Raw genomic sequence first — 56695 nt, 5'->3', positions numbered from 1 at the left:
TTCACGGGCGACCGGATTATCGACGCGTCGGCGGGTTTTGACGAACATCAGCGCCCGTCGGTCAGCCTGCGCCTCGACTCGGCCGGCGGCCGCGCGCTGCGCAGCGTGTCGCGCGACAACATCGGCAAGCCGATGGCGATGGTGCTGTTCGAGCATGGCAAGGGCGAAGTGCTGACGGTGGCGACCATCCAGTCGGAACTGGGCGACCGCTTCCAGATTACCGGCCAGCCCACCCCGCAAGCCGCCGCCGACCTCGCGCTGCTGCTGCGCGCCGGTTCGCTTGCCGCGCCGATGGAAATCATCGAAGAACGCACGATCGGCCCGAGCCTCGGCGCCGATAACATCAAGAAGGGCTTCCACTCGGTGGTGTGGGGCTTCGCGGCGATCGCCGTGTTCATGATCGCGTACTACATGCTGTTCGGCGTGATCTCGATGATCGGCCTGTCGGTCAACCTGCTGCTGCTGATCGCGGTGCTGTCGATGCTGCAGGCCACGCTGACCTTGCCGGGTATCGCCGCTATCGCGCTCGCGCTCGGTATGGCGATCGACGCGAACGTGCTGATCAACGAACGCGTGCGTGAAGAACTGCGCAACGGCGCGCCGCCGCAACTGGCGATCCAGAACGGCTACGCGCATGCGTGGGCGACGATTCTCGACTCGAACGTCACGACGCTGATCGCCGGCCTCGCGCTGCTCGCCTTCGGCTCCGGCCCGGTGCGCGGCTTCGCGATGGTCCACTGTATCGGCATTCTGACGTCGATGTTCTCGGCGGTATTCTTCTCGCGCGGTATCGTCAACCTCTGGTACGGCGGCAAGAAGAAGCTGAAGTCGCTGGCGATCGGCCAGGTGTGGCGTCCGGAAACGGCGCCCGCGGGCTCGGGCGCTTACCTCGGCAATCACGACGCCGACACCGGCACCGCGCAAGCCGTCGCCAAGGCTGCGGCGAAGTCCAAGGCTCCGGCGGGCGGGAAAGCGCGCACCGGCAAGCCGACCGTGCGCCGCCGCGATGCCTCGGGTTCCTCGAACACGCCGCAGAAACCGGGTTCATCCCGCTGAGTCCCGGAGAACAAGACCATGGAATTTTTCCGTTTTCGCAAAGACATTCCGTTCATGCAGCGTGCGTTGATCTTCAACGCAATCTCGCTGCTGACGTTCCTTGCCGCTGTGTTCTTCCTCGTGCATCGCGGGCTGCATCTGTCGGTGGAGTTCACCGGCGGCACCGTAATCGAAGTGCAGTATCCGGGCGCCGTGCCGCTTGATCCGGTGCGCGGCACGCTGGCCAAACTCGGCTACGCGGATGCCCAGGTGCAGAACTTCGGCACCTCGCGCGACGTGCTGATCCGTCTGCCGCTCAAGCAGGGCTACACGTCGGCGCAACAGAGCGATCAGGTGATGACCGCGCTGAAGGCCGAGACGCCGCAGGTGCAATTGCAGCGCGTCGAGTTCGTCGGCCCGCAGGTCGGCAAGGAGCTCGCCACCGACGGCCTGCTCGCGCTCGCCTGCGTGGTGATCGGCATCGTGATCTACCTGTCGTTCCGCTTCGAATGGAAGTACGCGGTGGCCGGCGTGATCGCGAACTTGCACGACGTGGTGATCATTCTCGGCTTCTTCGCGTTCTTCCGGTGGGAGTTCTCGTTGTCGGTGCTGGCCGCGGTGCTCGCGGTGCTCGGCTATTCGGTGAACGAGTCGGTCGTTATCTTCGACCGGATTCGCGAGACCTTCCGCCGCGAACGCAAGTTGACCGTGATCGAGGTGATCAACCACGCGATCACCAGCACGATGTCGCGAACCGTCATCACGCACGGCTGTACGCAGATGATGGTGCTGTCGATGTTCCTGTTCGGCGGCCCGACGCTGCACTACTTCGCACTGGCGCTGACGGTCGGTATTCTGTTCGGTATCTATTCGTCGGTGTTCGTCGCCGCCGCGCTCGCAATGTGGCTGGGCGTGAAGCGCGAAGATCTGGTGAAGGACAAGAAGGAACGCTCCGATCCGAACGATCCGAACGCAGGTGCGCAAGTCTGATCCTGTCGTAGCGGCGGACTTCGTCACCCATGCAAAAGGCCGGTTCATCCTGAACCGGCCTTTTGCGTTTACCGGCGCGTCGCCTCAGCGAAACCCAAGCTTGCGACGCGCTGCCATCAACGCGACGAGGCTCACCGCCGCGGCAAAAATCAGGTAATAGCTCGGCGCCGCCTTCGACCCCGTGGCGCTGATCAGCCACGCGATGATGAACGGCCCGAAGCCGCCGAAGATCGTCACGGCGATGTTATACGCGAGCGACATGCCGGTCGTGCGCGTCTGCACCGGGAACATCTCCGACAGCAAACCCGGCAGCGACGCGAAGTACCCCGTCATCAGGAAACCGAACACGATCTGCATTGCCATCAGCGTGCCGAAGCTCGGATGCGCGACCAGATACAGAAAGGCCGGATAGATCAGCACGAGCAGCAGCAGCGCCGGCGCCAGCATGATCGTGGTGCGCCCATGCCGGTCCGACAGATGACCGACCAGCGGTGAGAACACCATCTGGATCACGCCGGTCAGCGCGATCGCCGAGAACGCGACCGACGGCGCCAGTCCCAGCTGCTTCACGCCATAGGTCGGCATGAACAGCACCAGATACGTCGACACGGTGCCGAGCACCACCACGCCGATCGCGATCACGAGCCGCAGCTTCTGGCTCGCGAAGGTGTCGCGCAACGGCGTCGCGGTGGTTTCGGCCGCGAGGAATTCGGGCGTCTCGTCGAGTTTCGTGCGGATGTACCAGGCGACCGGCCCGATCAGCAGACCGAAGAAGAACGGCACGCGCCAGCCCCAGGACGCCATCTGTTCCGGCGCCAGCGAACCGGTGAGCAGTACGCCGAAGCCGGCGGCCAGCAGCGTCGTGAGCCCCTGGCTCGCCACCTGCCAGCTCGCGAAGAAACCGCGCCGCCCCGGCACGTGCTCGGCGAGAAACGCGGTCGCGCTGCCGAATTCGCCGCCCGCCGAGAAGCCCTGCATCAGACGCGCGATCACGAGAATCAACGGCGCGGCGAGGCCGATGCTCCGATAGGTCGGCAGGATCGCGATGATCAGCGTGCCCCCCATCATCAGCAGGATCGACAGCGTGAGCGCGGCCTTCCGGCCTGCGCGATCCGCATACGCGCCGATCACGATCGCCCCGAGCGGCCGCATGAAGAACGACACGCCGAAGGTGCCGAGCGTCAGCAGCAGCGAGACCGTGTCGTTACCGGCCGGGAAAAACAACTTCGCGATGGTCACCGCGAAAAAGCCGTACACCACCAGATCGAACCATTCCAGCGCGTTGCCGATCGAGGCGGCGATCACCGCGCGCCACGAACTCTGCCGGCTCCCCGCGAGGCTTGCTGCGGTCGTTGCATTCATCCAGATCTCCAGTTCGCGCGAAATATTGTTCGATGCGGGCGCGCTACGCCCGATGCGGCCGAACCCGATGCGCGCATCACCGGTTCGGTGCCAGCGCTCTATTTAACTGGAAAATAAATCCGGCGCGAGCGGCAAATTGGATGCAGCGCCGCATGAGGCTTCAGGGCGGATCGCGCAAAGCACCGGCGGATAACGGACAGGGCAAGAAAAAACCGCTTCGTCGCAAAGCGAACGAAGCGGTTTCCTGTGTTGCGGCGCAACGGCGGCGCCGATCGTAACGCTTACTGCTTGATACCTTCAGACTGGATATGCAGCCGCGTCTCCATGCTGAAGCCATACTTGACGCCGGAATCCATGCCGAAATCGGCGCGGCTGAACTGGGCGCTCGCTTCCACGCCGCATACTTCACGTTTGAGCACCGGGTGCTGCATGCACTTGAACGACTCGATCTTCAGATTGAGCGGCTTGGTCACGCCGTGCATCGTCAGATTGCCGACCACTTCGACCGGCTTGTCGCCGTCGAAGCGGATCGCGGTGCCCTTGTAGGTCACCGCGGGATATTTCGCGACGTCGAAAAAATCATCCGTTTTCAGATGTTCGTCCAGCTTGCTGTTGCCGGTCTGGACCGAAGCCGGATCGACCGTCACGTCCACCGTGCCGGTCTTCGCCGCACGGTCGAGCGTCACCGTGCCGGAGCTCTTCGTGAACTTGCCGCGCCACACCGACAGCCCGCCGAAGTGGTCCGCTTCGAAGCTCGGATACGTGTGGGTCGGGTCGAGCTGATAGGTGTCGGCCGCGAACGCGCCGAACGAGAAAGAATATGCAAGTGCGCCGACGGCGATCAACATGGATGTTTTCAATTCATGCTCCTCGATTCTGGTAAAAAAAAGCGCTGAGAAAAACAGCCGCGCCGAACAAACGCCCAACGAGCACCCAGCGAGCGCAGCGGACATCACGCGCATCGCACGCTTCACTTATGCGCCGCGACGATATGAAACTTGATCACCACGTCATCGGCCACCACCGACGTGTCCTTCCACTCGCCGGTGCCGATGTCGAATTGCGAACGCTTGATCGGCAGCGAGCCGTCGAAGGTTCGCGTCGCGCCCTGCTGGCTCACCGTGACCGGCACCACCACGGTCTGCGATTTGCCCTTGATGGTCAGCTTGCCGGTCACCTTGAACTGATTGCCGCCGGCCGGCGCGATCGCGCTCGACACGAAGGTGGCGCTCGGGAAGGTTTTCGCGTCGAACCACTCCTTGCCGCGTACCTGGTCGTTGTAGCTTTCGTCGCCGAGGTCGTAGCTGCCCACGTCGATGGTGAGCTGCGCGCTGCCCTCGGCCGGCTTGGCCGGATCGAAGCTGACCTGCGCGGCGAACTTGTTGAACTTGCCCTCTACCGGCACGTTCATCTGCTTCGAGGTGGCCGTCACCGAACTCTTCGCGAGGTCCACCTGCGCGAGCGCGCTGCCGGCCGCGGTCAGCGAGGCCGCGGCGAACGCGGCGAGCATGTAGCGATAAAACGAGACCTTCATGGTTGTCCTTATTTGAGGAAAGGGAGCATGCGGGTCAGCAGGCCGTCGCGATCCAGCCATTGATGCTTGAGCGCCGCCACGACGTGCAGCGCGACCAGCACGAGCAACGTGTAATTCAGCGCGATATGCACGGTCTTGAGCAGTTCCTTCAGGTGCGGGTCCGGCGCGATCAGACGCGGCAGCGGGATCAGTCCGAGGTACACCACCGGCACGTTCGCCGCCGAGCTATACAGGTAGCCGGAAGCGGGAATGGCGATCATCAGCACGTACAGCAGCAAGTGCACGAGATGCGCGGCGCCGCGCTGCCAGGTGGCCATGCGGCGCGGCATCGGCGGGGCCGCGTGAGTCGCGCGCCACAGGATGCGCAGGATCGCGAGTGCGAACACCGTCACGCCGATCCATTTGTGCCAGGAGAAGTAGCGCAGCTTGGTGGGCGTGAAGCCCGGGATATCGGTCATCACCCAGCCGAGCGCGAAGCCGCACACGATCAGAAGCGCGATCAGCCAGTGAAAGGCGATGGCGGTCCGCGTGTACGACTCCCGGCTGCCGAATGAAGGATTGAGTGCCATGACAGGTCAACGCAAGCTAATAGAGGTTAACGGCGCAGCTTGCTCTGCTATTCCCTGCGCCGATGCGCATGGCATCGGTGTGTGCGGCCAGGGACATGCCTGCTGCGATACACGCCAAGGCCGCCATGCTACCCCATGCAAAAGAAGCTGGCAGGGGGATTCGGATCGGACTGGTTCGGATTTTGCTGCCCGGCGATCCGTTATCCGATAATCGGGGGGCCGAAAATGCCGAAGCGATGCCCAGGCCATTCCTGAGCGCGCGGGAATTCCGGATGCCGGCCGCCGCCCGGGTTGCGATCCGCGCCCGACAATGGGTCGGCGCGCGGCCAAAAAGCCACCTTTGGTACTATGGCTGCACTCTCGCCCGGCCTGCCAATAAGAACCGGCCTTGCACGCTGCCTTTCACGTCGTTAGCCCTTTTGCCGTATGGACCATGACAACCTTATCGCGTGCCATGAATGCGATACGCTGTTCCGCAAGCCACGGCTTGTGGGACGCACGAGCGCACGCTGTCCGCGCTGCGGCGCGACGCTCTATCGAGGCGTCTCGCGCAAGCTGGACAGCATCTGTGCGATGACGCTGGCCGCGCTGATCACCTTCGTGATCGCGCAGGGCTTTCCGATCGTCGAACTCGAAACCAACGGCATCACCTCGCAGACCACGCTGTTCGGCGCGCTCATCGCGCTGTGGGACGAGAACATGCAGATCGTCGCGGTGATGGTGTTCTGCTCGACCATCCTGTTTCCGCTGACCGAACTCGTCGCGCTGCTCTACGTGCTGGTGCCGCTGCGCGCCGGCTACGTGCCCGCCGCGTTCAACCGCGTGCTGCGCGCGATCCAGTTCGTGCGCCCGTGGGGGATGATCGAAGTGTTCATGCTCGGCGTGCTGATCACGATCGTGAAGATGGTCAGCCTCGCGCGCGTGATCCCCGAGGCCGCGCTGTTCGCGTTCGGCACGTTGACGCTGATGTTCGCGGTGGTCGTCACGTTCGATCCGCGCATGCTGTGGGATCTCGCCGACGAACTCGGCGACCGCGGCCAGCGCCCGCTGCCGCGCACCTCCGCCGACAGCGCGGCCGCCGCCGTCGGCACGCAGGCCGGGCCGCCCGCCCCGGCTGATTTGCCCACCGCGCCCACCGCGCCGGCGGACGGTGCATCTACCGCCGCGCAACCGTCGTTGCCACCCGGCGCACCGCCCGCGCCGCATCAGGGATGAGCGCACGATGAAATACGTCACCGCGAAACGCGCGGGCCTCGTCTCCTGCCATGCATGCGGACGCGTCGAGCCGCGCATCCGCTCGGTCACGCCGCAGCACTGCGGACGCTGCGGCGCGCACCTGCACGCGCGCCACCCCGACAGCCTGATGCGCACCTGGGCGCTGCTGATCGCCGCGGCGCTGCTGTATATTCCGGCCAACCTGCTGCCGGTGATGCACACTACGTCGCTGCTCGGCTCCGAAGACGACACCATCATGAGCGGCGTCGTGTATTTCTGGACCTCGGGCGACTGGCCGCTCGCGGTGATCGTGTTCATCGCCAGCATCATGGTGCCGATGCTCAAGCTGAGCGTGCTGGTGCTGCTCACCGTCACCGCGCAGCGCCGCTCGCGCTGGCGGCCGGAGCAGCGCACCACGCTGTACCGGATGGTCGAGCGGATCGGCCGCTGGTCGATGCTCGACGTGTTCGTCGTCACGCTGACCGTCGCGCTCGTGCGCTTCAAATCGCTTGCCGTGATCACGGCCGGACCGGGCGCGATCGCGTTCGGCTCGGTGGTGATCCTGACCATGATGGCGTCCATGCAATTCGATCCACGGCTCATCTGGGACCCCGTGGACGGCAATACTCAAAAACCTCAGGATCTTGACCATGACTAGCCCGCAAGGACCGACGCCCGCCTCCGGCGATTCGAACGGACCCAGGCTGCCGCCGCAACTCCCGGACCCCGATATCGAGCCGCGCAGCCGCTGGCTGCCGTCGCTCGTGTGGGTGATTCCGCTCATCGCCGCGCTGATCGGCATCGCACTCGTGATCAAGTCGGTGACTGAAAAAGGTCCGGTCATCACGATCAGCTTCATCAGCGCCGAAGGCCTCGAGCCCGGCAAGACCAAGGTCAAGTACAAGGACGTCGACGTCGGGGCGGTGAAGACCATCACGCTCGCGCAGGATCTGTCGCACGTGCTGGTGCAGGTGCAACTGACCAAGGAAGGCGAAAAATTCGCGGTCAAGGATTCGCGCTTCTGGGTGGTGCGCCCGCGCATCGGCGCAAGTGGCGTGTCGGGTCTCACCACGCTGCTCTCGGGTGCATACATCGGCGCGGACGCCGGCCGTTCGCCGGATACCGAGAAGAACTTCGTCGGCCTCGAAACGCCGCCGCCGATCACCGGCGACCAGAAGGGTCACCAGTTCGTGCTGCACGGCGACTCGCTCGGCTCGATCGACATCGGCTCGCCGATCTTCTACCGGCGCGTGCAGGTCGGCCAGGTGGTCGGCTTCTCGCTTGACAAGGACGGCACCGGCGTGACCATGCAGGTATTCGTGTCCGCGCCGTTCGACCAGTACGTCGGCACCAACTCGCGCTGGTGGCATGCGAGCGGCGTCGACTTGCGGCTCGATTCGAGCGGCTTCAAGCTGAACACGCAGTCGCTCGCGACGGTGATCGTCGGCGGCCTGTCGTTCCAGTCGCCGCCCGGCCAGGGCGTGGGCGCGCAGGCGCCGAACAACATGACGTTCCGCCTCGGGTCGGATGAAGCGGACGCGATGCGCGACCCGGACGGCGTGCCGCTGCGCGTGGTGATGAACTTCAACCAGTCGCTGCGCGGGCTGTCGATCGGCGCGCCGATCGATTTCCGCGGCATCGTGCTGGGCCAGGTGACCAATATCGGCATCGACTACGATCCGAAGACGCGCAGCTTCACGATGCCGGTGACGATGAACATCTACCCCGACCGCCTCGGCAAACGCTTCCGCGAAACCGCGCCGGCGCCGGGCAGCCTCGCCGGTCAGACCATGCTGCAGCAACTGGTCAAGCATGGACTGCGCGGTCAGTTGCGCACCGGCAATCTGATCACGAGCCAGCTGTACGTCGCACTCGATATCTTCCCGAAGGCGCCGCCGGCCACCGTCGACGTCGGGACCGATCCGCTCGAGTTGCCGACCATCCCGAACACGCTCGACGAGTTGCAGCTCCAGGTCGCCGACATCGCGAGGAAGCTCGACAAGGTGCCGTTCGACCAGATCGGCACCAACCTGAACAGCGCGCTGAAAAACGCCGATCAACTGTTCACGCGCCTCGACAAGGAAGTCGTGCCGCAAGCCCGCGACACCCTCGCGGCAGCGAAGCAGACCTTCGGCTCGGCGCAGGCGACGTTGCAGCAGGACTCGCCGTTGCAGTCGGATGTTCATCAGGCGTTGCAGGAACTGACGCGCACGTTGCAGTCGTTGAACGCGCTGTCCGACTATCTGGAGCGCCATCCCGAATCGCTGTTGCGCGGTAAATCAGGAGATAAACCATGATGTTTGCCCGGCTCCCCCGCCCATCGCGCGCGCTCGTGCGCGGCGCTGCGTACGCCGGCGCGCTGGCCGCGGCCGTGGCTCTGGCGGCGTGCGCGTCGCCGCCGAGCCGCTTTTACACGCTGGGCGCCGATGCCGCGGCCGGCTCCGCCGCGCCGGCCGGCACGCGGACAGCGGCCGCGCAGGCCTTGCTGATCGAGGTCGCGCCGGTCGACGTGCCGCCGCAAGTGGCGAAAAATCAGCTGGTCGTGCAGACCGCCCCGACCCAGGTCAGGGTGCTCGAAGATGAGCGCTGGGCGTCGCTGCCCGGCGATGAAATCCGCCGCGCGCTGTCGACGAGTCTCACGCAGCAGCTCGGCACCATCGACGTCTATGGCACCGCGCATCCGGATGCGACGCCGGTGTATCGCGTCAGCATGAACGTGCAGCGCTTCGAGTCGTGGCCGGGCTCGCACGCGTTGATCGATGCGGTGTGGAGCGTGCGGGCCGTGCGCAGCAATGCGGTGATGACGTGCCGCAGCGTGGTGAACGAGCCGGTTAGCGGCGGCTATGATGCGCTCGTCCAAGGACACCGTCGCGCGCTGCAGCAGATTAGCGGGCAGATTGCGTCGGCGGTGCAGGCGATGGCTGCGGCGGCTCCGCGTAGTGCGGCGAGTGGCTCATCGGGCAAGGGGACCGCGGCGGTCGTGCCGGCGTGTCCTGTCGCGGGTGCGACTACGGCGGCGGCTGAAGGAGGTTGAGTTCAAGTGAAAACGCGTCTATGCATCTACGCGTTTTCGCTTTGGCCGCGTTGAACACGCTGGCGAAGTTCTGACCGACGTTATCAAGGATAGCCACGGAAAGTTCACTTATCCTTGAATACGCCGCACGCATCGCGCAGGCAACCGACATGTTCGACACGCTCAAACGACTCATCAAAAAATGGCGCGCGTCGCGTGACGGCGGCCATCAGCTCGACGCGCTGCTGGCGATCGCCGATCGCACCGCCCCCTATCCCGAGCGCAGCGAATGGCTGATCGAACTCGCGCACTGGATTCGCCGCGGCCGCGCCGTGCAGACCGATGCGCTCGAACCCGACGCCTCCCGCTCGGCCCCGGCGCATACGCGATCTGCGGCGCAGCGCGGTGCGCTCGCTGCGCGGCGCGATCTGGCAGAGGCTGCGCCGGCATCCACTGGAACTGGTGTGGCCGCAGAGAGCCGCGCGCAAGGCGAACTAGGCCGCGCGTCCGACGGTTCCTGCCCTTCCCGCACTTCCTGCGCCGGCCCGCCCGCCGGCGCGAGCGGCCCGCCCCGTAATCGCGCCGGGCGGGCCACCCCGACCGCGTACAATAGCGCCTTATCCAACGCCTTCCGGCAACCTCAATGTCCTTCGATTTCTTCCTCCCTTGCCCACGCGGCCTTGAAGCCTCGCTTGCGGCCGAACTCGCCGAAATTGCCGCGAAACACCTGAACGGCGCACCGTTTACGGCCGGCGCACAAGTGCCCGGCGGCGTGCACTTCCGCGGCGGCTGGGCTGCCGGCATGGCCGCCAACCTGCATTCGCGCCTCGCGAGCCGCGTGCTGCTGAAGATCGCGCACCGCCCGTATCGCAGCGAACAGGACATTTACGCGCTCGCGGTCGAACAGCGTTGGGAGCAATGGTTCTCGGCCAAAGAAACGCTGCGGGTGGACGTGACCGCGATCAAATCGCCGCTGCGCAGCCTCGAATTCACGACGCTGCGCGTGAAGGACGCGATCTGCGACCGTCTGCGCGAAGTCAGCGGCGCGCGGCCGAGCATCGACACCGCGACGCCCGACGTGCGCGTGTTCGCGTTTCTCACCGCCACCGATTGCACGCTCTACCTCGACACGTCCGGCGATCCGCTCTTCAAACGCGGCTGGCGTCTCGATAAGGGCGCGGCGCCGTTGCGCGAGAATCTCGCGGCGGGCATTCTGCGCCTGACCGGCTGGAGCGCCGGCACGCCGCTGTACGACCCGATGTGCGGCAGCGGGACCTTCCTCGCGGAAGCCGCCCAGGTGGCGCTGAACATCGCGCCGGGCGCGGAACGCAGCTTCGGCTTCGAGAAGCTCAAGCAATTCGACGCGAAGACCTGGCAAACGCTGAAGGCGGCCGCACTCGACGCAAAGCATGCCGCGCGCAGCTCGCGCGCCGATCTGCAGATCTTTGGCAGCGATATTTCCGGCGACATGCTCGACAAGGCGCGCGCGAACTTCCAGCGCGCCGGTTTGCCGTCGATTCCGCTCAAGCAGGTCGATGCGCGCGGCATGACGCCACCCTCGTCCGAAGCGGGCATCCTCGTCGCCAATCCGCCGTATGGCGAGCGGATCGAAGTACGTGGCCGCAATGCGCGCGGCGAGTTGCGTGAAGGCCGAGGCAACCGCGAGAACCGCGACGACGACGGTTTCCGTCGTGTGCAGGAAGAAGCGCCGGACAGCGAATTCTTCCATTCGCTCGGCGACGCGTTGAAGCAGCGCTTCACCGGCTGGCATGCGTTCATTCTCACGTCGGATCGCAAACTGCCGGGACAATTGCGCTTGCGTGAGTCGACCAAGACGCCGCTCTTTAACGGTGCGCTCGAATGCCGGCTGTTCCGCTTCGATCTGATCGCGGGCAGCGTGCGTCAGCGGCCGCAGAGCGATGCGTCGGCGACTGGAAGCGAAGGGGCTTAAGGCCAGATTGCCTGACGCAACCGCCGCTTGAGGCGCGCTGCAGTACGGCGATGAAAACCGCGGACCTTTTGGGCTCCGCGGTTTTTTTTCGCTGGCGCGCGGTGGCGGCGATGGTGGGAGTTTCCGGCGCTGCGGTTCGGTTTGCATCACCTGCGTCCTGTCAGTAGCGGCGCAACGTCGGCGTCCTTTTGCTGCCATCCGTCACGGCGCCGCCGCTGCCGCTCCCATCGCACGCGTCGCATCCTTCCCGCAAGTGCCGCCCGCCGCAAGGCCGCGAATCATCACGCCCGGCAGTCCGCCTCCTGCCACACCCTACTGACACCACGCTGTCAGCAGCACCCCCGCACACTCCTTCTCACGCCATCCGGCGCTTTGCACGGCTTACCCGCCATCCACAGGAGAGTGTCATGTCCACGTCAGCCAAAGTTGTTGCATGGTTCGAGATTCCGTCCGTCGATTTCGATCGCGCCGTCCGCTTTTACGAAGCCGCGCTCGACGTCCAGCTCAATCGCCAGGAAATCGGTGGGCAGCCGATTGCGATATTCGGCTACGAAGAGCCGGCCACTGGAGGCGCGATCGTCCACAGCCCGTCGATGGAGCCGACCGGCGACGGCGTGCTCGTCTATCTGAGCGCGCAGCCGACCGTGGACGCCGCCCTCGCGCGCGTCGAACAGGCCGGCGGCAAGACCGACGGCCCGGTGATCAAGCTGCCGCAGGACATCGGCTACATCGCGTTCTTCACCGATACGGAAGGCAACCGCCTCGGCCTGCATTCGCGCACCAACGGCTGAACGGCAGTTCACTGAGCGAAGCGGCTCGCAGGGCAGCGGCTCGAAGCAAAGCGGAGCCACACTGCCACGCGAAGCCGCAACCCGCAGCACGAAGCAAACTCTGGCAGCACCTCGCCACGCCGCGCGCGTCACGACAGCGCGCGCCGCAGCGAACCTCGAGCGGAGCGCGGCATGCGGCGCTATCATCGCGGGACCGTTCCCGTCCTCTTCTACAAGACGCCCACGATGACGCGCCGCGCCGACCGCCTGTTCCAGATTGCCGAACTGTTGCGCGGACGGCGTCTGACCACCGCGCAGCAACTCGCCGACTGGCTGAACATTTCGCTGCGCACGGTCTATCGCGACGTGCGCGATCTGCAATTGTCGGGCGTGCCGATCGAAGGCGAAGCCGGCATCGGCTACCGGTTGAGCCGCACCGCAAGCCTGCCGCCGCTCACCTTCACCGCCGACGAACTGGCCGCGCTCGCAGCCGGCGCGCGCATGCTCGAATCGTGGGGCGGCGCGGACTTCGCGAGCGGCGCGCGCGGGGCGCTCGCCAAGATCGCGTCGGCGATGCCCGCCGACAAACGCGCGACGCTCGAAAGGCTCGCGATTTTCGCGCCGTCGTTTCATATTAAGGAGAATTTTTCGGCGCAGCTGGATGCGCTGCATCGCGCGATCGACACGCGGCACGTGGTGCGCTTCGCCTACACCGACGCGTGCGGCGCGGCCACCGAGCGCCGCGTCTGGCCGCTCGCGTTAGCGTATTGGGGTGCACGCTGGACGCTCGGCTCATGGTGCGAATTGCGCGGCGCCTTCCGCAATTTCAGTCTGGAGAAGATCGTGGATCTTCAGGTGCTCGAACGGTATCCGGATCAGGAAGGCCGACGGCTCGCGGATCTGCTGCGGCATGTGAACGCGAAGCCGAAGTGAAAGTGAGGATTGCGGCGTGTCGCGACGCAACGATGGAGGGCACCTGTTGCAACACGCGGGCGTCAGGTCGAGGCGGATTCAGCCGGACATCGTGAACCTCGGCAAGCAGCCGGCGCGCCCCGTTCCAACAGCCGCACGCGACGCCACTACGAAGCGGAAATCGCGGGCTCCTGACGAGGCAACCCGCGATACCCGAACACGCGCTCATTCGACCGCCTTCACCATATCCTCGATCACCTTCTTCGCGTCGCCGAACACCATCATCGTCTTGTCCATGTAGAAGAGATCATTGTCGAGACCGGCATAACCCGCCGCCATGGAGCGTTTGTTCACGATCACCGTGCGCGCCTTGTACGCCTCGATGATCGGCATGCCTGCAATCGCCGACTTCGGATCGGTCTTCGCCGCCGGATTCACCACGTCGTTCGCGCCGAGCACCAGCACCACGTCGACCTGGCCGAACTCGCCGTTGATGTCGTCCATTTCGAACACCATGTCGTAGGGCACTTCGGCTTCGGCGAGCAGCACGTTCATGTGGCCCGGCATGCGACCCGCGACCGGGTGAATCGCGTACTTCACTTCGATGCCCTTCTCGACCAGCTTGTCGGTCAGCTCCTTCAACGCATGCTGCGCGCGCGCCACGGCCAGCCCATAACCCGGCACGATCACCACCGTCTCGGCGTTGCCGAGCATGAACGACGCGTCGTCCGCGGAACCGGATTTCACCGGACGCTGCTCCGCCGTGCCGCCGGCCACCGCCGCGCCCGCCTCGTTGCCGAAGCCGCCGAGAATCACGTTGAAGAACGAGCGGTTCATCGCGCGGCACATGATGTACGACAGAATCGCCCCCGACGAGCCGACGAGCGACCCCGCGATGATCAGCATCGGATTGTTCAGCGAGAAACCGATGCCCGCCGCAGCCCAGCCCGAGTACGAGTTCAGCATCGACACGACCACCGGCATGTCCGCGCCGCCGATCGGAATGATGATCAGCACGCCGAGCACGAACGCGATGATCGTCATGATGATGAACGGCAGCCACGCCTGCGTGAGAAAGAAGATGATGCCGAAGCCGAGCATCGCGATGGCGAGCATCAGGTTGATCAGATGCTGGCCGCTGTACACGACCGGCGCGCCCTGGAAGAGCCGGAACTTGTACTTGCCCGACAGCTTGCCGAACGCGATCACCGAGCCGGAGAACGTGATCGCACCGACGAACGTGCCGATGAACAGCTCGATGCGATTGCCGAACGGCAGAAAGCCCGGGATCGGATAGTCCGGATCGCCGAGCCCGAACGCGGCCGGCTCCGACACCACCGCATACGCGATGCAGACCGCCGCGAGACCGATCAGCGAGTGCATCGCCGCGACCAGTTCGGGCATCTTGGTCATCTCGACGCGCGCGGCGACGAACGCGCCGACCGCGCCGCCGATCACCAGCGCGACCAGCAGCAGGCCGAGCCCGAGGCCGAGGTTAGAGCCGAGCGCCGACGCCTGTTTCGCGATCAGCGCGATGGTCGTGAGGATCGCAATCGCCATCCCGACCATGCCGAAGGTATTGCCGACGCGCGCCGTCTTCGGATTCGACAGCCCCTTGAGCGCCTGAATGAAGCAGACCGACGCGACCAGATAAAGCAGCGTGACGACGTTCAGACTCATTACGCGTTCTCCTTGGCGGCTGCGGGAAGCTTCTTCGGCTCTTTCTTGCGGAACATTTCCAGCATTCGCCGGGTGACGAGAAAGCCGCCGAACACGTTGACGGCCGCGAGCGCGACCGCGAGCGTGCCGAAGAACTTGCCGGTGTCGCCCACGGTGAGGCCTGCTGCGAGCATTGCGCCGACAATCACGATCGCCGAGATCGCATTGGTCACGGCCATCAGCGGCGTGTGCAGCGCGGGCGTGACGTTCCAGACCACGTGGTAGCCGACGTAGATCGCCAGCACGAAGATGATCAGGTTGATGACGGTGTGGTTGATGACTTCCATTGCCGTTCTCCTCTAGGCCGTGCGCGTGACTGCGCCATCACGGGCCAGCAGCGTGGCCGCGACGATGTCGTCCGCGAGATCGATGTTCAGCGCGCCTTCCTTCGTGATGATCAGCTTGAGGAAGTCGAGCAGGTTGCGCGCGTAGAGCGACGACGCGTCGGCGGGCACCATCGACGCCAGGTTCGTATAGCCGACGATCTGCACGCCATGCCTGAGCACCACCTGGTCCGCCTCGGTCAGCGGACAGTTGCCGCCGCGCCGGCCCTCGTACTCCGCGCCGCGTCCGGCCGCGAGATCGACCAGGACGGAGCCCGGTTTCATCGCCTGCACGGTGTCGACCGAGATCAGCGTCGGCGCGGCGCGGCCCGGAATCAGCGCGGTGGAGATCACCACGTCCGCCTGCTTCGCCCGCTCATGGACCAGCGCCGACTGACGCGTGAGCCACGACGGCGGCATCGGCCGCGCATAGCCGCCGACGCCTTGCGCGGCTTCGCGCTCCTCGTCGGTTTCGTAGGGCACGTCGAGAAACTTCGCGCCGAGCGACTCGATCTGCTCTTTCACGGCCGGCCGCACGTCCGACGCCTCGATCACCGCGCCGAGGCGCTTGGCGGTCGCGATCGCCTGCAGGCCCGCCACGCCCGCGCCGAGAATCAGCACACGCGCAGCTTTCACGGTGCCGGCCGCGGTCATCAGCATCGGCATGAAACGCGGATAGAGCGTCGCCGCCAGCAGCACCGCCTTGTAACCCGCGATGTTCGCCTGCGACGACAGCACGTCGAGGCTCTGCGCGCGGGTCGTACGCGGCGCGGCTTCGAGCGCGAACGCGGTGACGCCGGCCTCGGCGAGCTTGCGCGCGTTCTCGGCGTTGAACGGGTCGAGCATGCCGACCAGCGTCGCGCCGCGCTTCAGGAGCGGCAACTCGGTATCGGTGGGAGACTGGACTTTGAGGAGGAGATCGGCGCCGAAGGCGGTGGCCGCATCGACGATCTCCGCGCCGGCGGCCGTGAAGGCCTCGTCAGGAAAGCTCGCGGCGGCGCCCGCGCCGCTCTGGATCGTGACCCGGTGGCCCTGGGTCACGTACTTCTTGACCGTTTCGGGCGTCGCGGCGACGCGGGTTTCGTGCGCGCGCGTCTCGGCTGGCACTCCGATATGCATCGTGTTCCTCCTCGACTTCCTGTTTGACGACAGATTGGCCGACGAGGCACGCCGGCTTGCAATTGCAACGGCTAACGCCTCACTTTAACCGAAACCGGGGGGTGCACAGAAATCGGGGACAATCCGGGGGTGGCCGTGCGGCCTGCCATGGGCCGCCACTGGCCGATTCCCGGCAGCCCAGGCCCATAAACGGTAAAATGCGCAGCCATGAAACCGGAAACCTGGCTGCCGCACGTGACCGTCGCGGCGATCATCGAGCGTGAGGGGCGCTTTCTCGTCGTCGAGGAACATACCGCCGACGGCTTGCGCCTGAATCAGCCCGCCGGCCATCTCGAAGCGGGCGAAACGCTTCAGCAGGCGGTGAGCCGCGAAACGCTCGAGGAAACCGCCCATCCGTTCACGCCCGAGGCGCTGGTCGGCCTGTACATGGCCCACTTCGAGCGGCCCGGCAGCGCGGGCGTCACCTACCTGCGCTTTACCTATTGCGGCGCAGGCGGCGAACCGGAGCCGCAGCGCGCGCTCGATCCGGACATCGTCCGCACCTTGTGGATGAGCGCCGACGAATTGCGCGCATGCCCCGAACGGCATCGCACGCCGCTCGTCATGCAATGCGTCGACGACTACCTCGCCGGCCGGCGTTTCCCGCTCGACTTCGTGCATACGCATTCGGTCGGGCCCAAAAGATAACCCTCGCGCGCGCCGACACGAGCGGCCATCCCGCGATCCATGCAGTCATGCAGCACCCAGTGAGCATCTTATGAGCAAGCAGAAAGTCGTAGTAGGCATGTCGGGCGGCGTCGATTCGTCGGTCACCGCGTGGCTGCTGAAGGAACAGGGCTACGACGTGGTCGGCCTGTTCATGAAGAACTGGGAAGACGACGACGACAGCGAATACTGCTCGACGCGGCAGGACTGGATCGACGTGGTGTCGGTGGCGGACCTGATCGGCATCGACGTCGAAGCGGTGAACTTCGCCTCGGAATACAAGGACCGCGTGTTCGCCGAATTCCTGCGCGAATACTCGGCCGGCCGCACGCCGAATCCGGACGTGCTGTGCAACGCCGAAATCAAGTTCAAGGCCTTCCTCGACCATGCGATGTCGCTCGGCGCGGAAACCATCGCGACGGGCCACTATGCGCGCGTGCGCGAGAACAATGGCCGCTTCGAATTGCTGAAGGCGTTCGACCACACGAAGGACCAGTCGTACTTCCTGCACCGGCTGAACCAGGCGCAATTGTCGAAGACGCTGTTTCCGCTGGGCGAGATTCCCAAGACCAAGGTGCGTGAAATCGCCGAGCAGATTGCACTGCCGAATGCGAAGAAGAAGGATTCGACCGGCATCTGCTTCATCGGCGAACGGCCGTTCCGCGACTTCCTGAACCGCTATCTGCCGACCAAACCGGGCCCGATGAAAACCACCGACGGCAAAGTGGTCGGCGAACACATCGGTCTCGCGTTCTACACGTTCGGCCAGCGCAAGGGCATCGGCCTCGGCGGCAGCAAGGACGGCAGCGGCAAACCATGGTTCGTGGCCGGCAAGGATATCGCGTCGAACACGCTGTACGTGGCGCAAGGCCACGATCATCCGTGGCTGCTCAGCCATACGCTGAGCGCAGGCAATACGAGCTGGGTTGCGGGCGAGCCGCCGGAGGAAGGTTTCGCGTGCGGCGCGAAAACGCGCTACCGGCAGGCGGACGCGGCGTGCACATTCAGCGCGGGCGGCATCAATGCGGCGGGCATCCGTGCGGCGGGCATCAACGCGGCGAGCACCCATGCGGCAGATACCAACGCGGCGAACGGCGGCGAAGACCTCTTCGAACTGACTTTCGACACCGCGCAATGGGCTGTCACACCAGGGCAATCAGCGGTGCTCTACAATGGCGAAGTGTGCCTCGGCGGCGGCATCATCGAACATGTGGTGACGGGGCAACCGGCCGCCCGCCAGCCGCAAAAGGCGGCACTGCTGAGCACGCGTTAAGCGACGCACGCCGGCGAGCCGTGCGGTGGTTCAGCCACACTCGCGGTCGCCGCTCCCGCTTCGCCTTCACACTGGAACCATGCTGCGCTTCGCCTTCACACATCATTTTCAGGTCTCGCCTTCGGGCTTCTACCTCCACGCCGCACCCATGCGTCGGCGCTCCGCGCTGACGCCGGCTTCACCCTAACAAGCAGCCGTCAGTTTTACTTCGCGGTGGATTCCGTCTGCGCCGAGCGCGCCGGCGAAACCTCCGCGACGATCTTCATTGCACTGGAGTCTCCATGTTTTCTCGACGTTATCTGGCCATGTGGTGCGCAATCGTACTGCTCGCCGTCTGCGCGGCGCTCGCCGCGACGCATCATATTTCGGGGTTCTGGATCCTTATGCCGCTCGCGCTCGTCGCGCTCGGCCTCTTCGACCTGACGCAGCGGCGCCACGCGATTCTGCGCAACTATCCGCTGTGGGGCCACTGCCGTTTTCTGTTCGAGTCCATCCGCCCGGAAATCCGCCAGTACTTCGTCGAAGGCGATACCGACGAGAAACCGTTCTCACGCGCTCAGCGCAGCATCGTCTATCAGCGCGCGAAGAACGACGTCGACAGCCGCCCGTATGGGACCCTGCTCGACGTCAAAGCCAACGCCCACGAATGGATCGGCCACTCCCTCGCGCCGACCACGCTCGATAACCACGACTTCCGCATCGTCGTCGGCCCGGGCCGCGCGCAACCCTATTCGATGTCGATCTTCAACGTTTCCGCGATGAGCTTCGGCTCGCTGTCGGCCAACGCGATCATGGCGCTGAACCTCGGCGCGAAGAAAGGCAACTTCGCCCACGACACCGGCGAAGGCTCGATGTCGAAGTATCACCGCGAGCACGGCGGCGACATCATCTGGGAAATCGGGTCGGGCTACTTCGGCTGCCGTAACAACGACGGCAGCTTCAGCGCGGAGAAGTTCGCGAAGCAGGCCGCCGAACCCCAAGTGAAGATGATCGAGGTGAAGCTGTCGCAAGGCGCGAAGCCGGGTCATGGCGGCGTGCTGCCGGCCGCCAAGATCACGCCAGAAATCGCGGAGACGCGCGGCGTGCCGATGGGCCGCGATTGCATCTCGCCGGCCACTCACTCCGAGTTCTCGACGCCGCGCGGCCTGCTCGAATTCGTCGACCGCCTGCGCACGCTGTCGGGCGGCAAGCCGACCGGCTTCAAGCTGTGCATCGGCCATCCGTGGGAATTCTTCGGCATTGCGAAGGCGATGCTGGAAACGGGGATTCTGCCGGACTTCATCGTCGTGGACGGCGCGGAAGGCGGCACCGGCGCGGCGCCGCTGGAGTTCACCGATCACGTCGGCGTGCCCTTGCAGGAAGGATTGCTGCTGGTCCACAACACGCTGGTCGGCACCGGCTTGCGGCAGCGCATCCGCATCGGCGCGAGCGGCAAGATGATCACCGCGTTCGATATCGCCAAGACGCTGGCGATCGGCGCGGATTGGGTCAACGCGGCGCGCGGCTTCATGTTCGCGGTGGGCTGCATTCAGGCGCAAACCTGCCACACCGGACGCTGCCCGACCGGCGTCGCGACCCAGGACCCGGTGCGCCAGCGCGCGCTAGTGGTGCCGGACAAGGCCGACCGCGTGTTCAGCTTCCACTACAACACGCTGCATGCGCTGAAGGAAATCATTCAGGCCGCGGGGCTGAAGCATCCGGCGGAGCTGCGCGCGCATCACATCGTGCAGCGCGTGTCGTCGCATGAGGTGCGCTTGATGTCGGATCTGCTGAAGTATCTCGAACCGAACGATCTGCTCAACAGCAAGTATCGCTACTCGCTGTTCGAGCAGTACTGGCCGGTGGCGCAAAGCGATTCGTTCTCGCCGAAGATGGAACTGGGCCGCGACGTGATCCGCTTGCCGACCAACAACGCATGACGAACGGCGTATGACCAACGACGTATGACGAACGACAAAGGGCCGCACGAAGCGGCCCTTTGTCGTTCAAAAACCGCATCCCGCCCGCGTCCGACCCCCGTAAAACGGACGCCCCCTTGCCTTTCCGTTAAAATCTCCGGTTTAGCACTTCGCTCCACGGCCACCTCGCGCGCTCCGGCGCCTGGCGGGGAGCCCCATGCCCGAAAGGCACTTCATGCTCACGTTTCAGCAAATCATCCTGACACTGCAGTCCTATTGGGACAAGCAGGGTTGCGCATTGCTCCAGCCGATCGACATGGAAGTCGGCGCGGGCACGTCCCACGTTCATACGTTCCTGCGCGCAATCGGCCCCGAGCCGTGGCGCGCCGCTTATGTGCAGCCGTCGCGCCGACCGAAGGACGGCCGCTATGGCGAAAACCCGAACCGTCTGCAGCACTACTACCAGTACCAGGTGGTGCTGAAGCCCGCGCCGGAAAACATCCTCGACCTGTACCTCGGCTCGCTCGAAGCGCTCGGCTTCGACCTGAAGCAGAACGACGTGCGCTTCGTCGAAGACGACTGGGAAAACCCGACGCTCGGCGCTTGGGGTCTGGGCTGGGAAGTGTGGCTGAACGGCATGGAAGTGACCCAGTTCACCTATTTCCAGGAAGTGGGCGGTCTGGCCTGCAAGCCGGTGCTCGGCGAAATCACGTACGGGCTCGAACGCCTCGCCATGTACTTGCAGAAAGTTGAAAACGTCTACGACCTCGTGTGGACCGAGTGGGAAGAGCAAGGCCCGAATGGTCCGGAAATGCGCCGTCTCACTTACGGCGACGTCTATCACCAGAACGAAGTCGAACAGTCCACGTATAACTTCGAACGCGCGAACGTCGATCTGCTGTTCACGTTCTTCAACAGCTACGAAGCGGAAGCGAAGCGCATGATCGAAGCGCAGATCGCGCTGCCCGCTTACGAACTCGTGTTGAAAGCGGGCCACACGTTCAATCTGCTCGACGCGCGCGGCGCCATTTCGGTCACCGAACGTGCGGCGTACATCGGCCGAATTCGCGCGCTGTCGCGTCTGGTTGCGCAGGCTTACTACGATTCGCGCGAAAAGCTCGGCTTCCCGATGCTCGGCAATCCCGTGCACGGCGTGCCCGGCCTCACCACCGACGCGCAAGATGCCGCAATGCCCGCGTGGGCGCCGCCGCTGAAAGTCGAACGCAAGATCGACCAGGACTGACGAGAACATCACCTCATGACTCAACCCCATCAAGCTACCCTGCTCGTCGAGTTGCTCACCGAAGAACTGCCGCCGAAAGCGCTCGCCCGTCTCGGTGAGGCGTTCGCCGAAGGCATCGCGCAGCGCCTCGCGGCGCTCGATCTGATCGAAGGCGAACTGACGTTCGAACGTTACGCCACGCCGCGCCGCCTCGCGGTCACGATCAGGAACGTGCGCCCGGTTGCGCCGGAAAAACACGTGCGCGAAAAAGTGCTGCCGGTTTCCGTCGCGCTGGACAAAGACGGTCAGCCCACCGCGCCGCTCGCGAAGAAACTCGCTGCGCTCGGCTTCCCCGATTTTTCGGTGAACGACCTGGAGCGCGCGCAGGACGGCAAGGCCGAGGCGTTCTTCCTGCGCTACGCGGCGCCCGGCGCGACGCTCGCCGACGGCCTGCAAAGCGCGCTCGACGAAACGCTCGCCAAGCTGCCGATCCCCAAGTTCATGACCTATCAGCGTCCGGACGGCACCAATGTGAAGTTCGTGCGTCCGGCGCATCGTCTGACCGCACTGCATAACGACCATGTCGTGCCGGTCAGCGCGCTCGGCATCGACGCCGACGACACCACGCTCGGCCACCGCTTCCTCTGCGAAGGTTTCGTGCAGATCCAGCACGCGGACGCCTACGCCGAAACGCTGCTGCACAAGGGCCGCGTGGTCGCGAATTTTGCCGACCGCAAGGAAGTCATCCGCACACATCTGCTCGCGCAAGCCAACGGCGACCAGGTGGTGATGCCCGAAGCGCTGCTCGACGAAGTGACATCGCTGGTCGAATGGCCGGTGGTTTATTCGTGCCGTTTCGAGGACGAGTTCCTGCAAGTGCCGCAGGAATGCCTGATCCTCACGATGCAGACAAACCAGAAGTACTTCGCGTTGACCGATGCGAACGGCAAGCTGCGCTCGCGTTTTCTGATCGTGTCGAACATCGAGACGACGACGCCGGGCGATATCGTCGAAGGCAATGAGCGCGTGGTGCGCCCGCGTCTGGCCGACGCGAAGTTCTTCTTCGAGCAGGACAAGAAAAAGCCGCTCGCCGAGCGCGTGCCGCTGCTCGCGAACGTCGTCTATCACAACAAGCTGGGCTCGGCGCTGCAACGCGTCGAGCGGCTCGAAGCGCTGGCCGGTGCGATCGCGGGGCTGATCGGCGCCGATGCGACGCTCGCGAAGCGCGCCGCGCGTCTCGCGAAGGCCGACCTGATCACCGACATGGTCGGCGAATTCCCCGAGCTGCAAGGCACGATGGGCACGTACTACGCGCGCCACGACGGCGAGCCGGAAGAAGTCGCGCTCGCCTGCTCGGAACACTATCAGCCGCGCTTTTCGGGCGACGCATTGCCCACCACCGCGACCGGCACCGTCGTCGCGCTCGCCGACAAGCTCGAAACGCTGGTCGGCATCTGGGGCATCGGCCTGCAACCCACCGGCGAAAAAGATCCGTTCGCGCTGCGCCGTCACGCGCTCGGCGTGCTGCGCATTCTGGTCGAGAAGCAACTGCCGGTCGACTTCGTCGAACTGCTGCGCACCGCTTATGCGCAATTCGCCGCAGTGCCGAACGTCGCCGATTCGACTCAAGCCATCTACGACTTCTGTATGGACCGCCTGCGCGGTTTGCTGCGCGAACGCGGTTACGCGGCCGGTGAAATCGACGCGGTGCTGGCGTTGAACCCGACGCATCTTGACGACATCGTCGCGCGCCTCGATGCGGTGCGCGAGTTCGCGGCGCTGAGCGAAGCGGCATCGCTCGCAGCGGCCAACAAGCGTATCTCGAACATCCTGAAGAAGTCCGAAGGCGCGGCGAGCGGCGGCGTGCAAATCGCGCTGCTCGTCGAAGCGGCGGAAAGGGCTTTGCATGCGCAGCTCGAACAGGTCGCGCCGCGCGTGCAGACGCAACTGGCCGCGCGCGACTACACGAGTGCGCTGACCGCGCTCGCCGCACTGCGCGAATCGGTCGACACGTTCTTCAACGACGTGATGGTCAACGCCGAAGACCCTGCGCTGCGCGCCAACCGTCTGGCCTTGCTCGGCGCGCTGCATCAGCAGATGAACTGCGTCGCCGACATTTCCCGGCTCGCCGCCTGAGCACCGCGCCATGCCGATCAAGAAAGTGGTGATCCTCGACCGCGACGGCGTGATCAACGTCGACTCCGACGCGTTCATCAAGACGCCGGACGAATGGGTCGCCCTGCCGGGTTCGCTCGAAGCGATCGCGCGTCTGAACCAGGCCGGCTATCGCGTGGCGATCGCGACCAACCAGTCGGGCATCGGGCGCGGTCTGTTCGACATGAACGCGCTCAATGCGATGCATCTGAAGATGCATCGGATGGCGGCGGCGGTCGGCGGGCGTATCGAAGCGGTATTCTTCTGCCCGCATACGGCCGAAGATCACTGCGAATGCCGCAAGCCGAAGCCCGGCATGCTGAAGATGATCACCGAGCGTTTCGAAGTCGATCCGGCCAATACGCCGGTCGTCGGCGACGCGATGCGCGATCTGCAAGCGGGCGCGGCGCTCGGTCATCCGGTTCATCTGGTGCTGACCGGCAAGGGCAAGAAGACGCTCGCGGCCGGCGGCTTGCCCGACGGCACGATCGTGCACGACGACCTGCGCGCATTCGCGCTCGACTTCCTCGCCGATGCACAAGAGTGACGCGCGCCATGCGCGTCCCCAACCCTCACTGACCACGCCGATGCGCTTCATCCGTTCCCTGCTGCTGCTGATCTACTTCGTTCTGTTCACGGTGCCGTACGCAACCGCATGCTTCATCGCGTTCCCGTTCCTGCGCGCCGACAACCGCTACTGGATGGCGGCAGGGTGGTGCCGTGCGACGCTCCACACGGTGCGTTGGCTCAACGGCATCCGCTACAGGATCGAAGGCTATGAGAATCTGCCCGACGGTCCGGCGGTGCTGCTCTCCAAGCATCAATCTGCGTGGGAAACGCTGGCGTTTCCGGCGTTGATGCCGCGACCGCTGTGCTACGTGTTCAAGCGCGAGCTGCTGTACGTGCCGTTTTTCGGCTGGGCGCTCGGCATGCTGAAGATGGTTCACATCGATCGCAAGGAAGGCAAGTACGCGTTCGAATCCGTCATCAAACAAGGCAAGGCGCGCATGGCGGAAGGCGCCTGGGTCATCATGTTTCCGGAAGGCACGCGCACGCCGACCGGCAAGCAAGGCAAGTACAAGACCGGCGGCGCGCGCTTCGCGATCGCCACCGGCGCGCCGGTCGTGCCGATCGCGCACAACGCAGGACGCGTGTGGCCGCGTAACTCGTTTCTGAAATATGCGGGTATAGTCACAGTGTCGATCGGCAAGCCAATCGACACGACGGGGCTCACGCCCGACGAAGTCAACACGCGCGTCGAACGATGGATCGAAGCTGAAATGCGTCGCATCGATCCTGCCGCGTACCACGTGGCGGACAGTCGTTCCGCCGCCGCACCAATCTGACGCGCCCACGCCCTCGAAGGCGTATTGCGCGAAGCGAATCCGATGCAGAAGTCTCCTACGTCGCAGCCCGCTGCGGCGCTCGATAACCGGCAGCTCGATCTCCCGCTCTTCGCCGAGCCGGGGTCGACGTCGTCGTCGCCTTCGCCGCATGCGCCCTCATCGGGCTCACCCGCCGGGCAACAGCCGGCTGTGCCGCTGGCACCGGACGGCAGCAAGCTGCGCAGCGTGTCGATTGGCCCGCGCACGCTGCATTACGTGCTCAAGCGTTCGGCACGCCGTTCGATCGGTTTCGCAATCGACAGCACGGGCCTCACGATCACTGCGCCGCGCTGGGTCACGCTCGCCGATATCGAAACCGCGATCACCGAAAAACAGCGCTGGATTTTCACGAAACTGATCGAATGGCAAACGCGTGTCGAACAGCGCGCATTGCCGAAAGTCGACTGGAAAGACGGCGCCGAAGTGCCCTACCTCGGTCAACCGGTGCGTGTGAAGCTCGGCTCGCCGCAAGGCACGCTCGCGTTCAACGCGGACGCCGCCGCCCTGCAAGTACCGTTGCCGTTGCAAGCCGATCCGCAGCAGATCAAGGACCGCGTGCAAGGCTGGTTGCAAGGCGAAGCGAAGCGCCTGTTCGGCGAGCGCCTCGCCATTTACGCGGAGAAGCTGGGCGTCAACTATCGCGCGTATGCGCTCTCGTCAGCGGCCACGCGCTGGGGCAGTTGTTCGAGCGATGGCAAGATCCGTTTGAACTGGCGGCTGATTCACTTTCCGCTGTCCATCATCGATTACGTGGTCGCGCATGAACTCGCGCATTTGCGTGAGATGAATCACAGCCCGCGTTTCTGGCAAACAGTCGAATCGATTTTTCCGGAATTCCGCGAGGCGCGGCAAACGCTGAAGTCGCATCCGCCGGAATTGCTGCCGACGCTTTGAGCTAGCGCGGCAAACACTCAACCACCCTCGCCAGTTGCGCGGATTCGCGCATCACTGCGTGCAGTAGGTCTCGTGCAGATGACGCCACGTCACCTTGCCGTGCGCGTCGAGGTCCAGCACCGCCGTCGAGCGCCGCACGTTCGCATTGCCCGCGCCGTCGCGCTGATATTCGCGATACTTCACCACCGCGCCCGACGCATAGTCGGCGACGATCTCCATATCGCGAATCGTGATTTGCGAGCCTGGACGCGCCCCGCGCAGCTTGCCGAAAAGCTCGCACGCGCAGGCGTGGTCCACGGTGACGCCGGATGGCATCACCATCGTGAATTGTGGCGCAAAGCGCGCCGCGATCCGTTGCAGCGCGCCGTCATCCGCGGAGCCGTCAAACAATGCCTGGATTTCAGCGTGGATGTCGCCGAGTTTTTCGAAGTAGGGATTATTGTTGTTCATTGTTTGAGCTTGCCCCGCCGACTACGTTACTTTTTCTTCTGGATGAATTCGATCTTGTAACCGTCCGGGTCCGTCACGAATGCGATCACGGTGGTGCCGTGTTTCATCGGGCCGGCTTCGCGCACGACCGTGCCGCCTTGAGCCTTGATCTTGTCGCAAGCGGCATACGCGTCTTCGACTTCGACCGCGAGGTGACCGAAGCCGTTGCCCAGATCGTACGTCGGCGTGTCCCAGTTGTGCGTCAGTTCGATGACAGTGCCGTCGCGTTCGTCCGTATAGCCGACGAAAGCCAGCGTGAATTTACCGTCCGGATAGTCTTCGCGGCGCAGCAGTTTCATGCCGAGCAGTTCCGTGTAGAAGGCAATCGAACGATCCAGGTCGCCGACCCGGAGCATGGTGTGAAGCAGGCGCATTGTGCACTCCCTGTTGCGTAGTAAAGCGAGACCGTCAATGTACCCGGAATCACGCGGCGCTGCAGAGTCCGGCGCACGCGGCGCTCAGAACTGATGCCGCAGCCCCGCCATCAGGCCGAGTTGCGTGCCCTTCTGCCCGAGTCCGACGCCATTGACACCTTGCAGCTGCGCGCCGATCAGGTCACCCCGGTACTGGGCGAAATCGCCTTCCAGATAGACATCGGTGCGCTTCGACAGGTTGTAGTCGGCGACCAGCTGATATTGCCACGCCGAGCCGTCCTGCTTCGCGGTCTTGCCGTCCTGCAACGTGCGCCAGATGTTCGCGGCGAAGTGCCATACGTTGCCGACCTGCTGCGTGATGCCGCCCATGATCATGCGGCGCCGCGCGAAGTCCGTGTACTTGAGCGCGGCCAGCACGGGCGCGGTGAACGGTCCGTTGGCGAAGTTCGAAAATCCGGCGTCTTTCTGATTGACGATATAGCCCGCCGAAAAGCGGGTGAGATTCCACGTGTACGAAGCGCCGAAGGTCCACGCTTTCGCCGCCGCGCCGTTCACCGAATCTTTCGACTCTTCGTACGCGCCGCCGATGCTGAACGGTCCGCCCACCGGTTTATAGGCGAGGGCCGCGCCGATCTGACTGCCGTACGAATTGCCCGCATTGCCGCCGAACGCATAACCGGCCGCGAAGCTGAGACCGTTATATCTCGCCTGATACTGCACCTGGTTGCTGGTCCAGATGCCGCCCGTCATCGTCACTTCCGGCTGGAAGCTGAAGTCGTACGGAATCCACCAGTTGCTGCCGTAGCCGCCCGCCGTGATGCCTTCGATCATCACGTTGTACTGGCGCCCCAGAATGACCTGGCCGAACGCGTTCGAGCGCACGCCCACCTGCGCTTCGTTGAAGAACGGCAAGGTGGGGTCGCTGCGCCCGCTGTTGATGTTGAAACGGTTTTCGAGTTTGAAGAAGGTGGACCAGCCGCCGCCGAGATCCTCGACGCCTTTCAGGCCCCAGCGGCTCTGCGTGAGGCCGCCCGGACCGAGCCCGAGCGACCAGTCGCCGGCCTTGTTCACGTTGGTCAGATAACGCACGCTCTCATCCACCACGCCGTAGAGCGTGACACTCGATTGCCCGTGCGCGATCGCACATCCCAGCGCCGCCATCGCCGCCACCCACCTGGTTGCGTTCTTCATTTCGTCTCCTCGTACCGGCTCCGCGGTGCGCGGATGGGTTCGTCGGCGTGGGGCGGCGCAATTCGATCTGGCGCATTGTCAGCGCGTTCGCCGTGGCGGAACGCTGCACTTGCTGTCCTCTCGGGTCCATGCGAATGGGCTGACGAAACCCACCTGTTCGAACCTTAGCGCGAAACGGCAGCGTCAAGAAAATAGTCTGACAAGGGTGTTGTGAAGTGGACAAAAAACTTGCAGCGGTAAAGAAGCACGCGTAGAAGGTAGAGGCTTCGTTTGCGGGCGCGGCGGCTTTGCTATCGTACGATCCGCGCCTATGGGCGAGGCAGCGGCCGCGCGGCCAAAGCCCGGTCCATCCGGTCGATTACCGATTACCTGCGGCGCGCCGGCATCCGATACTGTGCGCCGCCCCTCCACTGCTTCGTCGACCTCCCCACCGCCGCCCCATGAGCACCACCGCCCTGCCCGCACACCGCGCCCCGGATAGCTTCGCCATCCTGCTGATGATCGGCTTGTGCGCCATCTGGGGACTGCAGCAAGTCGCGATCAAAAGCACCAACTCGGCATTGCCGCCGGTCTTTCAGGCGGGCTTGCGTTCGGCGATCGCGGCAGTGCTGGTATGGGGATGGGCGCGCGCACGCGGCACGCCGCTCTTTCGCGACGACGGCACGCTCGGCGCGGGCCTGCTGGCAGGCGTGCTGTTTGCCGCGGAGTTCGTCTGTATCTTTCTCGGACTGACGCTGACCAGCGCGTCGCGCATGGCGGTGTTTCTGTACACGGCGCCGTGCTTCACGGCGCTCGGGCTGCACTGGTTCGTCGACGGCGAACGGATGCGGCGGATTCAGTGGCTCGGCATCTTCGTCGCGTTCGCGGGGATGACGCTGGCGTTCGCCGACGGCTTCCTGCATGGCGCCGCCGCCCGAAGCTCGGCGCTCGCGGGCGCGGCCGGCGACGCGCTCGGCGTGCTGGCCGGCATCGCGTGGGCCGCGACGACCGTGGTGGTGCGCGCGACGCGCCTCGCGCAATCGAGCGCCAGCAAGACGCTGTTTTATCAGTTGATGGTGTCGGCGGTGGTGTTGCTCGCGCTCGCACTCGGGCTCGGCCAGGCTCACGTGGAAACCGTCACGCCACTGGTGCTCGTGAGTCTCGCGTACCAGGCAGTGGTCGTCGCGTTCGTCAGCTATCTGGTGTGGTTCTGGTTGCTCACGCGTTATATCGCGTCGCGCCTGTCGGTGTTCTCGTTTCTCACGCCCTTGTTCGGCGTGACCTTCGGCGTGTTGCTGCTCGGCGAGTCGTTCAGCCTGCGCTTTCTGATGGCTGCCGTGCTGGTGCTGACCGGCATTGCGCTGGTCAATGCGCCGGCGAAGCGGCGGCTGGTGTCCTAGCAGGAGTTAGCGGCGCGCGCGGGTCGCAGAGGCATCAGAGGCCTCAGCGGGCCGCACAAGTCACGAAGCCTTATCCGCCACGATCTGCGCCACACGCACGTATTCGGCCACCGACACGTCTTCGGCGCGGCGTTGCAGATCGAAGCCGAGCGCCTCGAAATCGACCGAATCGCGGAAGGCGGCCAGCGTGTTGCGCAACATCTTGCGACGCTGCGAGAACGCCGCCGTCACCACCTCGCCGAGCACGCGTTCGTCGACAGGCGGCAGTTCGTGCAACTCGTACGGGATCATCCGCACGATCGCCGAATCGACCTTCGGCGGCGGCTGGAACGCTTCGGGCGGCACGTCGAGCTGCTTGTCGATCACGTAGCGGTACTGCAGCATCACCGACAGCCGGCTGAATGCCTTGGTGCCGGGCTCCGCCACCATCCGCTCGACCACCTCGTTCTGCAGCATGAAGTGCTGATCGATCACGCGATGCGCGAACGACGTCAAATGAAACAGCAGCGGGCTTGAAATGTTGTACGGCAGATTGCCGACGATGCGCAGCGACGCCTTGTCGCCCGGCGCGGCGAGCGAGCCGAAGTCGAACGCGAGCGCGTCGCCCGCGTGCAGCTCGAGCAGGTCGCCGAACTTGGTCTTCAGACGGCCGATCAGATCGCGATCCAGTTCGACCGCGTGCAACGGCGCTTCCGGCGTCGCGAGCCGCTCGACCAGCGGTTCGGTGAGCGCGCCGAGTCCCGGTCCGATTTCGACCATGCGCTCGCCACGTTGCGGCCGGATCACGTCGACGATCGAATCGATCACGCCCATGTCGACCAGAAAGTTCTGACCGAAACGCTTGCGCGCGAGATGACCCTGGTGCCGGCCCTGTTGCTGTCTGCTGGTGGACATCGAAGAAACGCTAAGAAAAAGAACTGCTTGAGAAAAAGGAAAACGCCGCAAACCGCGCTGCGGCGCGCGCGCTCAGCCCGCGCGGCGATGCTGCGCCATCGACACCGCCGTGTCGATCGCGGCAAGCAGGCTGCCCGCGTCGGCGCGGCCGGTGCCGGCCAGATCGAGGGCGGTGCCGTGATCGACCGAGGTGCGGATGATCGGCAAGCCGAGCGTGACATTGATGCCTTCGCCGAACGTCGCGTACTTCAACACCGGCAGACCCTGATCGTGGAACATCGCCAGCACGCAGTCGGCCTCTTCGAGATAACGCGGCTGGAACAGCGTGTCGGCCGGATAGGGGCCGCGCGCGTCGATACCCTGGTCGTTCGCGAGCGTGAGCGCCGGCGTGATGACCTCGATTTCCTCGCGGCCCAGATAACCGTTTTCGCCCGCGTGCGGGTTCAGGCCCGTCACGAGAATGCGCGGCGCGGGCAAGCCGAAGTGATGCCGCAGATCGTGATCAATGATGCGCAGCGTCTCGACGATACCCTCGACCGACAGCGCGGCCGACACGTCCTTGAGCGGCAGATGCGTGGTCGCGAGCGCGACGCGCAACGGACGCTTGCCGGTGCCGGCCAGCATCATCACCACGCGTGGCGTGTGAGTGCGCTCGGCCAGATATTCGGTGTGGCCGGTGAACGGCACACCGGCGTCGTTGATCGTGCTTTTCTGCAGCGGCGCGGTGACGATCGCGTCGAAGATGCCGGCCACCGCGCCGTCGATCGCGCTGTCGAGCAGATCGAGCACGTAGCGGCCGTTGGCGGCGTCCAGCTTGCCCGCGCGCGACGGCGCGCCGAGCGGCTGGTGCCGCACCCGCACGCGCTGGCCGTGCGCCACCAGCGCGGTCCAATCGACGCCCACCGCACGCGCGCGTTCGGCGAGCAGACCCGCGTCGCCCAGCACGGTGAACTGCGCGTTCGGCCAGTGCGCCGCCGCGCCGGCCAACGCCTGCGCCGTCAGTTCGGGGCCGACGCCGGCGGGCTCGCCGGTCGTGATCGCGATCTGCAACGGCAGGCTGGTGGACTGGGCGGCGCTCGTCATGATGGTTATTGCACGCTCGACAGCGTGGGTTTCACTTCCACGTAAGCGGTGTCGCGCAGTTCGCGCAGCCAGTCGGCGTAAGCCTGTTCCGCCTTGCGCTGACCGATGGCCTGGCGCGCCAGATCCATTTGCTGGGATACCGAGCCTTCCGCTTCACGGCGGCCCAGCACCTGGATCAGGTGGTAGCCGTATTCGCTGCGCACCGGGTCGCTGATCTGGCCGTCCTGGAGCGAGTTCATCGCGCGCTCGAATTCCGGCACCGTTTCGCCCGGGCTGATCCAGCCGAGGTCGCCGCCTTGCGACGCCGAACCGTCCTGCGAGTAGGTGTGTGCGAACTTCGAGAAGTCGCCGCCCGCCGCAATCTGACTCTTGATGTCGAGCAGCTTCTGGCGCGCTTGCGGCTCGGACATGCCGTCGCCGACGCGCAGCAGGATGTGGCGCACGTGCGTCTGCACGAGCTTCGGCGCGTCCGCGCTCGTGCCCTGACCGGCGCGGCGATCGACCAGCCGCACGATCTCGAAACCGTCGTTGGTGCGGATCAGATCCGGGCTGACCTCGCCGGGGCGCAGCGTCGACGCGGCCTTGACGAATTCAGGCGGCAACTTGGACGGCGCGAGGAAACCCAGATCGCCGCTGTTCTTTGCCGCGTCCGGCGCCTGCGAGTTGGACTTCGCGAGCCTCTCGAAATTGGCGCCGCCCTTGGCTTCGGTCAGCAGAGACTGCGCTTTCTGCTGCGCCGCCTCGATGTCCGTCTCCGGCGCGTTCAGCGGCGCCTTCACGAAAATATGCTGTAGGTGCAGGTCGCTCGTCTGGCCGGCATTCGGGCCACGCTGACTGGCGATGTAGTTCGCCACCTCGGCGTCCGACACCGTGACCTTGCTGTCCACTTCCTTCTCGCGCAGGCGCGACAGCGTCAGTTCGGTACGCGCGTCGCCGGTGAAGGTGGTCCAGGGCACGCCTTGCGCCTCGATGCGCGCGCGGTACATTTCGAGCGACATGTTGTTCGCCTGGGCGAGCCGCTCGAGCGTTTTTTGCACGGCGGCGTCGTCGATGTTGATGCCGTCTTCCTTCGCCTTCTGCAACTGGATGCGCTCCAGCACCATCTGGTTGAGCACCTGCTGGCGCAGCTGGTCCATCGGCGGGACCGGCGCGTTCTGCTGGTTCAGCCGGCGCGTGATCAGGCTCATGCGCTCGTCGAGCTCGCGCCGCGTGATGACACCGTTGTTGACCACTGCGGCGATGGTGTCGACCGTCTGGCCGCTACTGCCGCCCAGCGCCTGCGCCTGAACCGGCGCGACCGAGAGGAAAGACGCCGCGGCGACGAGACCGGCCGCAAGCGTTGCCAAGCGATGCTTTTTCATGATTGCCACAGATACTCCAATGATGTCGGGCACGCCTGGCCCGTCTTTTCGCATTCGATAAATGATTGGGCGCGCGTCATTCGTAATTGGTGAAGCGAGATTCCGGCGGCGGCGGCGGCGGCAACGGCGTGTAACCCGCCACGCTGTTGCGGAACGCGGTCATCAGCCCGTTATCGACGCTCGACAGGCCCTTGAAGGTCAACTGCGCCAGGAACCGCGTACTCGACTGATTCTGCCCCGACGTGTTCAGGCCGTTCGCATAGCGCTGGATGCCGGCGCCGAGCGTCCAGCAGTCGGCGTCGTATTGCATGCCGACCAGGCCGTCGACGACCCGGTGACCGCCCAGGTCGTAGTTGAACCGCGCGACGCCGTACACGCGATGCGTGAGCGGCCACTGTCCCGACACCAGGATCTGGTTGATCGGCTGGTTGTCCAGCGTGGTGTTCGCGCGCGTGTAACGGTACGCGACGTTGATCACCTTGCCGGTCGCCGGACTGAACCCGAAGCCGACGCTCGTCTTCACCAGCTGATTGTTGTCGGCATTATATTGGAACGCCGTTTCCGAGGCGAAACCGGCGCCGAGCTTGAGCGACGCACCCGCGATCAGGTCCGAATGCGTGGCCTGCGTGCTGGTCTGGTTCGGCTGCAGCGTAACGCGCTGGTCCTGGAAATAGTACTGCTGCGCGATCACGAAGCGCGCCCGCTCGTCGCCCGTGGCCGGGTTGATGAAGCGCGTGGTGATGGCCGCGGTCAGGCGGTTCGCGTCGGCGATCCGGTCGTTGCCGACGAAGGTGTTCGGCGTGAAGATTTCCGCGAGACCGAAGTCGGAGTCGGCGGTGTCGAAGAGCGGCGCGTTGTCCTGATTGCGGTACGGCGTGTACACGTAGTACAGGCGCGGCTCCAGCGTCTGGATGTAATCGGTGCCGAACACGCGCACCGAGCGCTCGAAAATCAGCCCGGTATCGAAGCTCAGCGTCGGGATCGATTCGGTGAAATTCTTCGGCGTGCCGCGCGCCACGTCGGCGGTGCTGAGGTTGTTCAGGTTGTACGACGCGAAGTGCCACTGCACCTTCGGCGTGACGAAGTAGCCCGGCCCGACCACCGAGTACGACACGTACGGGTTGAACAGCACCCGCTGACCCTGGGTCATGTCCCCGGTGGTGATGCGGAAATTCGTGTAGTCGGCTTCCGTGCCGAAGTCGAAGCCGCCGACGTTGTACTTCGCGTACTTCACGTTCAACTGCGGCTCACGGCCGTACGGCGCGACCGACGGTTCGAGCGTCTGCCAGTGCTGTTCGCGCGCGAGCACCGACCACGGCCCGTTGTTATAGGTCAACCCGGCTTCCTGCTGATACAGGAGCTGGGTGCCGTTCATGAACTGATTGACCGACGACGACAGGTCTTCCGGATACGTGTTGTCCGAAACCCTGTTGTAGTAGATGTAGCCGCCGAACCCGTTGCCGAAGTTCTGATTGTGCTGGATATACAGCGCGTAGCGGTTGGTCTTGGTCAGGTGATCGTCCGGCAGGAATTCGCCGGTGATCGAGCCGGAATACGTGGGCGACAGATAACGGAACGTGCTCTGCAACTGCACACCGCGCTTGGAGATCAAACGCGGCGTGACCGTCAGATCGCGATTCGGCGCGATGTTGAAGTAATACGGTACCGAGAGTTCGACACCATTCGACGAACTCAGCGAGAACGTGGGCGGCAACAGCCCGCTGCGCCGCTCGCCCGACAACGGGAACGACAGCCAGGGCGAGGCGAACACCGGCACGCCCTGGAAGAACAGCACGCTGTTGTGCGCGACGCCTTCGTCCGCGCCAGTGTCGAAGTCGAACTCGCTGCCCTTGATGTACCAGGCCGGGTTGTCCTCGCACGCGCAAGCCGTATAGGTGCCGCGCGTAAATACCGAGCGCTCGTAGTCGAGCAGGTCGACACGCTCCGCGCTGCCCGAGCCGCCCGTCAGGTTGAAGCGATACTTCGGCGAGGTCATGAAGCCTTCGGTCGAATCCACGCGCAGATGCGCTTCCGGACCGATGAAGGTATTGCCGCTGTTGATCACGTGAACCTGGCCGTATGCGTCGGCCATGTCCGTGTCCTGATCGTAGTGCAGCGCGTCGGCCTTGATCACGGCCGTATTGCGGCGCAGCTCGCCCGAGCCCTTGACCGCCAGATCCTGGTCGATGGTGCCGGCGGCGCTGTCGCCGAGCACGAACGTGGCCGGGCTCTGGCCGGCTTGCAGCGGATGATCCTCGAGCTGCGGGGCAAGCCGCATGCCCCACGGGATGTCGATGGATTGCGGCTGCGCGGCTTCCCCCACCAGCTGGGCGTGCGCGAGCGCGGGCATCAGGCCCGGAGCGGCGATCAACGCCGCGACGAGCCGCCTTTTGCGCGGCACTACAGCACAAGAGGGAGTCGTTTGGGAAAGCTTTCTAGGCGGCATGTATCGTTTGGCGAATCGGCCCGTCCGTCAGCTCCTGCAGTCACGATCCACCGCCTGCACACCCCGACCGTGACAGTCGGCTGTACATCAATATTTACAATCTGTCGAACGATGAGGCGGGCGGTGAAGCGGACCACGCGAAAGCCGGCGTGAGTCGCGTCAAAAAAGTCGTGGGGTATTATATGGCAAGACGTTGCCCCTCTGAATTTGCTGCCGGTTTTCATGACGCCCCCCTCCTCCCAAGACACGACCCAAGACTCCACCGACAGCCGTCTCGAACTGCTCAAAGCCTGGCTGCAAGGCCATGCGGCGCGTTATGCGCTCGAGCTCGACACGCTAGTCCCGGCTTCGTCCGACGCCAGTTTTCGCCGCTATTTCCGGCTCGCCGGTAAGGCGGCGGAAGGCGAAAGCGCCACTACCCTGATCGCCGTCGATGCCCCGCCGCCCGAGAAGTCCCGCGAATTCGTGCAGGTCGCCGGCCTGCTCGACGCCGCCGGCGTGCACGTGCCGCGCGTGCTGGAGGCCGATTTCGACGCCGGGCTGATGCTCGTCACCGATCTGGGCACCGCTTCCTACCTCGCTGCGCTGATCGACGCGCAACAGTCCGGCGATTCGCGCCGCGCCCGCACGCTGATGCGCGACGCGCTCGACGCGCTGATCCGCTGGCAACTCAGTTCGCGCGAAAACGTGCTGCCGCCGTTCGACGAAGCATTCCTGCGCCGCGAAATGGAGCTGATGCCGGAGTGGTTCATCGGCCGGCACCTCGCGCGCGAGGTCGACGAAAAAACGCGTGGCGTGCTCGATCGCACGTTCGCGCTGCTGATCGCGAGCGCGCGTGCGCAGCCGCAGGTGTTCATGCTGCGCGATTTCATGCCGCGCAATCTGATGATCGCCGCCGCGCCGAATCCTGTGAACCCCGGCGTGCTGGACTTCCAGGACGCGGTGTTCGGCCCGATCACGTACGACGTCGCGTCGCTGCTGCGCGACGCGTTCATCGGCTGGGACGAGGAGTTCGAACTGGACTGCTTCGTGTACTACTGGGAGCGCGCGAAAAAGGCCGGCCTGCCGGTCGATGCCGATTTCGGCGAGTTCTACCGGCAGATCGAGTGGATGGGCCTGCAACGGCACATCAAGGTGCTGGGCCTGTTCTGCCGGATCAACTACCGGGACGGCAAGCCGCACTACATGAAGGATCTGCCGCGTTTCATCGGCTATGCGCGCAAGGTGGCCGAACGCTATGCGCCGCTGCGTCCGTTCGCGAAGCTGCTCGACGAGCTCGAAGGCCGCGCGAATGAAGTCGGCTACACGTTCTGACCGGTCGCCATGTCCCTGAAGAAAGCGATGATTTTCGCCGCGGGCCGCGGCGAGCGTATGCGTCCGTTGACCGACGCGTGCCCCAAACCTTTGCTCGAAGTGGGCGGCAAGCCCCTGATCGTCTGGCAGATCGAACGGCTCGCGCGGGCCGGCTTCCAGACCATCGTGATCAATCATGCGTGGCTCGGCGCGCAGCTCGAAGTCGCGCTCGGCGACGGTTCGCGCTGGCAGGTCGAATTGCGCTACTCGGCCGAGCATGAAGCATTGGAGACGGCGGGCGGCATCGCGCAGGCGCTGCCGCTGCTCGAAGATGACGGCGCGAGCGACGTGTTCGTCGCGGTCGCCGGCGACGTGTACGCCGATTTCGATTACGCCGCGCTCGATGCTCGCGCCCGGCAATTGAAGGCGCAGCCCGCTCCGGGCATGCATCTGGTGATGGTGCCGAATCCGCCGTTTCATCCGAACGGCGACTTTGCGCTGGTCGACGGCGTGCTGTCGCTCGACGCGCAGCCGCGCCTGACGTTCGGCAGCATCGGGCTTTACGACACGCGCATGTTCCGCGACTTGCCGCGCGGCACGCGGCGCGCGCTCACGCCGTATTACCGCGAGACGATTGCGCGCGGACTCGCGAGCGGCGAGTTGTACGAAGGCTTGTGGGAGAACATCGGGACGGCGGCTCAATTGCAGGATCTGGATCAGCGCTTGAGGATGCGCTGAGGGCGGCGAATCGGGGGCGCAGCGCAAAAAAGCCTCGCGGCGAGCGGCGGCGTCACGCGAAGGCCGACGTGCAATACCGCGCAATTCACGCGCGGCATCCGGTTCGCCAGTGAAGTGGACGTACCGCGTTCACCGCTCAAACCATTCAACTGCTGCGCCCCGCCGCCCGTTGCACAAGCCACCCAGGCGCGGCACTCACCGCCCGCCCTCGCCCGCTCCAATCGTCTCCATCGGCTCGGGTGCCTCTGCCGCACGTTGCTGCTGCAAGGCCCACATCTGCGCAAACAGGCCGTTCGCGCGCAGCAGTTCCGCATGCGTGCCGCGCTCGACGATGCGCCCCTTGTCCATCACGATGATCTGCTGCGCGTGCACCACCGTCGATAGCCGGTGCGCGATGATCAGCGTCGTGCGCTCGCGGGCGATCTGATCGAGCTCGTGCTGGATCGCGCGCTCGGAGCGCGAATCGAGCGCGGAGGTCGCTTCATCGAACAGCAGGATCGGCGGATTCTTCAGGATGGTCCGCGCAATCGCCACGCGCTGCTTTTCGCCGCCCGATAATTTCAGGCCGCGCTCGCCGACCGGCGTGTCATAGCCGTTCGGCAGTCCTTCGATGAACTCGTGAATATGCGCCGCGCGCGCCGCCGCGATCACTTCTTCGCGGCTCGCCGACGGCCGGCCGTATGCGATGTTGTAGTAGATCGAATCATTGAACAGCACCGTGTCCTGCGGCACGATGCCGATCGACGCGCGCAGCGAATCCTGCGTGACGTCGCGGATATCCTGAGCGTCGATGGTGATCGCGCCGCCCGTCGCGCGGTCCAGATCATAGAAGCGGAACATCAGCCGCGCGAGCGTGGATTTGCCCGAACCGCTATGGCCGACCACCGCCGTCGTGGTCCCCGCGGGAATCGTGAAGCTCACGTCGTGCAGAATCTGGCGCGCCGGCTCGTACGCGAAGTTCACGTGCTCGAAGCGCACCTGCGCACCGCGCGCTTGCAATGGTGGCGCATCGGGCAGGTCGGGCACTTCCTGCGCCGCGCCGAGCAGCGTGAACATACGGTCCATGTCGGTGAGACTCTGCTTCAGTTCGCGATACACAACGCCGAGAAAATTCAGCGGAATATAAAGCTGCAGCATGAAGGTGTTGATCAGCACCAGATCGCCGAGCGTGAGGCGCCCGGCCATCACGCCTTGCGTCGCACGCCAGAGGATGAACACGAGCCCCGTGCCGATGATCGCCTGCTGCCCGAAGTTCAGCGCCGACAGCGAACGCTGCGATTTGATCGCCGCCGTGCGATAGCGCTTGAGGTTTTCATCGTAGCGGCTCGCTTCCCACTCTTCGTTGCCGAAGTACTTGACGGTCTCGTAGTTGAGCAGCGAATCGATGGCGCGCGAGTTGGCTTTCGAATCGAGATCGTTCATCGTGCGGCGAAAATGCGTGCGCCACTCGGTGACCTTCACCGTGAATACGATGTACACCGCGAGCGCGATGAACGTGACGATCGCGTAATACGCCTCGTATTTGACGACGAAAAAGCCGAGCACGAGGCCGACTTCGACGAGCGTCGGCAGGATGCTGTAGAGCGAATACGAGATCAGTTGCGTGATGCCGCGCGTGCCGCGTTCGATGTCGCGCGACATGCCGCCCGTCTGCCGTTCGAGATGAAACCGCAGCGACAGCGCATGCAGATGGCGAAACACCTTCAGCGCGAGTTGCCGCACCGCGCTCTCGGTCACTTTCGAAAACAGCATCTCGCGCAATTCGGTGAAGAGCGAAGTGGACAGCCGCACCACCGCATACGCGACCACCAGCAGCCCAACGCCGCCGAGCAGCACGATGCCCGGCGCGTCGTGCGCGCGGCCGAGCGCGGTGAGATGCTGGACCGACGCGAGGCTGTCGACGATGCGCTTCATCACGATCGGCACACCCAGATTGGCGACCTTCGCGCCGATCAGGCAACTGAGCGCGAAGCCGACTCGCCATTTATACGTGGCGAGGTAAGGCAGCAGCGAGAGGATCGTCTGCCAGTCGTTGCGAGGCTGGGTGGAAATCGGCGAGGGTTCGGACGAGGGCGTGCGGCGCATGGGGATCTGCAAGGGGGAGTGTGTGAAAATGCCGGAGCTCCCGCGACAATAGCGGCGCGTCGGGTGCGGCCTGCCGAGCCGGCACACCGCTTATTGACGCACGACCTCGCTGAACGCTTTCCCGTACAATTCCTGATCTTTCTATTGTCGCAGAAGCCGGCTGGCGCCGCTTTTCATGGGCTGTCCGGCCACCGGTTGCACGCTGGCCGCGCGGCCGTCCCATCTGCCCGGGTCGCCCCGCCGGTGGTGCAGTCGTCGTGAAATCCCCGCCTGCCGCTCGAGCCGACCGAGCCAATACGTTTCTCAAGGGTGCCCCCGAATGACCGATCTTCTTCAACTCCCGCAAAAGCCCTGTGCGCTGCGCGTCGTGCCGCAACCGTCGGACGCGAACGTCCACGGCGACGTGTTCGGCGGCTGGATCATGGCGCAGGTGGACATTGCCGGCTCGATCCCGGCGAGCCGTCGCGCCAACGGGCGGGTGGCGACCATCGCGGTCAATTCGTTCGTGTTCAAGCAGCCGGTGTTCGTCGGCGATCTGTTGAGCTTTTACGCGGATATCGTCAAGACGGGCAATACGTCGGTCACGGTGTCGGTCGAGGTCTACGCGCAGCGCATGAGCCTGACCGAAGATCTCGTGAAGGTCACCGAGGCGATCCTCACCTACGTCGCTACCGATAGCGACCGCCGCCCGCGCGCACTGCCGGTGCTCGACTGAGTGGCTGAGTTGACTGGCTGAAGCGAGCCACTCGAGCACAAATGGAAAGAGGCGCCTTGGCGCCTCTTTCCATTTCATACCTTGAAGTTGCAGATGTGGCGGCACGCTCGGGACCGGGCGGACCCGGTCCGGCTTCGCTACGGCATACTGGCTTACTGGCTTACTGGCTCGCCGCCGCGCCGATGCCCGCTTTCTTCTGCGCGTTCTGGATGTCGTTCGGATAGTTCGGATCGTTGCGCGACGGCTGATAGCCGTGCGCCTCCAGTTGTTTCAACTCGGCGTTCTTCTTCGCCCGCGCCTCTTTGCGCGCGGCCTTGCGCTCCGCCTTCGAGGTGTGCGGCCTGGTGCCGGTCGCCGCCTTGGCCGCATCCGAGCCCTCGCCCGCCGGCCCTCCTCCGGCGCCCCCGCCGCCGCTTTGCGCGAACGCCGGCGCGGCAGCCGCCACGCTCAGTACAACCGATGCCAACAACACAGCCAGTTTCTTTGCAGGTGAAGACGACATTTGTTTTTTCTCCAGTCGGATTGGCGGATAGTCGGCAGCACGACGCCCGGCATACATTACGTGCGGCAGGAACGGCAATCGGGCGAAGCGCTGCGTGAAGCGATGTTTCGTCGATGTTTCGTCGATGTTTCGTCGGTGCTTCTTCATGCCCCGGCAAGGTCCCGGATGGGAACCACGAATATAGGCGACCGAAATTCATGCGCAAATCGGTTTGACCCGCGCAGGCAGTGGCCAGGCCGCCCGGCTCGACACTGCGGACGCGCCATCGCCGCGCAAATAAACATCGACCTGCGCTTCGATCCACTGCGCGAAATGCGTCTGGCGGGCATTGAGAATTTCGCGCTGCTGCCACACCAGCCAGTACGGATAGCGATACGGAACGCGGATCGTGGTGATCTGCACCAACGCACCTTGCGCCAACGCATGCGCGACCAGACTGCGTCGCTCGAGCGCGATGCCCTGGCCCAGCAGCACCGCGCCGATCGCGATGTTCGAATCGTTGGCCGACAGCACCACGGCTTCGGCCGGCGGCGGCCCGACGTGCGCCGCGTCGCACCAGTCGGCCCACGGCGCATCGGGGCTGGAGATCAGCGGGCACGCGACCACGTCCTCGGCGCTGATGGGAAAGCGGCCGCCCGGTGCGAGCGCGAAATGAGGCGCGGCAACGACCACCATGTCGTCGTCGAACAATTTTTGTTGCGCGACGTCGGGCCAATGCCCTTGTCCCATGCGGATGCCGATGTCGGCCGCGCTCTGGCGAAAATCCTCGACCTGCAAACTGGTCAACAAGCGCACCCGATAGTACGGGTGCGCTTCGCGAAAGCTCGCGAGCCGTGGCACGAGCCAGTGCTGCGCGAACGACGGCAGGGTCGAGATCACCAGTTCGCTCTCCTGCGGGCGCGCCTGCGCGCGGCGCGTGGCCTCGGTGATATCGCGCAGTGCGGCGCGGATGTCCAGCGCATACAGGCGCCCTTCGTCGGTGAGGCGCAAGCCGCGCGCCTCGCGGATGAACAGCGCGACACCCATCGCGTCCTCCAGCGCCCTGATTTGCTGGCTGACCGCCGAGTGCGTCACGTGCAATTCGCGCGCGGCCTGAGTGACGCCGCCAAGACGGGCGACGGCTCCGAAACAGCGGAGCGCAGTAAGCGGCGGGATGGGCTTCATGTTAGAAATTCTGACGTAGGTCGTCGGTAATTGTCGCTTTTTTTGGCGCGCGGAGACGCTTAATCTATCGGCTTGAGGCGCCAAGCATCGCAGTGGACGAGAAGCGCCGCGGCACGGCCCGCTCAGGCGCGCAATGATAGAACTTCTAACGGGAAACACATGAAACTGATCGGAATGCTCGATTCGCCCTACGTACGCCGGGTCGCCATCTGCCTCAAATTGCTGAAGCTCGACTTCGAACACGCGTCGATCTCGGTGTTCAGCACGTACGACCAGTTCGCGCAGATCAACCCGGTCGTCAAGGCGCCGACGCTGATCGCCGACAACGGCAGCACGGTGATGGAGTCATCGGTGATCCTCCAGTACCTGGCGACGCTGGCCGGACCCGGGCAGCGGCTCTTCCCCACTGTGCCGGAGGATGCTTTGCGCGCCGCCCGTCTATCGGGGCTCGCGCTCGCGGCGTGCGAGAAGAGCATCCAGATCGTCTACGAGCGGAATCTCCGGCCGGTGGAGAAGCAGCACGAGCCTTGGCTCGAGCGCGTGCGCGCACAACTGCTCGCCGCTTACGCCGAACTCGAACGCGAGGTGGCGGCGGCCGCGCTGCCGATCGAGCAGGAGCAGTTCGACGCGGCGGACGTCACCGTGGCGGTGAGCTGGCATTTCACGCAGATGATGCTGCCGGAGATCGTCGATAAAGCCGCGTACCCGCACTTGCAGGCGTTTTCGGCGCTGGCGGAGGACTTGCCGGTTTTCGTGGATACGCCGGCGGTGTGACAACGGCGGTGCGGGAAGCGCGCCCTGTCATCGACAATGCGGCGTACACGGAAGAACTGGAACGCGCCGCCGATTGGCCCGTCAGTGATGTGCCGCTTCGCAGCGCCTCGATTGCCGCTGCGATTCGCTCCCTACGCGCCAATCAAGCCGGCTCCAGCGCCCGCCCCACGCCTCCTTGCAACAACTCGGAAATCGCATCGGTCGATAACGGCCGCGCGAAGTAGAAGCCCTGCATCTCGTCGCACGCGCGCTCTTTCAGGAAGTCGAGTTGCGCCGACGTTTCGACGCCTTCCGCGATCACGTGCAGCTTCAGCGAGTGCGCAAGCGCGATGATTGCCGAGGTGATCGTCTCGTCGTCGCCTGACACGCCGATGTCCGACACAAACGAGCGGTCGATCTTCAGCCGGTCCACCGGGAAGCGTTTCAGATAGCTGAGGCTTGAATAGCCGGTGCCGAAGTCGTCGATCGCGAGGCCGATGCCGAGCGCGTGCAGCTCGTTGAGCATCGACACCGCTTCTTCGGCGTTACGCATGATGGTGCTTTCGGTCAGCTCCAGTTCGAGGTAGCGCGGCTCCAGACCGGTCTCGGTCAGCACCTGCGTCACCAGCTTCGCGATATCGCGCTGCTGGAATACACGCGCCGACAGATTCACCGACACCCGCGTCGGCGGCAAGCCCTCATCCTGCCAGGCCTTGTTCTGGCGGCACGCTTCACGCAGCACCCATTCGGACAGCGGCCCGATCAGCCCGCTCTCCTCCGCCAACGGAATGAACGCCGACGGCAATATCAGGCCGTCTTCCGGATCGTGCCAGCGCACCAGCGCCTCGATGCCGACAATCTGTCCGCTGCCGATATCCACCTGCGGCTGGTAGTGCAGCAGGAATTCATCGTCACGCAACGCGCGGCGCAGGCGCCGTTCGAGATTCAGACGCGCGCCCGCGCTCGCATTCATCTCCGGCTGATAGAACTGGAACGTATTGCGGCCCATGTCCTTCGCGCGATACATCGCGAGGTCGGCCTTTTGCATCAGCGATTCGGCGTCGTCGCCGTCTTGCGGGAACAGGCTCGCGCCCATGCTGCAACCGACGTACAGCTCGGTGCCGTCGAGCCACACCGGCTCGGAAATCGACGAGCGCACGCGCTCCATCCATGCGATCAGCGACTGTTCATCGACCGTGTCGGTCATCACGATCACGAACTCGTCGCCGCCGTGCCGCGCCACCGTGTCGCTGGTGCGCGAGCAGCGCGCGAGGCGCTCGGCGACCACGCGCAGCAGCCGGTCCCCAACGCTATGGCCGAGCGTGTCGTTGACGTTCTTGAAACCGTCGAGATCGAGGAACACGACGGCGACGCCCTTGTGATGCCGCCGCGCGACGACCAGCGCATGCTCGAGCCGGTCGCGCAGCAGATTGCGGTTCGGCAGGCGCGTGAGGCTGTCGTAGTTGGCCTGGTATTCGAGTTGTTCCTGATAGCGGATCAGATCGGTCACGTCGTTGATCACGCCGATGTGATGGGTGATCACGCCTTCCGCATTGGGCACCGGCGCGATGAACAGCTGATTCCAGAACAGCGCGCCGTCCTTGCGATAGTTGCGCAGCACCGCGCTGACCTCGCGGTTCGCCGCGAGCGCCTGGCGGATCAGCGCGACGCCTTCCTGGTCGCGGTCATCGCGTTGCAGCACGCGGCAATCGTGGCCGATCACCTCGGCGGGATCGTAGCCGGTGATGCGCATGAACGCCGGGTTCACATATTCGATCAGATTGCCGGCCGGCGACGGCGCCGTGATCAGAATCGCGTTGACGCTCGCGTCGAGCGCGCGGCTTTGCAGACGCAACGCAAGATCGGCGCGCTTGCGCTCGGTGATGTCCGTATAGGAACCGAGCACGCCGATCACGCGGCCCTCGCCGTCGGTGAACGGCAGCTTGCTCGTGACGGTGGTGCGGTGCACCCCGCCGATCACCAGGTCGACCTCGAAGTTCATCTTCGGCACGCCGGTGCTCACCACTTCCTGGTCGTGGTCGCCCAGCAGATCGGCGAACGCGCGCCACGGCATATCGGCATCGCGCCTGCCCACCACCTGCTCGGGATAGGCGAGCCCGGCATCGCGCGCGAACGCCATGTTGCAGCCGAGATAGCGCGACTCGAGGTCCTTCCAGAAGATGCGCTGCGGGATGTTGTCGATCACCGCTTCGAGCATCTGGTTCGAGCGCTGCGCCTCGGCTTCGGCGTTGATCTGGTCGGTGACGTCGTCGGCGAGCACGAAGAGCGACGCGCGGCCCATGAAGTTCAGCGCGTGATACGAAATATCGACGCTGACGATCGAGCCGTCCTTGCGCCGGTGATGCCAGATGCCCGCCATCGTGCGGCCGTGCGGGATCGCGTCCTGGCGTTGCAGGTGCGATTCGAGCCGCGAGACTTCGCCATGCGTGCGGATTGCGCGAATCGTCATGCCGAGAAATTCGTGCTCCGAGTAGCCGTATTGCTGGATCGCAGCCGCGTTGACGGCGAGAAAGCGCAGCGTCTCGCGTTCGAAGATGTACATCGGCACCGGATGGTCGTCGAACAGGCCGCGAAAGCGTTCATCGTGGCGCCCGAGCGCGCGCACGCTGCGCAGTTTTTCGCGCGCGCTGTTTTCGCGGGCGCCGAACGTGAAGATGAGGAGCACGCCGCCGGTCAGCATCGTCACGATCAGCAGAAACAGCGCGCGCTGGGTTTCGCTCGCCGAGACCGCGAGCGCCTTCTGCAACGCGCGGTTTTCCTCGCTGCGCAGCGCGGCCAGCGCGGCTTCCACGCGATCGAGTTCGAGCCCGAGGCGGGTGTAGGCCGACGCCGCCCATGCGCGCGACGCATCCGGCTGGGCGCTGGCGCTTTTCAACAGCGCGTCGTCGATGTCGTGCTGCAGCGCGTGGCTGTTCGCGCTCAGCCTCGCCAGCGCGTCGAGCATCGGCGGTTCGCCAGCCAGCTCCTGACGCAGCTCGTGCTCCAGACCGGCGAGCGTCGTGGTCATCGCGGCGGCCGCGTTGACCGGCGCGGGTTCGCCCGATGCCTCGAAGCGGCCTAGCGCGGCCAGTGCGCCGTCGAGCGCCGTGTGATACGCGTCGAGGTTCTGGCGCACGCTCGTCGCGCGCAGCATGCGCGCGTCGGCATCGCGCTGACCGCCAATCTGCGTGTAGGCGACGAACGCGTTCGCACCGACCGCGGCGACGACCACCGCTATGTTGATCAGCAGCCGCTTCGATAAGAAAAGAGTCATGGATTCCGAACGTCAATCGTTCCGAGGGCGGAGCGCGCGGTCGTTCTCGGTGCGTCGGGCCGCATCGATGCGAATCTTTTTACGCGCCAACCCATGGATAACGGCAACTTCGGAACGGAGTTGAGGGTGGGGAATGAAAAAAACCGGGGTGGGGGCGCAATATCGGATAGCGTGTGGCGGACAGCGCTCGCCGGTCGTGCATGGGCGGCTGCGCTCGCTACCCGCGCTGCACGCGCCTCGCCGCCGCTACCCCGCGGCGCCGAATTCCTTCATCGCCGGGACGAAGTCGTGACTGGCTTCCGGCTTGCGCGACAATTTGGCGAGCACGTAGCGCTTGAACGGATCGAGTTCGGCCCAGCGGGCCGCGCTCGGCGCGGCGAGGCCGGCCAGCCCGGCCTGAAGGGTGACGCCCTCCGGCACGCTGTCCGTGTGGCGCCACGCGGGCGACTCGTCGGGCGTGAACCACTCCGGCTCGACGTTCGCGTGGGTGCGCAGCATCTCGAACAGCGCGTGATCGAAATTCGGTTCGATTTCCGCGTCGTCCTCGACCGGGAAGCGCGCCAGCAGCTTGCGGTCTTCGAGTGGCAGCAACTGCCACTGCGCGAGCGTGATGCGCAGCCCGAAACGGTCGAGATTGAAGCGCACCGACATTGGGATGTAGGTGAAATTCTCCGAAGACGCGACTTCGAAGTTGAACAGAAGCGGTGCTTCGTTGAGTCCCATGACAAGGCTCCTCCTGATGGCGCACAGCGTGCAAGCGCAGCTTGAGGTATTTTAGAACCTTATTCGCGCGACGGCGGCTCGGCCGGGGTTGCCGGTGGCGCAGGGCAACCTCGGGAAGCGCTACGCGCGCGCAGCATCGCACAGGAGTCGAGCATTGAACGAACAGGAAACAGCCGGACAGCCGGGCGCGGTGGAGCGCCAGGTGCACCGGCATCGCGGCGCGGCGGTCGAAACCGTCACCGATCACGTCGGTCAGGAATGGCCGGTCGCGCTCGTCTTCAACGGTATTTCGCATGCGGTGATGATGTGTACCCCGCGCGATCTCGAAGCATTCGCGGTCGGCTTTGCGATTTCGGAAGGCATCGTCGAGCGCGGCAGCGATATTCAGGACATCGAGGTCGAACTGCATGACGACGATGAATTGCCGCATGCCGAAGTGCAATTGCAGGTCGTCCAGCAGGCGTTCGTCGCGCTGAAGGAGAAGCGCCGCGCGCTCGCCGGGCGCACCGGCTGCGGCGTCTGCGGCATCGAAAGCATCGATCTGCTCGATCTGAAACCGGAGCGGGTGCCCGACACCGGCTTTCTGCACCGGCTCGCGCCGGACGCGATCGCCCGCGCCGCCCGCGAACTGCCCGAACACCAGGCGCTCACGCGCTTGACCGGCGGCCTGCACGCGGCCGCATGGTGCGACGCGGCGGGCGCGATCCGCTACGCGTTCGAGGACGTCGGCCGTCACAACGCGCTAGACAAGCTGATCGGCCAGCTCGTGCTCGATCGCGCGGACACCCGCGAGGGCTTCGTGTTTCTGTCGAGCCGCGCGAGCTACGAGCTGGTGCGCAAGGCCGCGCGCGTCGACGTGCCGATGCTCGCGACGATCTCCGCGCCGTCGTCGCTGGCGATTGCGATTGCCCGCAAGGCGGGCGTGCGGCTCGTCAGCTTCTGCCGTGAAACCAGCTTCGTCGATTACGACACGTGGCAACCGGCGCAGCTTTGAGCGGTTGAGGCGCCACGAGCGCGCTGGCAACCCCGCGCCCGTGTGCTGCACGGCTCAGGCGCGGCGCGTCAATCGAACTGCCGGAAGTCCGGCTTGCGCTTCTCGAAGAACGCCTTGAACGCCTCGCGCGCTTCCGGCGCGAGCAGCATCTTGCCGAAGTGCACGGCTTCTTCCGACATCTGCGTATGCAGTTCCTGGTGGCTCGCGCGCTTCATCAAACTCTTCGTCACGCGCAGCGACGACGCTGGCAGCGCGGCCAGCTTCGCGGCCTGCGCGGCAGCGAACGCGTCGACTTCAGCCGCCGGCAGCACACGATTCACGAAGCCCATGCGGTGTGCTTCGGCGGCGTCGAACGCTTCGCCGAGCAGCAGCTTTTCCGCCGCCGCCTGATAGCCGCCCACGCGCTGCAACAGCAAGCTCGACGCCGCTTCCGGGCACAGGCCGAGTTGCGTGAACGGCAACGAGAAGCTCGCCGTGTCGGCCGCGTAGACGAGGTCGCAATGCAGCAGCATGGTCGTGCCGATGCCGACCGCCGGCCCCGCCACCGACGCCACCACCGGCTTTTCCGCCGAGCCGAGCGCGCGCAGGAACTGGAACACCGGTGCGTTTTCGCCCATCGGCGGCGTCTTCATGAAGTCTTCGAGATCGTTCCCAGCGCTGAAAATGCCGGCGCTGCCGCGAATCAGGATCGCGCGCACGGACGTGTCGCCGTGCGCTTGAACCATCGCGTCGGCCATCGTCTGATACATCGCGGCCGTAATCGCGTTCTTCTTGCCGGGCCGGTTGAAGGCAATTGTCAGCACGCCGTCCGCGCGCTCGACCAGGATATCCATCGTCATCTCCTTCCTCTCCTCGTACTCTTGCTGAGAATGAAAAAAACGGTTCGCAAGCCGGGCGGCCTGCGAACCGTTCTGCGGTCCTTGACGGACAAGCGGGGCATCATCTCGCCGATGACCGCGCGGACCGGGGCGTACACCCGCCAACCCGGTTACAGGCGCTCGATGATGCCCGCCGCGCCCATGCCGGTGCCGACGCACATCGTCACCATGCCGTACTTGTAGTTGCGGCGGCGCAGGCCGTGCACCACCGTCGACGCACGAATCGCGCCCGTCGCGCCGAGCGGGTGGCCGAGGGCGATCGCGCCGCCGAGCGGGTTGATTTTCGACGGGTCCAGCCCGAGGTCCTGAATGACCGCCAGCGATTGCGCGGCGAACGCTTCGTTCAGTTCGATCCAGTCGAGATCGTCCTGCTTCAGGCCCGCGGCCTTCAGCGCGGCCGGAATCGCTTCCTTCGGGCCGATGCCCATGATTTCCGGCGGCACGCCGCGCACTGCGAAGCTCACGAAGCGCGCGAGCGGCGTCAGGTTGAACTGCTTGAGCATCTTCTCCGACACGATAATCAACGCGCCCGCCCCGTCCGACGTCTGCGAGCTGTTGCCCGCCGTCACGGAACCCTTGTTCGCGAACACTGTGCGCAGCTTCGCCAGACCTTCGAGCGACGTTTCCGCGCGCGGACCTTCATCGAGCGACACTTCGCGCGTCTGCACACGCACTTCGCCGGTCGCGAGATCGGGGAAGCGTTCGGTGATCGTGTACGCGGCGATTTCGTCGTTGAATTCGCCGGCCTGCTGTGCGGCGATCGCGCGGCGGTGTGATTCGACCGAGAACGCGTCCTGCGCTTCGCGGCTGATCTTCCAGCGCTCGGCGACTTTCTCCGCGGTCAGACCCATGCCGTAGGCGATGCCGATGTCTTCGTTGCGATCGAAGATATGTGGCGACAGCGACGGCTTGTTGCCCATCATCGGCACCATGCTCATCGATTCGCAGCCGCCCGCGATCATCGCGTCCGATTCGCCGACGCGGATGCGGTCGGCGGCCATCGCCAGCGCGGTCAGGCCCGACGCGCAGAAGCGGTTCACCGTGACGCCGCCGACCGTGTTCGGCAGGCCGGCCAGCAGCGCGCCGATACGCGCGACGTTCAGCCCCTGTTCGGCTTCGGGAATCGCGCAGCCGACGATCGCGTCTTCGATTACCCTGGTGTCGAGGCCGGGCACTTGCGCCACGGCCGATTTGATCGCGTGCACCAGCAGTTCGTCGGGGCGCGTGTTCTTGAACATCCCGCGCGGCGCCTTGCCGATCGGCGTACGGCTCGCCGCGACGATGTATGCGTCTTGCAATTGCTTTGCCATTTGAGACTCCTTTGTCGGCCAGCGTTAGCGCTTTAGCGCTTACGTTGGCCCCATGCAACCCTGTTGCGGTCGGTGGGAGTTAGCGCTTTGGCGCCTACTCCCACCCCATGCATATGTATGCGATTGCTGGTCGCTTCAGTTGCGCACCGGCTTACCGGTCTGCAGCATGCCCATGATCCGCTCCTGCGTCTTCTGCGTGCCGAGCAGGTCAACAAACGCACGACGCTCGAGTTGCAGCAGCCATTCTTCATCGACGAGGCTGCCCGCCTCCACATCGCCGCCGCACACCGCTTCCGCGATGCGGCTGGCAATCAGGAAGTCATGCTCGCTGATGAAACGGCCATCGCGCATGTTGACGAGCGACGCCTTGATGGTCGAGATCGCCGAGCGGCCCGCGACCGGCACCTGCGTCACCCGCAGCGGCGGACGATAACCCGCCGCCGCCAGCGCGCGCGCTTCCTTCTTCGCGACGTCGAGCAGCTCGAACACGTTGAAGACGATCGTATCGGACGGCTTCAGGTAGCCCATCGCGCGGGCATCGAGTGCGGACGCCGAGACCTTCGCCATCGCCGCGTTTTCGAACGACTTCTGCACGAACTTCAGCAGATCGCTGGTCGCGCCGACCTGCGTGGCAGCTTCCGCCGCGCGCAGCGCCGCTTCTTTCAGGCCGCCGCCCGCCGGCACGAGCCCCACGCCGACTTCCACGAGACCCATATAGCTTTCGATGTGCGCAACCCGCTTCGCGCTGTGCAGCGCCAGCTCACATCCGCCGCCGAGCGCGATGCCCGACACCGCCGAGATTACCGGCACGCTCGCGTACTTCACGCGCAACATGCCTTGCTGGAACTTCTGCACGAACGGCTCGATGCCCTTCGCGCCGCCCATCATGAACGCGGGCAGCGCTTCTTCGAGGTTGGCGCCTGCCGAGAACGGGCCGCCCGGCGTGCCGAGCTTCAGCGACGTCGGCTGCCACACCACGAGGCCCTTGTAGTCCTTCTCGGCCAGTTCGATCGCCTGCGTCAGACCGTCGATCACCGACGGTCCGATCGTGTTCATCTTGCTCTTGAACGACACGATCAACACATCGTTCTCGCCCGCGCGATCATCGACCCATGCGCGCACGGCATCGGTTTCGAACAGCGTCTTGCCGTAGGTCTTCGGATCGGCCGTCGTGTCGCCGACCAGCGGTGCGCGGAACACCTGCCTGTCATACACGGACAGCGACGAGCGCGGCACAAACGTCTTCGAAGCCGGCGACCACGAACCGTCGTTCGTATGCACGCCGCCCTTCTCCGCGACCACACCTCCCAGCACCCACGACGGCAACGGCACGTTCGACAGCGCTTTGCCCGCCGCGATGTCTTCCTGCACCCATTCGGCGACCTGCTTCCAGCCGGCCGTCTGCCAACCTTCGAACGGGCCTTCGTTCCAGCCGAAGCCCCAGCGGATCGCCAGATCGACGTCGCGCGCGTTGTCGGCGATCGACTCCAGATGCACGCCGATGTAGTGATACACGTCGCGGAAAATCGCCCACAGGAACTGCGCCTGGGGGTGCTCCGATTCGCGCAGCAGCTTCAGGCGCTCGGCCGCCGGGCGCTTCAGAATGCGGCCGACCAGTTCGTCCGCCTTCGCGCCGCCGTCGACGTACTCGCCCGTCTGCGGGTCGAGCACCTTGATCGCCTTGCCTTCCTTCTTGTAGAAGCCCGCGCCGGTCTTCTGACCCAGCGCGCCCTTCTTCACCAGTTCGGCCAGCACGGCCGGCGTTTCGTAGATCGGGAAGAAGGGGTCGTCCTTCAGCGTGTCCTGCATCGTCTTGATGACGTGCGCCATCGTGTCGAGACCGACCACGTCGGCGGTGCGGAACGTGGCCGACTTCGCGCGGCCCAGACGTGCGCCGGTCAGGTCGTCCACCTCGTCGAAACGCAGACCGAACTTCGCAGCTTCCGTAATCACGGCGAGGATCGAGAAAATGCCGACGCGGTTGGCGATGAAATTCGGCGTGTCTTTTGCGCGCACGACGCCCTTGCCGACCACGCTCGTGAGGAACGTTTCGAGTTGGTCGAGAATTTCCGGACGCGTCGTCGCGGTCGGGATCAGTTCGACCAGGTGCATGTAGCGCGGCGGATTGAAGAAGTGCACGCCACAGAAACGCGCCTTCAGTTCGGCCGGGAAGCCTTCCGACAAAGCCGTGATCGACAGGCCCGACGTGTTGGTCGCGAAGATGGCGCTCGGGCCGATGTGCGGCGCGACCTTCTTGTACAGGTCGTGCTTCCAGTCCATGCGTTCGGCGATCGCTTCGATCACGACGTCGCATTCGGCGAGCTTCGCGATGTCGTCGTCGTAATTGGCCGGCTGGATGTATTGCGCGTCGTCCTTCACGCCGAACGGCGCCGGCGACAGCTTCTTCAGATTCTCGATCGCCTTCAGCGCGATAGCGTTCTTCGGGCCTTCCTTGGCCGGCAGATCAAAAAGAAGCACAGGCACCTTGGCGTTGATCAGGTGCGCTGCGATCTGCGCGCCCATCACGCCGGCGCCGAGCACGGCTACCTTGCGAATGATCAGATTGCTCACGTCGTTCCTCCGGGGAGTTATGCGGATGTCGCGAAGCGTCAGAAGTGCTTCGCGATGTAGGGCTTGAGCCAGGCGGGAATCGGGCGCCACGGTTTCGATACGCGCGGCGCCTGTGCCTCGATGTGTGTTTGCGTTGAGCTTAGAACAGCGCTTCTTCGACGTCCATCAGCGACTTCGAACCGGCGCGCGCCTGACGGATCGTCATCGCCGTTTCCGGCAGCAGCTTCGCGAAGTAGAAGCGTGCGGTGGCAAGCTTGGCTTTGTAGAACGGATCGCCCGACGCTTGCTTGTCGAGTGCGATACGCGCCATGCGCGCCCAGAAGTACGAGAACACCAGATGGCCGACAGTACGCAGATACGGCACGGCCGCGGCGCCGACCTCGTCCGGGTTCTGCATCGCCTTCATGCCGATTTCCATCGTCAGCTTCTGCACCTTGTCGCCGATGTCGGCGAGCGGGTTGACGAACTCCTGCATCTCCGGCTTGATGCCTTCGGCTTCGACGAATTCCGTCACCAGCTTGCCGAACTTCTTCATCTTCGCGCCCATGTCGCCGAGAATCTTGCGGCCCAGCAGGTCGAGCGCCTGAATCGCGTTGGTGCCTTCGTAGATCATGTTGATGCGTGCGTCGCGCACGTACTGCTCCATGCCCCACTCGGCGATGAAGCCGTGGCCGCCGTAGATCTGCATCGCGTGGTTGGTGCCTTCGAACGCGTTGTCCGACAGGAACGCTTTCAGGATCGGCGTGAGCAGCGCAACGAGGTCGGCGGCTTCCTTGCGCACCGCTTCGTCACCGTGCGACAGTTCCTTGTCGATATGCAGCGCGGACCAGTACGAGAACGCGCGCGCGCCTTCAGCGTAGGCCTTCTGCGTGAGCAGCATGCGGCGCACGTCGGGGTGCACGATGATCGGGTCGGCGGCTTTTTCGGGCGCCTTCGGGCCGGTCAGCGAACGCATCTGCAGACGCTCTTTCGCGTACGTGAGCGAGTTCTGATAGGCGACTTCGGTCAAGCCGAGGCTCTGCATGCCGACGCCCAGGCGCGCAGCGTTCATCATCACGAACATCGCGTTGAGACCCTTGTTCGGCTCGCCGACGAGCCAGCCCTTCGCGTTGTCGAGATTGATCACGCAGGTGGCATTGCCGTGAATCCCCATCTTGTGTTCGATCGACCCGCACTTCACGCCGTTGCGCTCGCCGGGCTCGCCCGCTTCGTTCGGCACGAACTTCGGCACGATGAACAGCGAAATGCCCTTGGTGCCCTTCGGCGCATCCGGCAGACGCGCGAGCACCAGGTGAACGATGTTTTCCGCGAGATCGTGTTCGCCGCTGGAGATGAAGATCTTCGTGCCGCTGATCGCGTACGAGCCGTCGCTAGTCGGCTCGGCCTTGGTGCGCAGGATGCCGAGGTCGGTGCCGCAATGCGGCTCGGTCAGACACATCGTGCCGGTCCACACGCCCGCGACCAGCTTCGGCAGATAACGCTGCTGCAACTCGGGCGTGCCGTGGGCGTGCAGGCATTCGTACGCGCCGTGCGAGAGACCCGGATACATCGTCCACGCCTGATTCGCCGAGTTCAGCATTTCATAGAGCGCGTTGTTGACGAACGCGGGCAGCCCCTGGCCGCCGTATTCCGGATCGCAGCCCAGTGCGGGCCAGCCGGCTTCGACATACTGTTGATAAGCTTCCTTGAAGCCCTTCGGCGTGGTCACGACGCCGTCGCCGGCGTACGTGCAGCCTTCCTGATCGCCGCTGTGGTTGAGCGGGAACAACACTTCGGAGCAGAACTTGCCGGCCTCTTCGAGCACGGCGTTGATCGTGTCGGCGTCGAGATCAGCGTGCTTCGGCATCTGGCTGATCTCGGCTTCCACGTTGAGCAGTTCGTGCAACACGAATTGCATGTCGCGCAGCGGCGCGGCGTACTGTCCCATGACTCTCTCCAAAGTTTGACAAGAAGCCAGGCCGTTAGCTGAGTCCGTGGACCGGAACCTTCTGCGCCGCTGAATCCGGTTGGTACCCGACCACGCTGCTAACGGCTTTCGCTTTGATACGAAACAATCAATTTTTCCAGCGCGGCCCACGTGAGAGGCACCGCATCCGGCAGGTGCAGGAAGCGCGCATCGTGATGCAGGCCGAGCGTCAAGCTGTACAGTTCGAAAAGCATCAGCTGCGGATCGGTGTCGGCGCGCAGATGCCCTTCCTCCATTGCCTGCGAAATCGCGCGAGTGAGCGCGGCACGCCAGATCGTCACGCTCGACACCAGTTGCTCACGCACCGGGTTGTCCGCGCGGTCATCGTACTCGACGGCGCCGCTGATATAGATGCAACCGGTCGTGACTTCCTGGATGCGCTTCTCGATCCAGCGCGAGATCATCGCGCGCAGACGCGGCAACCCACGAGGCTCGCGCAAGCTCGGAAAAAACACCTCGTCTTCGAAACGACGGTGATATTCGCGCACGACTTCGACCTGCAAATCCTCGCGCGACCCGAAATGCGCGAACACCCCGCTTTTGCTCATCTGCATGCGCTCGGCCAGCAGGCCGATCGTCAGACCTTCCAGTCCGTCGCGGCTTGCCAGATCGAGTGCTGCGTCGAGAATTGCGACCCGCGTTTGTTCGCCTTTTCGCATAGCTGTTTTTACCGTTCTAATGTGACCGAAAGAAAATCGAACGGCCGTACTATTATTGAGTGCTGCCGTCCGCGAAACAAGGACTTTATTAGAAACCGGTTTCTAACGCGGTTTCAATTCTGCGACATCCGTCAATCAGAGGAATCAGATTTTTTAGAGGCGTTTGCCTTGAGACAGGTATTGCTATGCAGAATGCTTGGGTCTCCGTGGTGGCGCAGCCGGCCGACATGATGCCGCAAATCGGCGCGAATCCAGGAGGGTTTGACGGGTGCGGGGTGGGAGGCGGTTGTCGCCGCGCAACTGGTGGGGCGGCGGTTGGGGGAATGGTGGTCGATCTGGCGCCGATCAGAATAGCCCGACGGCGAGATCGCCGCGCCGCCGCGGGCATGCTCGCGCGGAAGCTGTCATTCGTCCAATGGGAATCTCTGCTGCAACGCCATGGCGACCCGCGTCAGCACTTCGTCCCAATCGCCTCGCTGCGTCTGCGTGAAAAGACGCAAGCCGGGGTACCACGGACTGTCGTCGCGGCCGCGCAGCCAGCGCCAGCAGCCCGCGAAACGGTTCAGCAACCAGACCGGCTTGCCCATTGCGGCGGCCAGATGCGCGACCGAGGTGTCGACGGAAATGACCAGATCGAGGTTGTCGATCAGCGCCGCGGTCTCCGCGAAGTCCGCGAGTTCATCGGTCCAGTCGGTCAGGCGCGCTTTGCTCGCGGCGTCGGCGAGCTTCGCGGGGTCATCGGTCTTTTGCAGACTGATCCAGCGCACCTGCCACAGCGCGAGCAGCGGCGCGATCTGTGCGGCCACGAGGCTGCGCCGCCGGTCCACCGCAATGCCCGAATGGCCGCCCGCCCACACGACACCGACACGCGGCAAATGCGCGGCGGGCAACGCTTCCAGGCGCGCGCGCCAATGGTCGGCGCGCGCAGCGTCGGCACGCAGATACGGCAGCGCGCTCGGGACCGTGGCGAGTCGTGTGCCGCATGCCATCGGCAGGGACATCAGCGGGCAATAGCGATCCCAGCGGCCCAGATCGGAAGGCACGCCATCGAGCAGCACGAGGCCCGGCCAGCGCTCGCGCAACGACTGCTCGTACAGGCGGCGCAAAGGCGGTGGGCACACGTAGCCCACGTGGGAAAAACGCTCGAGCGCCAGCGGCAGGTAGCGCACGAACTGCAGACTGTCGCCATAACCCTGTTCGTCGAGGACGAGCAGGCGTTCATTGGAGGGTCGCCCGTTACGCAGACTTTGAGTCGCAGCAGACGGGCGCTCGCCAGACCATCGCGGCAAATCCACTTGCACAGGTTTCTGTGCGGGTCGTCCGTCGGCCAGTTTGAAGCTGACCCAGCGGTCTTCGAAATACGGCCATGCCTCTTCGTAGCGGCCCGTGGCGAGCAACACCATCGCCAGATTGTTGCGGGCGGCGAGGTTCGCAGGGGCCAGTTCGAGGGCGCGCCGGTAGTGCCGCTCGGCCTCTTCCAGCACGCCGAAATCCGCATGGATGCGCCCCAGATTGTTGTGCGCAGCCGAGTGCTCCGGGTCGATTTCGAGCGTGCGCCCGTAGCTCAGGGCCGCTTCTTCGAGACGCTCGAGATGTTGCAGCGTCAACGCGAGGTTGTAGTGCAGCGCCGAGAAATCCGGCTGCAGCGCGAGCCCTTGCCGCAGACTCTCGACCGCGCCCGGGTAGTCGCCGAGTGTGAGCCGGATCGCGTAGAGCGTGTTGTACAGGATCGGTTCGGGATGTATCCGGATTGCGCGTTCGAGCAAGTGCCGCGCGCTTTGCGTATCGCCGCCAGCAAGTGCGAGCAGAC

At 64.8% G+C, this 56695-nt stretch carries 49 protein-coding genes (2 of these 49 only partly in view); 24 read left to right on the top strand and 25 right to left on the bottom strand.

Annotation, left to right across the window (positions count from 1 at the left end):
• Positions 1–1056, top strand: the 3' portion of a protein-coding gene (secD, locus tag B0G69_RS09000) for a protein translocase subunit SecD (protein WP_121316560.1). The gene continues 993 nt to the left of window position 1, outside the view; 1056 of the gene's 2049 nt are visible here — the last part of the coding sequence; the start codon falls outside the window, past its left edge; the stop codon is at positions 1054–1056.
• An 18-nt stretch (positions 1057–1074) separates the two neighbouring features.
• Complete coding sequence (gene secF, locus B0G69_RS08995; protein ID WP_121316559.1) at positions 1075–2025, top strand: protein translocase subunit SecF; 951 nt, start codon at positions 1075–1077, stop codon at positions 2023–2025.
• 84 nt (positions 2026–2109) lie between these two features.
• Here the strand turns inward: secF and B0G69_RS08990 are convergent, their stop codons facing one another.
• The 4 genes from B0G69_RS08990 to B0G69_RS08975 all read right to left on the bottom strand — a co-directional run bounded on the left by B0G69_RS08990 (position 2110) and on the right by B0G69_RS08975 (position 5490).
• A complete protein-coding gene (locus B0G69_RS08990) occupies positions 2110–3387 on the bottom strand; it encodes an MFS transporter (protein ID WP_121316558.1) in 1278 nt (425 codons plus the stop codon).
• A 281-nt stretch (positions 3388–3668) separates the two neighbouring features.
• Entirely contained in the window at positions 3669–4235 is a 567-nt protein-coding gene (locus B0G69_RS08985) for a YceI family protein (RefSeq protein WP_121316557.1), read from the bottom strand.
• A 122-nt stretch (positions 4236–4357) separates the two neighbouring features.
• Positions 4358–4921: a YceI family protein gene (locus B0G69_RS08980; protein WP_121316556.1), complete on the bottom strand. Its 564-nt coding sequence runs from the start codon at positions 4919–4921 to the stop codon at positions 4358–4360.
• 8 nt (positions 4922–4929) lie between these two features.
• Positions 4930–5490, bottom strand: coding sequence for a cytochrome b (locus B0G69_RS08975; protein WP_121316555.1), 561 nt, complete (start codon positions 5488–5490; stop codon positions 4930–4932).
• A gap of 426 nt (positions 5491–5916) precedes the next feature.
• Here B0G69_RS08975 and B0G69_RS08970 point away from each other — a divergent pair, with 426 nt between their 5' ends.
• The 8 genes from B0G69_RS08970 (at position 5917) to B0G69_RS08935 (ending at position 13372) form a co-directional block, all read left to right on the top strand.
• Positions 5917–6705, top strand: a complete 789-nt coding sequence (locus tag B0G69_RS08970; RefSeq protein WP_121316554.1) for a paraquat-inducible protein A — start codon at positions 5917–5919, stop codon at positions 6703–6705.
• Positions 6706–6712: 7 nt separating this feature from the next.
• Positions 6713–7363: a paraquat-inducible protein A gene (locus B0G69_RS08965; RefSeq protein WP_121316553.1), complete on the top strand. Its 651-nt coding sequence runs from the start codon at positions 6713–6715 to the stop codon at positions 7361–7363.
• Positions 7356–9002 carry an MlaD family protein gene (locus tag B0G69_RS08960; RefSeq protein WP_121316552.1) on the top strand — a complete coding sequence of 549 codons (1647 nt, stop codon included), beginning with the start codon at positions 7356–7358 and terminating at the stop codon, positions 9000–9002. Before B0G69_RS08965 ends, B0G69_RS08960 begins: the two co-directional genes overlap by 8 nt.
• Positions 8999–9739, top strand: coding sequence for a PqiC family protein (locus tag B0G69_RS08955; protein WP_121316551.1), 741 nt, complete (start codon positions 8999–9001; stop codon positions 9737–9739). Before B0G69_RS08960 ends, B0G69_RS08955 begins: the two co-directional genes overlap by 4 nt.
• Positions 9740–9888: 149 nt before the next feature.
• Positions 9889–10449, top strand: coding sequence for a hypothetical protein (locus B0G69_RS08950; protein ID WP_121316550.1), 561 nt, complete (start codon positions 9889–9891; stop codon positions 10447–10449).
• On the top strand, positions 10362–11669 hold the full coding sequence (locus B0G69_RS08945) for a class I SAM-dependent RNA methyltransferase (RefSeq protein WP_121316549.1): 1308 nt from the start codon (positions 10362–10364) through the stop codon (positions 11667–11669). The genes B0G69_RS08950 and B0G69_RS08945 overlap by 88 nt, the downstream gene beginning before the upstream one ends.
• A gap of 407 nt (positions 11670–12076) precedes the next feature.
• Complete coding sequence (locus B0G69_RS08940) at positions 12077–12460, top strand: VOC family protein (RefSeq protein WP_121316548.1); 384 nt, start codon at positions 12077–12079, stop codon at positions 12458–12460.
• A gap of 171 nt (positions 12461–12631) precedes the next feature.
• On the top strand, positions 12632–13372 hold the full coding sequence (locus tag B0G69_RS08935; RefSeq protein ID WP_121316547.1) for a YafY family protein: 741 nt from the start codon (positions 12632–12634) through the stop codon (positions 13370–13372).
• Positions 13373–13576: 204 nt separating this feature from the next.
• On the opposite strand, the gene B0G69_RS08930 is transcribed toward B0G69_RS08935, so the two are convergent.
• Genes B0G69_RS08930 through B0G69_RS08920 form a run of 3 tightly spaced genes read right to left on the bottom strand, consistent with a single transcriptional unit; the run spans position 13577 to position 16512 of the window.
• Entirely contained in the window at positions 13577–15031 is a 1455-nt protein-coding gene (locus tag B0G69_RS08930) for an NAD(P)(+) transhydrogenase (Re/Si-specific) subunit beta (protein ID WP_121316546.1), read from the bottom strand.
• Positions 15031–15357 (bottom strand): NAD(P) transhydrogenase subunit alpha, encoded by a 327-nt coding sequence (locus B0G69_RS08925; protein ID WP_097391320.1) that lies wholly within the window; start codon positions 15355–15357, stop codon positions 15031–15033. The genes B0G69_RS08930 and B0G69_RS08925 overlap by 1 nt, the downstream gene beginning before the upstream one ends.
• A gap of 12 nt (positions 15358–15369) precedes the next feature.
• Positions 15370–16512 carry a Re/Si-specific NAD(P)(+) transhydrogenase subunit alpha gene (locus B0G69_RS08920; RefSeq protein WP_121316545.1) on the bottom strand — a complete coding sequence of 381 codons (1143 nt, stop codon included), beginning with the start codon at positions 16510–16512 and terminating at the stop codon, positions 15370–15372.
• Positions 16513–16719: 207 nt separating this feature from the next.
• On the opposite strand from B0G69_RS08920, the gene B0G69_RS08915 reads away from it, so the two are divergent.
• From B0G69_RS08915 to B0G69_RS08880, 8 genes are all read left to right on the top strand, one after another.
• On the top strand, positions 16720–17199 hold the full coding sequence (locus B0G69_RS08915; protein ID WP_121316544.1) for an NUDIX hydrolase: 480 nt from the start codon (positions 16720–16722) through the stop codon (positions 17197–17199).
• A gap of 70 nt (positions 17200–17269) precedes the next feature.
• On the top strand, positions 17270–18490 hold the full coding sequence (gene mnmA, locus B0G69_RS08910) for a tRNA 2-thiouridine(34) synthase MnmA (protein WP_121316543.1): 1221 nt from the start codon (positions 17270–17272) through the stop codon (positions 18488–18490).
• 281 nt (positions 18491–18771) lie between these two features.
• Complete coding sequence (locus tag B0G69_RS08905) at positions 18772–20409, top strand: FMN-binding glutamate synthase family protein (RefSeq protein WP_121316542.1); 1638 nt, start codon at positions 18772–18774, stop codon at positions 20407–20409.
• A 214-nt stretch (positions 20410–20623) separates the two neighbouring features.
• Positions 20624–21631 (top strand): glycine--tRNA ligase subunit alpha, encoded by a 1008-nt coding sequence (glyQ, locus tag B0G69_RS08900; RefSeq protein ID WP_121319246.1) that lies wholly within the window; start codon positions 20624–20626, stop codon positions 21629–21631.
• A 15-nt stretch (positions 21632–21646) separates the two neighbouring features.
• A complete protein-coding gene (glyS, locus tag B0G69_RS08895; RefSeq protein WP_121316541.1) occupies positions 21647–23746 on the top strand; it encodes a glycine--tRNA ligase subunit beta in 2100 nt (699 codons plus the stop codon).
• A gap of 10 nt (positions 23747–23756) precedes the next feature.
• On the top strand, positions 23757–24311 hold the full coding sequence (gene gmhB, locus B0G69_RS08890) for a D-glycero-beta-D-manno-heptose 1,7-bisphosphate 7-phosphatase (RefSeq protein ID WP_121316540.1): 555 nt from the start codon (positions 23757–23759) through the stop codon (positions 24309–24311).
• A 40-nt stretch (positions 24312–24351) separates the two neighbouring features.
• The gene (locus B0G69_RS08885; RefSeq protein WP_121316539.1) at positions 24352–25110 is read left to right on the top strand and encodes a lysophospholipid acyltransferase family protein; all 759 of its coding nucleotides are present in this window, start codon (positions 24352–24354) and stop codon (positions 25108–25110) included.
• A gap of 42 nt (positions 25111–25152) precedes the next feature.
• Complete coding sequence (locus B0G69_RS08880) at positions 25153–26043, top strand: SprT family zinc-dependent metalloprotease (protein ID WP_121319244.1); 891 nt, start codon at positions 25153–25155, stop codon at positions 26041–26043.
• A gap of 51 nt (positions 26044–26094) precedes the next feature.
• Here B0G69_RS08880 and B0G69_RS08875 read toward each other — a convergent pair whose 3' ends face one another.
• From B0G69_RS08875 to B0G69_RS08865, 3 genes are all read right to left on the bottom strand, one after another.
• Positions 26095–26493, bottom strand: a complete 399-nt coding sequence (locus B0G69_RS08875; protein WP_121316538.1) for a hypothetical protein — start codon at positions 26491–26493, stop codon at positions 26095–26097.
• A gap of 26 nt (positions 26494–26519) precedes the next feature.
• Positions 26520–26906: a lactoylglutathione lyase gene (gloA, locus tag B0G69_RS08870; RefSeq protein ID WP_121316537.1), complete on the bottom strand. Its 387-nt coding sequence runs from the start codon at positions 26904–26906 to the stop codon at positions 26520–26522.
• An 84-nt stretch (positions 26907–26990) separates the two neighbouring features.
• On the bottom strand, positions 26991–28097 hold the full coding sequence (locus tag B0G69_RS08865) for a porin (RefSeq protein WP_121316536.1): 1107 nt from the start codon (positions 28095–28097) through the stop codon (positions 26991–26993).
• 440 nt (positions 28098–28537) lie between these two features.
• Here B0G69_RS08865 and B0G69_RS08860 point away from each other — a divergent pair, with 440 nt between their 5' ends.
• Positions 28538–29476, top strand: coding sequence for a DMT family transporter (locus tag B0G69_RS08860; protein WP_121316535.1), 939 nt, complete (start codon positions 28538–28540; stop codon positions 29474–29476).
• A gap of 60 nt (positions 29477–29536) precedes the next feature.
• On the opposite strand, the gene rsmA is transcribed toward B0G69_RS08860, so the two are convergent.
• From rsmA to B0G69_RS08840, 4 genes are all read right to left on the bottom strand, one after another.
• A complete protein-coding gene (gene rsmA / locus B0G69_RS08855; protein WP_121316534.1) occupies positions 29537–30370 on the bottom strand; it encodes a 16S rRNA (adenine(1518)-N(6)/adenine(1519)-N(6))-dimethyltransferase RsmA in 834 nt (277 codons plus the stop codon).
• Positions 30371–30442: 72 nt separating this feature from the next.
• Positions 30443–31453, bottom strand: coding sequence for a 4-hydroxythreonine-4-phosphate dehydrogenase PdxA (gene pdxA, locus B0G69_RS08850; protein WP_121316533.1), 1011 nt, complete (start codon positions 31451–31453; stop codon positions 30443–30445).
• Between the two features lie 5 nt (positions 31454–31458).
• Positions 31459–32823, bottom strand: coding sequence for a peptidylprolyl isomerase (locus B0G69_RS08845; RefSeq protein ID WP_121316532.1), 1365 nt, complete (start codon positions 32821–32823; stop codon positions 31459–31461).
• 67 nt (positions 32824–32890) lie between these two features.
• Positions 32891–35260 carry an LPS-assembly protein LptD gene (locus B0G69_RS08840; RefSeq protein WP_121316531.1) on the bottom strand — a complete coding sequence of 790 codons (2370 nt, stop codon included), beginning with the start codon at positions 35258–35260 and terminating at the stop codon, positions 32891–32893.
• A gap of 222 nt (positions 35261–35482) precedes the next feature.
• Here B0G69_RS08840 and B0G69_RS08835 point away from each other — a divergent pair, with 222 nt between their 5' ends.
• Positions 35483–36574, top strand: coding sequence for a phosphotransferase (locus tag B0G69_RS08835; protein WP_121316530.1), 1092 nt, complete (start codon positions 35483–35485; stop codon positions 36572–36574).
• A 9-nt stretch (positions 36575–36583) separates the two neighbouring features.
• Complete coding sequence (gene murU / locus B0G69_RS08830) at positions 36584–37291, top strand: N-acetylmuramate alpha-1-phosphate uridylyltransferase MurU (protein ID WP_121316529.1); 708 nt, start codon at positions 36584–36586, stop codon at positions 37289–37291.
• Between the two features lie 195 nt (positions 37292–37486).
• On the opposite strand, the gene B0G69_RS08825 is transcribed toward murU, so the two are convergent.
• Positions 37487–39376, bottom strand: coding sequence for an ABC transporter ATP-binding protein/permease (locus B0G69_RS08825; protein ID WP_121316528.1), 1890 nt, complete (start codon positions 39374–39376; stop codon positions 37487–37489).
• A gap of 319 nt (positions 39377–39695) precedes the next feature.
• Here B0G69_RS08825 and B0G69_RS08820 point away from each other — a divergent pair, with 319 nt between their 5' ends.
• Positions 39696–40091, top strand: a complete 396-nt coding sequence (locus tag B0G69_RS08820; protein ID WP_121316527.1) for an acyl-CoA thioesterase — start codon at positions 39696–39698, stop codon at positions 40089–40091.
• Between the two features lie 160 nt (positions 40092–40251).
• Here B0G69_RS08820 and B0G69_RS08815 read toward each other — a convergent pair whose 3' ends face one another.
• Complete coding sequence (locus tag B0G69_RS08815; protein ID WP_121319242.1) at positions 40252–40593, bottom strand: DUF4148 domain-containing protein; 342 nt, start codon at positions 40591–40593, stop codon at positions 40252–40254.
• 195 nt (positions 40594–40788) lie between these two features.
• Positions 40789–41757, bottom strand: a complete 969-nt coding sequence (locus B0G69_RS08810) for a LysR substrate-binding domain-containing protein (RefSeq protein WP_121316526.1) — start codon at positions 41755–41757, stop codon at positions 40789–40791.
• A 159-nt stretch (positions 41758–41916) separates the two neighbouring features.
• On the opposite strand from B0G69_RS08810, the gene B0G69_RS08805 reads away from it, so the two are divergent.
• Positions 41917–42531 (top strand): glutathione S-transferase N-terminal domain-containing protein, encoded by a 615-nt coding sequence (locus B0G69_RS08805; RefSeq protein WP_121316525.1) that lies wholly within the window; start codon positions 41917–41919, stop codon positions 42529–42531.
• A gap of 142 nt (positions 42532–42673) precedes the next feature.
• Here the strand turns inward: B0G69_RS08805 and B0G69_RS08800 are convergent, their stop codons facing one another.
• A complete protein-coding gene (locus B0G69_RS08800; RefSeq protein ID WP_121316524.1) occupies positions 42674–45784 on the bottom strand; it encodes an EAL domain-containing protein in 3111 nt (1036 codons plus the stop codon).
• Positions 45785–46030: 246 nt separating this feature from the next.
• Positions 46031–46507, bottom strand: a complete 477-nt coding sequence (locus B0G69_RS08795) for a nitrate reductase associated protein (protein ID WP_121316523.1) — start codon at positions 46505–46507, stop codon at positions 46031–46033.
• Between the two features lie 154 nt (positions 46508–46661).
• On the opposite strand from B0G69_RS08795, the gene fdhD reads away from it, so the two are divergent.
• Complete coding sequence (fdhD, locus tag B0G69_RS08790; RefSeq protein ID WP_121316522.1) at positions 46662–47501, top strand: formate dehydrogenase accessory sulfurtransferase FdhD; 840 nt, start codon at positions 46662–46664, stop codon at positions 47499–47501.
• 68 nt (positions 47502–47569) lie between these two features.
• Here the strand turns inward: fdhD and B0G69_RS08785 are convergent, their stop codons facing one another.
• From B0G69_RS08785 to B0G69_RS08760, 6 genes are all read right to left on the bottom strand, one after another.
• Positions 47570–48340, bottom strand: a complete 771-nt coding sequence (locus B0G69_RS08785; protein ID WP_121316521.1) for an enoyl-CoA hydratase — start codon at positions 48338–48340, stop codon at positions 47570–47572.
• Positions 48341–48489: 149 nt separating this feature from the next.
• Entirely contained in the window at positions 48490–49689 is a 1200-nt protein-coding gene (locus B0G69_RS08780) for an acetyl-CoA C-acyltransferase (RefSeq protein WP_121316520.1), read from the bottom strand.
• 135 nt (positions 49690–49824) lie between these two features.
• Positions 49825–52260: a 3-hydroxyacyl-CoA dehydrogenase/enoyl-CoA hydratase family protein gene (locus tag B0G69_RS08775; RefSeq protein ID WP_121316519.1), complete on the bottom strand. Its 2436-nt coding sequence runs from the start codon at positions 52258–52260 to the stop codon at positions 49825–49827.
• Positions 52261–52399: 139 nt separating this feature from the next.
• Positions 52400–54187 (bottom strand): acyl-CoA dehydrogenase C-terminal domain-containing protein, encoded by a 1788-nt coding sequence (locus tag B0G69_RS08770; RefSeq protein WP_121316518.1) that lies wholly within the window; start codon positions 54185–54187, stop codon positions 52400–52402.
• 98 nt (positions 54188–54285) lie between these two features.
• Complete coding sequence (locus B0G69_RS08765) at positions 54286–54885, bottom strand: TetR/AcrR family transcriptional regulator (RefSeq protein WP_121316517.1); 600 nt, start codon at positions 54883–54885, stop codon at positions 54286–54288.
• Positions 54886–55289: 404 nt separating this feature from the next.
• Positions 55290–56695, bottom strand: the 3' portion of a protein-coding gene (locus tag B0G69_RS08760) for a tetratricopeptide repeat protein (protein WP_121319240.1). It continues 157 nt past the right edge of the window; only the last 1406 of its 1563 coding nucleotides appear in the window; its start codon lies beyond the right edge, outside the window; its stop codon occupies positions 55290–55292.

The organism is Paraburkholderia sp. RAU2J (assembly GCF_003634845.1).
In the GTDB taxonomy this organism is placed as follows: Bacteria; Pseudomonadota; Gammaproteobacteria; order Burkholderiales; family Burkholderiaceae; genus Paraburkholderia; species Paraburkholderia fynbosensis.
Note: the sequence above shows the minus strand (reverse complement) of the source record. Positions and strands in the feature narration are given on the sequence as shown.

What these genes read in the sequence shown, in the direction of transcription:
- secF (WP_121316559.1), top strand. Translation starts at nt 1,075, where the DNA reads ATGGAATTTTTCCGTTTTCGCAAAGACATTCCGTTCATGCAGCGTGCG.
- B0G69_RS08990 (WP_121316558.1), bottom strand. Translation starts at nt 3,387, where the DNA reads ATGAATGCAACGACCGCAGCAAGCCTCGCGGGGAGCCGGCAGAGTTCG.
- B0G69_RS08985 (WP_121316557.1), bottom strand. Translation starts at nt 4,235, where the DNA reads ATGTTGATCGCCGTCGGCGCACTTGCATATTCTTTCTCGTTCGGCGCG.
- B0G69_RS08980 (WP_121316556.1), bottom strand. Translation starts at nt 4,921, where the DNA reads ATGAAGGTCTCGTTTTATCGCTACATGCTCGCCGCGTTCGCCGCGGCC.
- B0G69_RS08975 (WP_121316555.1), bottom strand. Translation starts at nt 5,490, where the DNA reads ATGGCACTCAATCCTTCATTCGGCAGCCGGGAGTCGTACACGCGGACC.
- B0G69_RS08970 (WP_121316554.1), top strand. Translation starts at nt 5,917, where the DNA reads ATGGACCATGACAACCTTATCGCGTGCCATGAATGCGATACGCTGTTC.
- B0G69_RS08965 (WP_121316553.1), top strand. Translation starts at nt 6,713, where the DNA reads ATGAAATACGTCACCGCGAAACGCGCGGGCCTCGTCTCCTGCCATGCA.
- B0G69_RS08960 (WP_121316552.1), top strand. Translation starts at nt 7,356, where the DNA reads ATGACTAGCCCGCAAGGACCGACGCCCGCCTCCGGCGATTCGAACGGA.
- B0G69_RS08955 (WP_121316551.1), top strand. Translation starts at nt 8,999, where the DNA reads ATGATGTTTGCCCGGCTCCCCCGCCCATCGCGCGCGCTCGTGCGCGGC.
- B0G69_RS08950 (WP_121316550.1), top strand. Translation starts at nt 9,889, where the DNA reads ATGTTCGACACGCTCAAACGACTCATCAAAAAATGGCGCGCGTCGCGT.
- B0G69_RS08945 (WP_121316549.1), top strand. Translation starts at nt 10,362, where the DNA reads ATGTCCTTCGATTTCTTCCTCCCTTGCCCACGCGGCCTTGAAGCCTCG.
- B0G69_RS08940 (WP_121316548.1), top strand. Translation starts at nt 12,077, where the DNA reads ATGTCCACGTCAGCCAAAGTTGTTGCATGGTTCGAGATTCCGTCCGTC.
- B0G69_RS08935 (WP_121316547.1), top strand. Translation starts at nt 12,632, where the DNA reads ATGCGGCGCTATCATCGCGGGACCGTTCCCGTCCTCTTCTACAAGACG.
- B0G69_RS08930 (WP_121316546.1), bottom strand. Translation starts at nt 15,031, where the DNA reads ATGAGTCTGAACGTCGTCACGCTGCTTTATCTGGTCGCGTCGGTCTGC.
- B0G69_RS08925 (WP_097391320.1), bottom strand. Translation starts at nt 15,357, where the DNA reads ATGGAAGTCATCAACCACACCGTCATCAACCTGATCATCTTCGTGCTG.
- B0G69_RS08920 (WP_121316545.1), bottom strand. Translation starts at nt 16,512, where the DNA reads ATGCATATCGGAGTGCCAGCCGAGACGCGCGCGCACGAAACCCGCGTC.
- B0G69_RS08915 (WP_121316544.1), top strand. Translation starts at nt 16,720, where the DNA reads ATGAAACCGGAAACCTGGCTGCCGCACGTGACCGTCGCGGCGATCATC.
- mnmA (WP_121316543.1), top strand. Translation starts at nt 17,270, where the DNA reads ATGAGCAAGCAGAAAGTCGTAGTAGGCATGTCGGGCGGCGTCGATTCG.
- B0G69_RS08905 (WP_121316542.1), top strand. Translation starts at nt 18,772, where the DNA reads ATGTTTTCTCGACGTTATCTGGCCATGTGGTGCGCAATCGTACTGCTC.
- glyQ (WP_121319246.1), top strand. Translation starts at nt 20,624, where the DNA reads ATGCTCACGTTTCAGCAAATCATCCTGACACTGCAGTCCTATTGGGAC.
- glyS (WP_121316541.1), top strand. Translation starts at nt 21,647, where the DNA reads ATGACTCAACCCCATCAAGCTACCCTGCTCGTCGAGTTGCTCACCGAA.
- gmhB (WP_121316540.1), top strand. Translation starts at nt 23,757, where the DNA reads ATGCCGATCAAGAAAGTGGTGATCCTCGACCGCGACGGCGTGATCAAC.
- B0G69_RS08885 (WP_121316539.1), top strand. Translation starts at nt 24,352, where the DNA reads ATGCGCTTCATCCGTTCCCTGCTGCTGCTGATCTACTTCGTTCTGTTC.
- B0G69_RS08880 (WP_121319244.1), top strand. Translation starts at nt 25,153, where the DNA reads ATGCAGAAGTCTCCTACGTCGCAGCCCGCTGCGGCGCTCGATAACCGG.
- B0G69_RS08875 (WP_121316538.1), bottom strand. Translation starts at nt 26,493, where the DNA reads ATGAACAACAATAATCCCTACTTCGAAAAACTCGGCGACATCCACGCT.
- gloA (WP_121316537.1), bottom strand. Translation starts at nt 26,906, where the DNA reads ATGCGCCTGCTTCACACCATGCTCCGGGTCGGCGACCTGGATCGTTCG.
- B0G69_RS08865 (WP_121316536.1), bottom strand. Translation starts at nt 28,097, where the DNA reads ATGAAGAACGCAACCAGGTGGGTGGCGGCGATGGCGGCGCTGGGATGT.
- B0G69_RS08860 (WP_121316535.1), top strand. Translation starts at nt 28,538, where the DNA reads ATGAGCACCACCGCCCTGCCCGCACACCGCGCCCCGGATAGCTTCGCC.
- rsmA (WP_121316534.1), bottom strand. Translation starts at nt 30,370, where the DNA reads ATGTCCACCAGCAGACAGCAACAGGGCCGGCACCAGGGTCATCTCGCG.
- pdxA (WP_121316533.1), bottom strand. Translation starts at nt 31,453, where the DNA reads ATGACGAGCGCCGCCCAGTCCACCAGCCTGCCGTTGCAGATCGCGATC.
- B0G69_RS08840 (WP_121316531.1), bottom strand. Translation starts at nt 35,260, where the DNA reads ATGCCGCCTAGAAAGCTTTCCCAAACGACTCCCTCTTGTGCTGTAGTG.
- B0G69_RS08835 (WP_121316530.1), top strand. Translation starts at nt 35,483, where the DNA reads ATGACGCCCCCCTCCTCCCAAGACACGACCCAAGACTCCACCGACAGC.
- murU (WP_121316529.1), top strand. Translation starts at nt 36,584, where the DNA reads ATGTCCCTGAAGAAAGCGATGATTTTCGCCGCGGGCCGCGGCGAGCGT.
- B0G69_RS08825 (WP_121316528.1), bottom strand. Translation starts at nt 39,376, where the DNA reads ATGCGCCGCACGCCCTCGTCCGAACCCTCGCCGATTTCCACCCAGCCT.
- B0G69_RS08820 (WP_121316527.1), top strand. Translation starts at nt 39,696, where the DNA reads ATGACCGATCTTCTTCAACTCCCGCAAAAGCCCTGTGCGCTGCGCGTC.
- B0G69_RS08815 (WP_121319242.1), bottom strand. Translation starts at nt 40,593, where the DNA reads ATGTCGTCTTCACCTGCAAAGAAACTGGCTGTGTTGTTGGCATCGGTT.
- B0G69_RS08810 (WP_121316526.1), bottom strand. Translation starts at nt 41,757, where the DNA reads ATGAAGCCCATCCCGCCGCTTACTGCGCTCCGCTGTTTCGGAGCCGTC.
- B0G69_RS08805 (WP_121316525.1), top strand. Translation starts at nt 41,917, where the DNA reads ATGAAACTGATCGGAATGCTCGATTCGCCCTACGTACGCCGGGTCGCC.
- B0G69_RS08800 (WP_121316524.1), bottom strand. Translation starts at nt 45,784, where the DNA reads ATGACTCTTTTCTTATCGAAGCGGCTGCTGATCAACATAGCGGTGGTC.
- B0G69_RS08795 (WP_121316523.1), bottom strand. Translation starts at nt 46,507, where the DNA reads ATGGGACTCAACGAAGCACCGCTTCTGTTCAACTTCGAAGTCGCGTCT.
- B0G69_RS08785 (WP_121316521.1), bottom strand. Translation starts at nt 48,340, where the DNA reads ATGACGATGGATATCCTGGTCGAGCGCGCGGACGGCGTGCTGACAATT.
- B0G69_RS08780 (WP_121316520.1), bottom strand. Translation starts at nt 49,689, where the DNA reads ATGGCAAAGCAATTGCAAGACGCATACATCGTCGCGGCGAGCCGTACG.
- B0G69_RS08770 (WP_121316518.1), bottom strand. Translation starts at nt 54,187, where the DNA reads ATGGGACAGTACGCCGCGCCGCTGCGCGACATGCAATTCGTGTTGCAC.
- B0G69_RS08765 (WP_121316517.1), bottom strand. Translation starts at nt 54,885, where the DNA reads ATGCGAAAAGGCGAACAAACGCGGGTCGCAATTCTCGACGCAGCACTC.